The 57,671-nt window shown below is 37.0% G+C and carries 54 protein-coding genes and 1 pseudogene (1 of these 55 cut by a window edge); 24 read left to right on the top strand and 31 right to left on the bottom strand.

The window, feature by feature from the left end; all coding sequences use genetic code 11:
* From MKX53_RS02265 to MKX53_RS02255, 3 genes are all read right to left on the bottom strand, one after another.
* A protein-coding gene (locus MKX53_RS02265; RefSeq protein ID WP_340908742.1) for an MBL fold metallo-hydrolase crosses the window boundary here: on the bottom strand, window positions 1-554 show its 5' portion. 295 nt of this gene lie to the left of the window's left edge; only the first 554 of its 849 coding nucleotides appear in the window; its start codon is at window positions 552-554; the stop codon falls past the left edge of the window.
* A gap of 72 nt (window positions 555-626) precedes the next feature.
* Window positions 627-1,544, bottom strand: coding sequence for an exonuclease domain-containing protein (locus MKX53_RS02260; RefSeq protein ID WP_340908740.1), 918 nt, complete (start codon window positions 1,542-1,544; stop codon window positions 627-629).
* A gap of 99 nt (window positions 1,545-1,643) precedes the next feature.
* Complete coding sequence (locus tag MKX53_RS02255) at window positions 1,644-2,489, bottom strand: general stress protein (protein WP_340829307.1); 846 nt, start codon at window positions 2,487-2,489, stop codon at window positions 1,644-1,646.
* A gap of 598 nt (window positions 2,490-3,087) precedes the next feature.
* Here MKX53_RS02255 and MKX53_RS02250 point away from each other — a divergent pair.
* On the top strand, window positions 3,088-3,267 hold the full coding sequence (locus tag MKX53_RS02250; RefSeq protein ID WP_340908738.1) for a hypothetical protein: 180 nt from the start codon (window positions 3,088-3,090) through the stop codon (window positions 3,265-3,267).
* A 106-nt stretch (window positions 3,268-3,373) separates the two neighbouring features.
* Here the strand turns inward: MKX53_RS02250 and MKX53_RS02245 are convergent, their stop codons facing one another.
* Both MKX53_RS02245 and MKX53_RS02240 read right to left on the bottom strand, forming a co-directional pair.
* Window positions 3,374-3,811 carry a YusW family protein gene (locus tag MKX53_RS02245; protein WP_340761357.1) on the bottom strand — a complete coding sequence of 146 codons (438 nt, stop codon included), beginning with the start codon at window positions 3,809-3,811 and terminating at the stop codon, window positions 3,374-3,376.
* Between the two features lie 86 nt (window positions 3,812-3,897).
* Window positions 3,898-4,125 carry a hypothetical protein gene (locus tag MKX53_RS02240; RefSeq protein ID WP_340768120.1) on the bottom strand — a complete coding sequence of 76 codons (228 nt, stop codon included), beginning with the start codon at window positions 4,123-4,125 and terminating at the stop codon, window positions 3,898-3,900.
* 137 nt (window positions 4,126-4,262) lie between these two features.
* Between MKX53_RS02240 and MKX53_RS02235 the strand changes: the two genes are divergently transcribed.
* Complete coding sequence (locus MKX53_RS02235) at window positions 4,263-4,457, top strand: hypothetical protein (RefSeq protein WP_340908735.1); 195 nt, start codon at window positions 4,263-4,265, stop codon at window positions 4,455-4,457.
* Window positions 4,458-4,742: 285 nt separating this feature from the next.
* On the opposite strand, the gene MKX53_RS02230 is transcribed toward MKX53_RS02235, so the two are convergent.
* Complete coding sequence (locus MKX53_RS02230; RefSeq protein ID WP_340908732.1) at window positions 4,743-5,729, bottom strand: SEC-C domain-containing protein; 987 nt, start codon at window positions 5,727-5,729, stop codon at window positions 4,743-4,745.
* A gap of 210 nt (window positions 5,730-5,939) precedes the next feature.
* Between MKX53_RS02230 and MKX53_RS02225 the strand changes: the two genes are divergently transcribed.
* Both MKX53_RS02225 and MKX53_RS02220 read left to right on the top strand, forming a co-directional pair.
* The gene (locus MKX53_RS02225) at window positions 5,940-6,371 is read left to right on the top strand and encodes a hypothetical protein (protein WP_093536064.1); all 432 of its coding nucleotides are present in this window, start codon (window positions 5,940-5,942) and stop codon (window positions 6,369-6,371) included.
* A gap of 207 nt (window positions 6,372-6,578) precedes the next feature.
* On the top strand, window positions 6,579-6,734 hold the full coding sequence (locus tag MKX53_RS02220; RefSeq protein ID WP_139219902.1) for a YfhD family protein: 156 nt from the start codon (window positions 6,579-6,581) through the stop codon (window positions 6,732-6,734).
* Window positions 6,735-6,789: 55 nt separating this feature from the next.
* On the opposite strand, the gene ptsP is transcribed toward MKX53_RS02220, so the two are convergent.
* From ptsP to MKX53_RS02190, 6 genes are all read right to left on the bottom strand, one after another.
* Entirely contained in the window at window positions 6,790-8,508 is a 1,719-nt protein-coding gene (gene ptsP / locus MKX53_RS02215) for a phosphoenolpyruvate--protein phosphotransferase (RefSeq protein WP_093536066.1), read from the bottom strand.
* Window positions 8,509-8,510: 2 nt separating this feature from the next.
* Complete coding sequence (locus MKX53_RS02210; protein WP_093536068.1) at window positions 8,511-8,774, bottom strand: phosphocarrier protein HPr; 264 nt, start codon at window positions 8,772-8,774, stop codon at window positions 8,511-8,513.
* 24 nt (window positions 8,775-8,798) lie between these two features.
* Window positions 8,799-9,965 carry a mannitol-1-phosphate 5-dehydrogenase gene (locus tag MKX53_RS02205; RefSeq protein WP_340908730.1) on the bottom strand — a complete coding sequence of 389 codons (1,167 nt, stop codon included), beginning with the start codon at window positions 9,963-9,965 and terminating at the stop codon, window positions 8,799-8,801.
* Window position 9,966: 1 nt separating this feature from the next.
* Window positions 9,967-10,404 (bottom strand): PTS sugar transporter subunit IIA, encoded by a 438-nt coding sequence (locus MKX53_RS02200; RefSeq protein WP_093536072.1) that lies wholly within the window; start codon window positions 10,402-10,404, stop codon window positions 9,967-9,969.
* A gap of 15 nt (window positions 10,405-10,419) precedes the next feature.
* Window positions 10,420-12,522, bottom strand: a complete 2,103-nt coding sequence (locus MKX53_RS02195; protein WP_340908728.1) for a BglG family transcription antiterminator — start codon at window positions 12,520-12,522, stop codon at window positions 10,420-10,422.
* A gap of 137 nt (window positions 12,523-12,659) precedes the next feature.
* On the bottom strand, window positions 12,660-14,084 hold the full coding sequence (locus tag MKX53_RS02190; RefSeq protein WP_093536074.1) for a PTS mannitol transporter subunit IICB: 1,425 nt from the start codon (window positions 14,082-14,084) through the stop codon (window positions 12,660-12,662).
* Window positions 14,085-14,341: 257 nt separating this feature from the next.
* On the opposite strand from MKX53_RS02190, the gene MKX53_RS02185 reads away from it, so the two are divergent.
* Window positions 14,342-15,157: an EcsC family protein gene (locus MKX53_RS02185; RefSeq protein WP_340761347.1), complete on the top strand. Its 816-nt coding sequence runs from the start codon at window positions 14,342-14,344 to the stop codon at window positions 15,155-15,157.
* A gap of 95 nt (window positions 15,158-15,252) precedes the next feature.
* Here MKX53_RS02185 and MKX53_RS02180 read toward each other — a convergent pair whose 3' ends face one another.
* The 5 genes from MKX53_RS02180 to MKX53_RS02160 form a co-directional block, all read right to left on the bottom strand.
* Window positions 15,253-15,672: a pyridoxamine 5'-phosphate oxidase family protein gene (locus MKX53_RS02180; protein ID WP_340908725.1), complete on the bottom strand. Its 420-nt coding sequence runs from the start codon at window positions 15,670-15,672 to the stop codon at window positions 15,253-15,255.
* 78 nt (window positions 15,673-15,750) lie between these two features.
* A complete protein-coding gene (locus tag MKX53_RS02175) occupies window positions 15,751-16,623 on the bottom strand; it encodes a patatin-like phospholipase family protein (protein ID WP_340908724.1) in 873 nt (290 codons plus the stop codon).
* A 162-nt stretch (window positions 16,624-16,785) separates the two neighbouring features.
* Window positions 16,786-16,962 carry a hypothetical protein gene (locus MKX53_RS02170; protein WP_175496212.1) on the bottom strand — a complete coding sequence of 59 codons (177 nt, stop codon included), beginning with the start codon at window positions 16,960-16,962 and terminating at the stop codon, window positions 16,786-16,788.
* Between the two features lie 52 nt (window positions 16,963-17,014).
* Entirely contained in the window at window positions 17,015-18,103 is a 1,089-nt protein-coding gene (locus tag MKX53_RS02165; protein ID WP_340908721.1) for a threonine aldolase family protein, read from the bottom strand.
* Window positions 18,104-18,132: 29 nt separating this feature from the next.
* Complete coding sequence (locus MKX53_RS02160; protein WP_340908718.1) at window positions 18,133-18,882, bottom strand: gamma-glutamyl-gamma-aminobutyrate hydrolase family protein; 750 nt, start codon at window positions 18,880-18,882, stop codon at window positions 18,133-18,135.
* A gap of 159 nt (window positions 18,883-19,041) precedes the next feature.
* On the opposite strand from MKX53_RS02160, the gene MKX53_RS02155 reads away from it, so the two are divergent.
* Both MKX53_RS02155 and MKX53_RS02150 read left to right on the top strand, forming a co-directional pair.
* The gene (locus tag MKX53_RS02155) at window positions 19,042-19,920 is read left to right on the top strand and encodes an SDR family oxidoreductase (RefSeq protein WP_340908715.1); all 879 of its coding nucleotides are present in this window, start codon (window positions 19,042-19,044) and stop codon (window positions 19,918-19,920) included.
* 471 nt (window positions 19,921-20,391) lie between these two features.
* Window positions 20,392-20,508 (top strand): YjcZ family sporulation protein, encoded by a 117-nt coding sequence (locus MKX53_RS02150; protein WP_093536088.1) that lies wholly within the window; start codon window positions 20,392-20,394, stop codon window positions 20,506-20,508.
* A 149-nt stretch (window positions 20,509-20,657) separates the two neighbouring features.
* Here MKX53_RS02150 and MKX53_RS02145 read toward each other — a convergent pair whose 3' ends face one another.
* Together MKX53_RS02145 and MKX53_RS02140 are read right to left on the bottom strand one after the other, a co-directional pair.
* Window positions 20,658-21,497: an aldo/keto reductase gene (locus tag MKX53_RS02145; protein ID WP_340908714.1), complete on the bottom strand. Its 840-nt coding sequence runs from the start codon at window positions 21,495-21,497 to the stop codon at window positions 20,658-20,660.
* A 25-nt stretch (window positions 21,498-21,522) separates the two neighbouring features.
* A complete protein-coding gene (locus MKX53_RS02140) occupies window positions 21,523-22,707 on the bottom strand; it encodes an MFS transporter (RefSeq protein ID WP_340908713.1) in 1,185 nt (394 codons plus the stop codon).
* 183 nt (window positions 22,708-22,890) lie between these two features.
* Here MKX53_RS02140 and MKX53_RS02135 point away from each other — a divergent pair, with 183 nt between their 5' ends.
* On the top strand, window positions 22,891-23,262 hold the full coding sequence (locus tag MKX53_RS02135) for a winged helix-turn-helix transcriptional regulator (protein WP_340908712.1): 372 nt from the start codon (window positions 22,891-22,893) through the stop codon (window positions 23,260-23,262).
* A 308-nt stretch (window positions 23,263-23,570) separates the two neighbouring features.
* Here the strand turns inward: MKX53_RS02135 and MKX53_RS02130 are convergent, their stop codons facing one another.
* The 4 genes from MKX53_RS02130 to MKX53_RS02115 form a co-directional block, all read right to left on the bottom strand.
* The gene (locus tag MKX53_RS02130; RefSeq protein WP_340908711.1) at window positions 23,571-24,965 is read right to left on the bottom strand and encodes a SpoVR family protein; all 1,395 of its coding nucleotides are present in this window, start codon (window positions 24,963-24,965) and stop codon (window positions 23,571-23,573) included.
* A complete protein-coding gene (yhbH, locus tag MKX53_RS02125; protein ID WP_340908710.1) occupies window positions 24,965-26,122 on the bottom strand; it encodes a sporulation protein YhbH in 1,158 nt (385 codons plus the stop codon). The genes MKX53_RS02130 and yhbH overlap by 1 nt, the downstream gene beginning before the upstream one ends.
* 876 nt (window positions 26,123-26,998) lie before the next feature.
* Entirely contained in the window at window positions 26,999-28,894 is a 1,896-nt protein-coding gene (locus MKX53_RS02120; RefSeq protein ID WP_093536100.1) for a PrkA family serine protein kinase, read from the bottom strand.
* Between the two features lie 158 nt (window positions 28,895-29,052).
* Complete coding sequence (locus MKX53_RS02115) at window positions 29,053-29,937, bottom strand: DUF4349 domain-containing protein (RefSeq protein WP_340908708.1); 885 nt, start codon at window positions 29,935-29,937, stop codon at window positions 29,053-29,055.
* Window positions 29,938-30,131: 194 nt separating this feature from the next.
* Here MKX53_RS02115 and hutU point away from each other — a divergent pair, with 194 nt between their 5' ends.
* The 5 genes from hutU to MKX53_RS02090 all read left to right on the top strand — a co-directional run bounded on the left by hutU (window position 30,132) and on the right by MKX53_RS02090 (window position 35,779).
* On the top strand, window positions 30,132-31,799 hold the full coding sequence (hutU, locus tag MKX53_RS02110) for a urocanate hydratase (RefSeq protein ID WP_340908705.1): 1,668 nt from the start codon (window positions 30,132-30,134) through the stop codon (window positions 31,797-31,799).
* 5 nt (window positions 31,800-31,804) lie between these two features.
* Window positions 31,805-33,064 (top strand): imidazolonepropionase, encoded by a 1,260-nt coding sequence (gene hutI / locus MKX53_RS02105; RefSeq protein ID WP_340908702.1) that lies wholly within the window; start codon window positions 31,805-31,807, stop codon window positions 33,062-33,064.
* A 39-nt stretch (window positions 33,065-33,103) separates the two neighbouring features.
* Window positions 33,104-34,612, top strand: a complete 1,509-nt coding sequence (gene hutH, locus MKX53_RS02100) for a histidine ammonia-lyase (RefSeq protein WP_340908700.1) — start codon at window positions 33,104-33,106, stop codon at window positions 34,610-34,612.
* Window positions 34,613-34,733: 121 nt separating this feature from the next.
* Complete coding sequence (locus MKX53_RS02095; RefSeq protein WP_175496213.1) at window positions 34,734-34,907, top strand: hypothetical protein; 174 nt, start codon at window positions 34,734-34,736, stop codon at window positions 34,905-34,907.
* Window positions 34,908-35,644: 737 nt separating this feature from the next.
* The gene (locus MKX53_RS02090) at window positions 35,645-35,779 is read left to right on the top strand and encodes a sporulation histidine kinase inhibitor Sda (protein WP_093536110.1); all 135 of its coding nucleotides are present in this window, start codon (window positions 35,645-35,647) and stop codon (window positions 35,777-35,779) included.
* A 99-nt stretch (window positions 35,780-35,878) separates the two neighbouring features.
* Here the strand turns inward: MKX53_RS02090 and MKX53_RS02085 are convergent, their stop codons facing one another.
* The 5 genes from MKX53_RS02085 to MKX53_RS02065 form a co-directional block, all read right to left on the bottom strand.
* The gene (locus tag MKX53_RS02085) at window positions 35,879-36,085 is read right to left on the bottom strand and encodes an alpha/beta-type small acid-soluble spore protein (protein ID WP_093536112.1); all 207 of its coding nucleotides are present in this window, start codon (window positions 36,083-36,085) and stop codon (window positions 35,879-35,881) included.
* Between the two features lie 99 nt (window positions 36,086-36,184).
* Window positions 36,185-36,979, bottom strand: a complete 795-nt coding sequence (locus MKX53_RS02080; RefSeq protein ID WP_340908698.1) for a VLRF1 family aeRF1-type release factor — start codon at window positions 36,977-36,979, stop codon at window positions 36,185-36,187.
* Window positions 36,980-37,123: 144 nt separating this feature from the next.
* On the bottom strand, window positions 37,124-39,163 hold the full coding sequence (locus MKX53_RS02075; RefSeq protein ID WP_340908696.1) for a Na+/H+ antiporter: 2,040 nt from the start codon (window positions 39,161-39,163) through the stop codon (window positions 37,124-37,126).
* A gap of 61 nt (window positions 39,164-39,224) precedes the next feature.
* Window positions 39,225-40,187 (bottom strand): MBL fold metallo-hydrolase, encoded by a 963-nt coding sequence (locus MKX53_RS02070; protein ID WP_340908694.1) that lies wholly within the window; start codon window positions 40,185-40,187, stop codon window positions 39,225-39,227.
* A 176-nt stretch (window positions 40,188-40,363) separates the two neighbouring features.
* The gene (locus tag MKX53_RS02065) at window positions 40,364-40,621 is read right to left on the bottom strand and encodes a hypothetical protein (RefSeq protein ID WP_340908691.1); all 258 of its coding nucleotides are present in this window, start codon (window positions 40,619-40,621) and stop codon (window positions 40,364-40,366) included.
* A gap of 146 nt (window positions 40,622-40,767) precedes the next feature.
* Between MKX53_RS02065 and MKX53_RS02060 the strand changes: the two genes are divergently transcribed.
* From MKX53_RS02060 to qoxD, 6 genes are all read left to right on the top strand, one after another.
* Window positions 40,768-40,989 (top strand): small, acid-soluble spore protein tlp, encoded by a 222-nt coding sequence (locus MKX53_RS02060; protein WP_340761329.1) that lies wholly within the window; start codon window positions 40,768-40,770, stop codon window positions 40,987-40,989.
* A gap of 395 nt (window positions 40,990-41,384) precedes the next feature.
* Window positions 41,385-41,690, top strand: coding sequence for a YunC family protein (locus MKX53_RS02055; RefSeq protein WP_093536124.1), 306 nt, complete (start codon window positions 41,385-41,387; stop codon window positions 41,688-41,690).
* Between the two features lie 257 nt (window positions 41,691-41,947).
* Window positions 41,948-42,865 (top strand): cytochrome aa3 quinol oxidase subunit II, encoded by a 918-nt coding sequence (qoxA, locus tag MKX53_RS02050; RefSeq protein WP_340908688.1) that lies wholly within the window; start codon window positions 41,948-41,950, stop codon window positions 42,863-42,865.
* A 46-nt stretch (window positions 42,866-42,911) separates the two neighbouring features.
* Window positions 42,912-44,861 carry a cytochrome aa3 quinol oxidase subunit I gene (gene qoxB, locus MKX53_RS02045; protein WP_093536128.1) on the top strand — a complete coding sequence of 650 codons (1,950 nt, stop codon included), beginning with the start codon at window positions 42,912-42,914 and terminating at the stop codon, window positions 44,859-44,861.
* A complete protein-coding gene (gene qoxC / locus MKX53_RS02040; protein WP_340908686.1) occupies window positions 44,858-45,454 on the top strand; it encodes a cytochrome aa3 quinol oxidase subunit III in 597 nt (198 codons plus the stop codon). The genes qoxB and qoxC overlap by 4 nt, the downstream gene beginning before the upstream one ends.
* A gap of 1 nt (window position 45,455) precedes the next feature.
* Window positions 45,456-45,737 carry a cytochrome aa3 quinol oxidase subunit IV gene (gene qoxD, locus MKX53_RS02035; RefSeq protein ID WP_093536132.1) on the top strand — a complete coding sequence of 94 codons (282 nt, stop codon included), beginning with the start codon at window positions 45,456-45,458 and terminating at the stop codon, window positions 45,735-45,737.
* 92 nt (window positions 45,738-45,829) lie between these two features.
* On the opposite strand, the gene MKX53_RS02030 is transcribed toward qoxD, so the two are convergent.
* On the bottom strand, window positions 45,830-46,063 hold the full coding sequence (locus MKX53_RS02030; protein ID WP_093536134.1) for a hypothetical protein: 234 nt from the start codon (window positions 46,061-46,063) through the stop codon (window positions 45,830-45,832).
* Window positions 46,064-46,576: 513 nt separating this feature from the next.
* Here MKX53_RS02030 and exaC point away from each other — a divergent pair.
* The 5 genes and pseudogenes from exaC to MKX53_RS02000 all read left to right on the top strand — a co-directional run bounded on the left by exaC (window position 46,577) and on the right by MKX53_RS02000 (window position 50,936).
* Entirely contained in the window at window positions 46,577-48,097 is a 1,521-nt protein-coding gene (exaC, locus tag MKX53_RS02025; protein ID WP_340908685.1) for an acetaldehyde dehydrogenase ExaC, read from the top strand.
* A gap of 1 nt (window position 48,098) precedes the next feature.
* A complete protein-coding gene (locus MKX53_RS02020; protein WP_340908683.1) occupies window positions 48,099-48,431 on the top strand; it encodes a DUF779 domain-containing protein in 333 nt (110 codons plus the stop codon).
* Between the two features lie 284 nt (window positions 48,432-48,715).
* Window positions 48,716-49,161 (top strand): annotated as a pseudogene (locus MKX53_RS02015) (staygreen family protein).
* A gap of 299 nt (window positions 49,162-49,460) precedes the next feature.
* A complete protein-coding gene (locus MKX53_RS02005) occupies window positions 49,461-50,090 on the top strand; it encodes a TetR/AcrR family transcriptional regulator (RefSeq protein ID WP_340768093.1) in 630 nt (209 codons plus the stop codon).
* 111 nt (window positions 50,091-50,201) lie between these two features.
* The gene (locus MKX53_RS02000; protein ID WP_340908679.1) at window positions 50,202-50,936 is read left to right on the top strand and encodes a glucose 1-dehydrogenase; all 735 of its coding nucleotides are present in this window, start codon (window positions 50,202-50,204) and stop codon (window positions 50,934-50,936) included.
* Window positions 50,937-51,023: 87 nt separating this feature from the next.
* Here MKX53_RS02000 and MKX53_RS01995 read toward each other — a convergent pair whose 3' ends face one another.
* Entirely contained in the window at window positions 51,024-52,487 is a 1,464-nt protein-coding gene (locus MKX53_RS01995) for a hypothetical protein (protein WP_340908677.1), read from the bottom strand.
* Window positions 52,488-52,615: 128 nt separating this feature from the next.
* On the bottom strand, window positions 52,616-57,061 hold the full coding sequence (locus MKX53_RS01990; protein WP_340908675.1) for a S8 family serine peptidase: 4,446 nt from the start codon (window positions 57,059-57,061) through the stop codon (window positions 52,616-52,618).
* Window positions 57,062-57,671 lie beyond the last annotated feature (610 nt).

Raw genomic sequence — 57,671 nt, 5'->3', positions numbered from 1 at the left:
CTAAATAAGGAGATGTGACCCGGGGTATGACCTGGCGTATGAATCCATTGAAAATCATCCATAAAAGGAACTGTTCCATCTGCTGGAAGCGCTTCAACATGGTCGCCTAGATTTATAGCATCCACAGGGAATAGGAAAGACATTTTGGCTACAGATCCTCCTTCAACTGTTGGATCAGGTTTTGGATAGCTTTCTTTACCTGTTAAAAAAGGTAATTCTAGTTCATGAGCATAGACAGGGACATTCCACTTATTTACTAATTCAACTATTGCCCCAACATGATCAAAATGTCCATGGGTTAAGATAATTGCTTTTGGCTTTTTGTTAACACCATATCGTTCTTCTACTGCAGAAATAATTTCATCCGATGAGTAAGGCATACCTGCATCTACTAATACAAAGTCCTCAGAATTAGGTTCGCCAACTAAACAAATATTAACGATTTGGATGGTATGGCAATAAATGTCCGGTAATATCTCGATTCCTATACCACTTCCTACCGAAGTTGCTGGTATATATTTGTAATCGTCGCCGTATGATATTGAATTGTCCAAGTAATTCACCCTTTCCTTAACTGCCATTAGCATTTCACCGGGATAGCTTATTTATACTTTTAGCCAGCTCTTTTAAACTGAATACCTAACTAATCTTAAAAAATCTTGTTCTCCAACTATTTCAATTGGAAGTCCTTGTTGAATCATCCCTTCTACCTTTTGCATTTTGGTGCTTTTTATACCCTGTAAGTATTTGGCTAAGTCATTATCTCCCACTACTAAGTAATTTGTTTGATGATCCACCGCCCCTTTACAAACTGCTCCACAATTCACTGCAAGTTGTGCTGCTTTCGTTCTGGTCATAGAGTGCATTCTTCCGGTGAAAACAATTTGCGCTTCGTAAAATGGATGCTTAGAATTTAGTTCTGCATCTCCCGGTTCTAAAAACTCGATTGTCATATCTGCTTTATTTTTGCGTTGGGCTGGTTGCTTTTTAGCTTGAATGGATGACTTTATCGTCACATTATGTAGTTTGGCCAGTTGTTTCACTGTACTTGTCTGAGTTCTCTGCAGGGCTTCTAATGTAATAATAGCAGCAGCGCGAGCATCCTCTAAAGCATCGTGATGTCTCAAACTAATACCCAAATAATTCGATACAGTCGATAGCTTATGATTGTATAATTGCGGCCACACTTTTTTGGCAATTCGAAAAGAACATCCATATTCAAAATGTGGAGATGGTTCATGGAATTGACGCAAACATTCTTGTAAAACACCCATATCAAAACTTGCATTGTGTGCAATAATAACTTCACCTTCAATAAGCTCTTTCATGTTCGGCCAAAATTCCTCAAAGGTTGGTGCTCCATGCACCATATGTTCAGTAATTCCATGAATTTTTGTATTATAATAATGGAATTCACTTAACGGATTTATTAAGGATTGTATTTCTCTATATATTTTCCCGTTCTTTACTTGTACGATTCCTACTGAACATACACTAGAACGAAGATTATTGGCTGTTTCAAAATCGATAGCTATAAAGTCCATTTACTTCACCTCATTTAGTTAGATCGTCTCTCATTATCTCATAATAGAATACAAAGAAGAACCTCTCCAATTAGAGAGGCTCTATCCGTTATCTTAAAATTAATATAGTCTATTAGTTGGAGGGATATCATCTAGTTTCTTTTGAAATTCCAACTTTTCTTCGTGTTGATCATGAGAAAGTCTTTCCTCTTCTTCCTCTTCCACTAATTCACTCCCATAAGCTGCTGGACCTAGATTCGGATCTGCTCCTGGTGAGTGAGCACCGTATGATTTTTCTTCTATTGTAATGCTCTCATCAATAGTCGGACGAGACTCTCTTACTTCTTTATCTTCCTGCATAGAGTGACCAATATGATTTTCTTCTCTTGCTAAGTATGGGTCAGTGGCAAAAGTTTCTCCACGTGCAAAGCGGTCCTGTGGTTCATCAAAGCGCCCATCAGTTTCGTTTACAAACTCATTGTTAGAAGGTGTAAAACCTTGCTCTTTAGCATATTCACTAATGGGCTCTTCGTTTTCCATGAAACGATTTTGTACAACATCTGTACCTACTGTATCTGTATACTCTTGCTCAAATTCATTCTCATGAGTACCGTATACCATTGGTTCATCATTATGTGTTAAAACATCTGTGTAGAGAACAATACTTCCTCTTGCCACTTCTTCAGCATATTTTGTTCTTTCTTCTTCACTTAGATCTAATTTACGTAAACCTTCCGCTACTGCATCTTCTCCAGTAAACCAAGATTTGAACTTATCCATAAATGTTCCAGCCTCATGTGTAGAAACTTCTGAGTGACGACTAAGTGTATTTAAATGAGCATTTTCAGTTGAAATTACATGTATATCGCTTTCTGCATAACCTTGATTTTGTAGGGCTTCCAATTTATCATACATTTCTTCTTCGGTACGAGCAATTTCAATTCGTCTATTCGATTCAATGTTCATGGTGTTGCCTCCTCAAAATTTATTGTGTTATTCATTCCTTACCCTTCTTAAGTTATAACTTAAACACAATGCAGCTAATGTTAATCGATTTGTAATGTAACAGTAATTATTCAAGTACATAAAGTTATTGATAGAAGTGATAAATATTATAGGAAAAACCGAGCAAAATCCTTGTATGTCTAAACCTGTTTATATCGTTTTCAAAGAGCGTTGGACAGCCGTATTGCTATAAGATTACCCGCTTGATTTTTAAAGAGGCTAGTCATGACTGACGTCACGACTAGCCTCTTTTTCTCGATATTTTTATGGCTTTTAACTGTCCATCCTCCTTCTGCAACTTAAAAACAGGTTAGTTCGTTTTGGGATAACTAGAAAAAAGACAATCTCCTATTTCTGTAGAAGCTCACGAAGATGCAATTTCGTTCGCTCGTTCGCTTCTTTATTTAGGGATCACTTACTATTTCTCTTTAACTCCACTGGATTATAGGGAATCCTTTTTCTTCCTCCCTCTTTGCAGAATAGTATCGCTATTTAAAAAGACAATCTTATCGTGCCGTAGTACTCACTTAATTGATTGTAGTGAAATAGGGCGACACCAATGGGAACAACGCGAGCTGAAAGCACCGCAGGAGCATATGTTTTTGTAGTGACGAGGAGATTGAAGCCGTGCCACGGAGACCAACAGATTGTTGGTAACAAAGGCATTGCCACAAGACGTGGCTCTCTTAGCCTTTGTTCTCCACAGGTAGCGGAAATCAGTAGTATTATTCATTCTTAAATGTTCTGCAAATCCAGTGTTCATGCTGTATTTTTATATACTTTCTTATCTTGTCAAAAAAAAGCCTTAAGGAACGATATTCATCGTCTCTCAAGGCTTTTAAATTCTATTTTATATCGCTAAACTCTTGTGTATCTCCATCAGAGAATTCTATTTCTAGCTCAAACTCTTTATAATCCTCTACTCCAAATGCTTTAGTAACCTTTTCAATCACTTCTTCTTTGCTCATATCTTTTGTTAGTGCAAGTTCTTTAAAGATTGGCTCTAACTCTGCATAAGCCTCGTCACCAGAAAGTTTTTTTGACTCTGTTTGGTTTGTATACTCCGCTTCTGTTTCGGAGACATCAATATCAAAAGAAGCATCAACGGCATCCTTCTGATCTACCGTGTCTATATCTAAATCAAATGACTGAAAACCAAATTCACTTTGAGCGGTCTCTTTGTCAGGTGCTTCACTAACTTCTTCCTTGTCTCCACAAGCCCCTAATATTAAAACAGATGACATAATTACACTACCAAGTAATGAATATTTTTTTACTTTCATTTTAAGCACTCCTTCATTTTCGTATGAAATTGGTTTCTATTTAGAGTTATCTCCATTTTCCTAAGAAATAAACTACTCGCGAGTAATTATCCAGGAAAACGGTCCTCACTGGCCGATGTTGATTTAGTATTTCGTTTATTTTTTTCATCTTTTACCTTTTCATTCAACTCTTCTACCGGTATAGGATCCACTGTTTTCATATCTTCATCTGTATCGAATATACTTTCCTTTTCGGTATTTAATAGATCCGGATTATCCATAATACGTCCGGAAATATCTTGTTTCTCTTTATCTGTTGGATGCTTTTTCGTCATTTCTTCCACTCCTCTTTAATGTGTTTTAAATTGTTTATCCTTATTTTCAATTACTAAACATCTTACCTTGTTTGTTTAACTTCAAAAAATATGGGAAAACAATTTATAACAAAATAATTTTAGGAGGAAACGAACTTATGAATAAAAACAAAATGGCAATCACCGCTTTAGGTCTTGGGGCTGCATTTTTGATGAGAAATAAAGGATCACGGGACAAAATAGCAAAACAATTCGAAAGTTTTAAGAATACTCCTATTCGAGGAACCAAAACAAATCAAACAACTAGTAACTCTTCCAAAGACAAGGGTATTTTAGGTGGACTATTTAGTTAGACCTTTAATAGAAATCTTACGTTCGCTACAATTAAATTTGATGCTGAAAGCCGACCTTCCAATAGAAAGTCGGCTTTCAATTTGGCCTTCTTTTGCAAATTGTACACATAGCTGTTGTACACTAAGATTGTATAACTCCGTAAAAAATAAAAAGAGTAGACAATTTCTCTCTATTCCCTATATATAGCACAAGAGACCTTTTAAAATTAATAATCAGAATTTCCTGAGAATGTTAAAAGATCACCGCTTATTAAAATTCAATAGACGGTGACCTTTATTTTTAAACTATTTTGCTTGATAATACGCTGTTAAATCATTATAGTACTTGTTTAAAGAAGAGGTGGAAACATCAAAAGCCTCTGCAATTTCTTTAATCGTCATATCAAACGGTTCAAATAACCCATTTTCCTGACCAAATCGAATGGCTCCAGCAGCAATCGCTACTTCTTTACGTGCATTTGGCTGTTGCTCCACTAAATAGTCCTCAACTATTTCAATAAAGTTACCATACTCTCGATTATTTTTCTCTAAGAAATCGATTGCAACCTGTAAAACTCCCACTTCAAAGTTTGTATACTCTCCGCCTTCATAGCCATTTTGTCCAAGTAGTTTCCACAGAGTTGCTCCCAGTTCCTTAAAAAAGGCCGATGCAGAAAGTTTTTCTTGTTTTTCAAATTGTTTTTCTACACTATCAAAAACGTTCTGGTGATCGACAGGGAAGAAAACTAAGCTAGAAATAGCTAAATAATGATTTTCTTCGGCAGAGCTATCCGGCAAGATGAAGCAGTACACATGAACTCCAACAGGCACCGGCTTATCACTTTCTCGTCTAAGTTGAATGCTTTCTTTTGTGAGTATGTGTGAAACCGTCATATAGTGCTCATTTACTTCAATCACTTTCCCTACAAAAACCTGCGGCTCGTTCCACTGGTTTAATACACTTAGTGTAGAAGGTCGTACCATTATTTTCTTCTGCTTTTTAAGATAATCTAACCATATTTCCTGCTTGTAATGGAAAAAGAACTCGTCCATTACAATAGCTTCAATCATTTCTAAGTCTAAATAATCACCTATTACTTTGCTCCAAGCACTCACAAGATCCGCATAATCTTCCATATCCTTACGTTCTGGATAGTGATCATAAAAGGATTGTAATATTCTTTCCAATTCCTCTGTTTGTACCTCTTCTATAGAATCATTCTGCTTCGACTCGCAGCATTTTTTATATTTTTTTCCACTACCACATGGACAAGGATCATTTCGACCTACCATATATAACACTTCCTTCTCTTTTGGTAAGTGCTTATTTTAACATGAAATCAAGCAAAATTTAAGGTTTAGTCTAAAATAGATAGGAAAACAAATAACATTTTTATAAATATTTCAAAAAATATCTAGCAAATCTGTGTGTAACTAAGATTTCCTCCGCAAAATAGGGTATACTTAACATAGGAGTCTGTAAATGTCGAGGAGGTATGGAATATGTCAGTTGCTAGTGAAGCGTCTCAAGTGAACTTAGATTTTCTTATTAACGATTTAGGTCTCAAGCAAGTGTCGAATACAGCATTGTTCCGTAAAGGGAATATTTTAGTTCTATCACCATCTGTTCAAAACAAATCGAATACGTTTGAGTTAGGTGAATCCCTAATGAAAAAGTTCAATCCTGAAACAGACGAGGGATACTTATTAATCCGTATAAAAGAAAAGTTTTTGATGGCCAAGTTGCACCCGTTTCAACGTAAAATGATGACAAAGGATACGGAAAAGAGTACAAAAAGTAAACCGTCTTTTTGGAAATTTAATGTAATAGAGTCCATCATTCCGCGTATAGAAAATAGCGGTGATCGTGAGTTAACTTATAAAATTCAAGCCCCAACGAAGCAACAACTAACTACCTTTTTCAATAAAAAGTAAAAAAACTCAAGTACTTGGAGAATTCAGTCCATGTACTTGAGTTTTTTGTTTTGCTATCGAGCTTACGATACTTTTTCGTGTATAACTAACAACGTTTTTTAATGAAGTTCTTTCTGTATACTAAACTAATATTTTTCCAACTCCCGTGTAAATCGTTTGAAATTAGCCATATTAAGTTAGATCGAACAAATGGAGAGGAGTTTTTACATGGGAAGAGACGATAAAAAAGGTAGAAGTAACAACAAAGATTCATTACCTCAAACGCCTAAAAACCTTAAAATCAAACCAAACGAAATTCAAGAAGAATTTGCCAAGGAATTTGAAGAACTAAATAAAACTGCTCCGAAGGTCAAAAGAAAATAAGCACCAGGAAACCCACTTCTATAGGTGGGTTTCCTAGTGCTTTTATTTGAAAATACTAAAACTTCAAGGTTTCTTTTACATATTGCTTCACTTGCTCGGAAGTTTGCATAGATAGTGCCTTTTCCGTAATCTGTTTCATCTCTAGCTGTGTAAGCTGATTGATCTGATTTCTTGCTTTTAGCATGGAAGGAGCGCTCATGGAGAACTCATCTAACCCTAAACCAATCAATAATGGAATGGCAATTGTATCTCCTGCCATTTCACCACACATACCTGTCCACTTTCCTTGAGCATGCGAAGCATCGATTACCATTTTAACTAAACGTAAAATAGCTGGATGATAAGGTTGGTATAAATAAGCAACAGACTCGTTCATTCGGTCTGCAGCCATTGTATATTGGATTAAATCATTGGTTCCGATACTGAAAAAGTCCACTTCTTTAGCAAATTGATCTGCTAATATGGCAGTCGAAGGTATTTCTACCATAATACCAATTTCTATTTGCTCTGATACAAGTGTACCTTCCTGTTGAAGCTGTTCTTTCTCTTCTAGTAATAATTTTTTCGCTTCTCTAAACTCTTCTAGAGTCGCAATCATTGGAAACATTATTTTAAGATTACCAAAGGTACTTGCCCGTAATAATGCACGTAGTTGAGTTCTAAAAATTGTTTGTTCCTCTAAGCACAGTCGAATTGCTCGGAAGCCAAGGAATGGATTCATCTCTTCTGGAAGATTTAAATATGGAAGTTGCTTGTCTCCTCCAATATCTAATGTTCGAACAACAACGGGCTTATCACCCATTTTTTCAAGCACTTGCTTATATGCTTGGAATTGTTCTTCCTCTGTTGGTAAAGTATCTCGTTCCATATACAAAAACTCGGTACGATATAGCCCTACTCCTTCACCACCGTTTTCAAGGACGCTTTCGACGTCTTTGGGAGTTCCGATGTTTGCAGCAACTTCCACTTGTATACCATCTAATGTGATAGTTTTCTTATTCTTTAGCAAGGAGAGTTGCTTCTTCTCTGCTTCTTGTTCATTTCTTTTTTCTACATAGCTCTCTACAACATCGGTAGGAGGATTTATAAGGACTTCCCCATTATCTCCGTCCACAACGATTAAATCACCTTGTTTAATTGCAGATGTAGCGTTTTTTGTACCAACAACGGCAGGAATCTCTAATGAGCGAGCCATAATGGCTGAGTGAGAAGTGCGACCTCCCATGTCAGTTGTAAATCCTTTAGCAAATGCTCTATTCAGTTGAGCAGTATCTGAAGGTGCCAAATCTTTGGAAATGATAATAACTTCTTCATCTATTAATCCAATATTCGGGACCTCAACCTCTAATAACCTTGCAATTACTCGTTTCGTTACATCCCGTATATCCGCTGCTCGCTCACGCATATATTCGTTATCCAGCTGTTCAAACATGACAATTAATGTATCTGCCGTTTCTTGTAAAGCAGTTTCTGCATTTACTGCTTCGTCATTTACTTTACTTTCTACTGCACCTAGTAACTCTGGGTCACTTAGTACAAGTAAATGCGCATCAAAAATTGCGGCGTTTTCTGTCCCTAAGTCAACCTCAGCACGGTCACGTATCTTTTGAAGCTCTAATTTGGCAGCATTTACAGCCTCATGAAATCGAGTAATTTCTTCTTCTTTATTCGTTACTGTACTTTTTGTCACCGTTAAATCTGGTTCTGTCATCAGGAATGCTTTTCCAATGGCTATACCACTGGATGCAGCAATTCCTTTTAATATTTCTGTCATGATTAAATAATCCCTTCAGTTTTTAGAAAGCTTTCAATTGCTTCTAGTGCTTCTTGTTGATCAGTACCTTCTGCAAATATAGAAATACTTCCGCCTTGACCAACACCAAGTGACATAACGCCAAGAATCGATTTAAGGTTAACCTTTTTCCCTTTATACTCCATAAATACATCTGAAACAAATTTTGAAGCTGTTTGAACAAGTCCTGTTGCTGGTCTTGCATGAATTCCTGATTCTGCCACTACTGTATACGTATGATTTGTCATAATAATCTTCTCCCTTTAATTGTTTTATTTTTTGCTTTTCTTTATTGCAATTTCTTCATATTGCTTTTGAATCATTTCAAATAAACCTGTACCTGGTTCAATACCTGTCGTTCTTTCAATCGTAAACTGTAATCCTTTTTGTTCAATCATCAATTGTATTTCGTTTGCTTCTGGATCTTCTTTAAAGTCATAGTGTAAAGCTGCTGCTATTCCTCTAGTTAAGTATAAAGGATTCTCACTAAACATTTCTACATATTTGGTCGCAGGACGGACAAGTCGATCATTTTTTTTAAGTTTACGCATCGGTGAGCGTCCTACTCTTGTAGTATCATCTGAAATATATGGATTAGCAAAACGATTTATGATTTTTTGTACGTAGTCAGCATGTATTTTTTCATCAAACGAGTAAGTTGCAGTCAGATATCGACCAGTCTCCTTTAGTACTTGCTCAACCATTTCTCTAATTTCACTATTTTCAAGAGCTTCATGCATGTTACGAATCCCTGCCAAATAACCAAAATAGGCAACAACTGCGTGACCTGTATTAACAGTAAACAATTTACGTTCTATAAAAGGTTCTAAATCTTGAACAAATGTTACTCCATGTATTGGGGGAGTAGCACCTTTAATCTCAGACTCATCTACAACCCACTCGTAAAACGGTTCAACTGTTACTGCTAATTTATCAATATTAGTCTGGTTGGGGACAATTCGATCTACCGCTGCATTTGGAAAGCTATAATACATGTCAAATTGAGTTTTCTCCTCATTCGTCAGCTCTTCGTATATCTTTTCTTTTAAAAAGGCACTTCCACCAATCATATTTTCGCACGCAATAATCGTTAGTGGCTTTTTCGATTGTTCTAGACGCTTTTTCAATCCAGTAGCTAATAATCCCGCTATTAGGGGAAGTATATTTGGTCCTACTGCAGCTGTAACAACATCTGCATTTGCTACCTCGTCTGCGACAAGTTCTGGATCCTTTAAACTGTTAATCGCATATACATTTTCAACGGTTAACTCTTTCCCAGATGCCTCCGCAAGCTTTACAGTATACTGTTTCTTCTCATTCAATAAATTAACGATTTCTTCATTTACATCTACAAAACATGTTTTATATCCCGATTGGTGCAATAATAAACCGATAAATCCTCTACCAATATTACCTGCTCCAAAATGAACAGCATTCATATTAGTTCACTCCTTCAAAAAAGGACAAAATATCGTTAGGTGAAGTTGCTTTAACTATCTTCTCTACATTCTCTTCTTCTGATACAGTAATTGCAATATTAGATAGTATATCCAAGTGATCATTGCCTTTACCAGCAATACCAAAAATCAATTTCACAATATTACCATCTCCAAAGTCTACTCCATTTGGAACTTGAATAATAGTAATGCCGGTTTCCTTCACTTCTTTTTTTGCATCATCAGTACCATGTGGGATTGCTACGAAATTGCCCATAAAAGTGGAGGTCATTTCTTCTCTTTCTAACATTTTTTCTATATAACCAGACTCCACATAACCTTTGTCTACTAACATTTGACCCGCTAGTCGGATTGCTTCTTCCTTAGTAGCTATTTGTTGATTAAGTAAAATATTTTCTGCTGATAAAATTGGTAATGTCATTGTATTACGCCTCCATTAGTTTATATTTCCTTTAATAAATACTTCAAATTCTTCTGCTAAAAATGAATGAATTTGAGCTTCTTCCCCTGTTTCAAACAAGTGGATATTTTGTTCATTCTGAATGATTAAAGTACTGATCAAACTTAGAACCTCTAACCCTGCTGTGAGAAATGATTTAGGTGATAATAATACAAGTAGTGTGTCCACTTCTACATCACTACCATCCATGCCTTTTATACAAATAACGTGGTCAAGTTTGTGAATAGTGAACGATGGCTTTTGTACGTTCTCATGGCGCGTATGATAGAGTGCAAGTTTAGTTCCTGGAATCCCAATACCACCATTTTTTTCTCTCTCGAGTAAGGCGTCTACTACTATTTCTGTTTCTGTAATGACTTGTCTAGACTCCAAGTTCTCACATATCTGCTGCATATATTGCTTTACGGTAAGTTGGCCTTTTAGCAACGTAAGTTGAAAATTAGTTAATACGTTTAACATTACACCTGAGTATTCGTGTACCTTTGCTATTTTTTCTGTTAGTACATCAGCATTTGGATTACTTTCTTTTGCGAGTGGAGAAGGTTTTTGTATGAGCATTTTCCTTCTTGCATATAGCTGAACTTGGTTAATTTCTTCTGTTGTTAAAAAAGGGTTAACCATAATATACTCCCTTTGAAAATCCTGCAAGTAGATGGTGGAAACGATAAGATCCCTATCCGTTATAGTAGTGGAAAGCTTGTTTAGGTCAAATACAGAAATATTAGCTACCTCTGAAATTTCTTGAATTTCTCGAAGTAATCGTGATGCTAGTAATTTAGAGGTTCCAATTCCACTAGAACAAATAATATATGCCTTTAGGTCTCCCTTACCTAATACCCCAATTAAAGCAGATCCAAAATGCATTACTAAGTATCCAATTTCTTCGTTTGGAACTTGGAGCTTTGGAAAAACTTTACGAGTAGCCGTTTTTACTTGCTCAAACAAATCCTTATAATTCGTTTGTATTTCATTTAGTAAGGGATTAGCTATGCCCATATTTTGCTCTATACGATAGATTGCAGGCTTTAAATGAGTAACGAGACCTTCCAGAAGGGAAGCATTGTCAGATAAAGAAAAGCTAGTTTGCTTTTCCATCTCCCTGACCAAACTTTTAGCCTGTCTATATAACTCTAAATTGGAAGACTCCACTAAAACCCCTTCTTGTTGACGAAGTTTGGAGCCTTGAAGATGCATTGTTATATAGCCTACTTCTGCTTCTGGGATATCCACCTGGAAACGGTCCATTAACATACTGATAATTTTTTGGGCTATAGGATATTCTGGCTCAAGCGAAATCTGCTTTAAATACGCTTCATCGATCGTAATGTTTTCTCCTTGCAAAATACGTTCAATAGCGAGTGCAAGGTGAACGATTAACGCAACATAAGCACTATCTGTCATCGACAAAGAGAAGTCTGGGTAAAGGTCCTTCATCGCCTCTTCAATCATCCCTAACTTTTCTCGGTCGACAAGGTGCATTAGTCTTTCAGAAATTGGATCTTCATACTTGCTTGATTTTTGATGAATCTTTTCTTTTATTAATGAAAATAATCCCTCTTCCTTCAAGGTTTTCGAAAGTGCATAACTAATTGCTCTACGTTTTGCCTTTTCCGTTCCTGATAGTTCAACTCCATATCCTCTTTTCTTCAAGATTGAAAGTTGGATAGGCTGTAATTGTTCCTCTAGTTTCATCAAATCGGCACTGACTGTTGAAATGGAAACGCCCAAATCTTTTGAGAGTGAATAGAGCTTTACAGGTTCAGTTGATTCATACAAAATACATAGGATTAATGTCAGTCTTTCCTCCAGTGTATATTCTCTTTGTGTGAACTTTTTAAGCTGTTGAACCAATTCTTGCTTTCTTTGTTCATCCCCTATAATCTGTACACCGACTCCTGATTTTCTAACTAGTTCAAGTTGATAGGAGTCTAAAATAGTTTGGATATTATTTAAATCTCGTTGAATAGTTCGAGAACTCACATCTATTCTTTTGGATAATTCTTTAATCGTTATTTCTTCCTTTTCTATTATCAAAGCTTCCATAATCATCTTTTCTCTGCTCGAAATAAATATTGTCAACACCTCATTCCTAACGATCCAAATCATTGGCAAAACTCAGCCTATGAAATAGGCCGAGTCTCGGATGTGTCTCTATTTTAACAAGAAAGTATATGCATTACTTAGAATCTGTTCAGACTCTAGTGCTTTCGCTTTTCTTATTTTAGTTGTTCAATTAGTTCATCATATTTTGGACTATTTAAGAAATTTTCTACAGAAATATGGTATGCATTTGGCACTTGGTCTTTTGCACGACTCGTCAAGTCCTTATGCGTAATAACTACTTTTGCATCTGCTGGAAGGTTGCTAATAGCAGTATTTGTTACCGATACATCAAGTCCCTCTTTTTTCATTTTATTTCTTAAGATAGATGCTCCCATTGCACTGGAGCCCATTCCCGCATCACATGCAAATATAATATGTTTTACATTTGCAAGGGAAGTTTCTTGCATAGAGTCAACTGTTGTCGTTGGTTTTATAAATTCTGCTGCTCTACTTTCTGACCCTTTTAGTGAAGAAGTTTTTTCTGTTGCTTTAACTAAATCTTCCTCCGCTATATCTTTAGACGTTTTAAGAATAAGAGATGCGATTAGGAAGGATACGGCAGTTGCAACTACTACGGCTAATATAACTCCTATATGACTTCCTTTTGGAGTTAACGCTAATATAGAGAATATACTTCCTGGTGAAGGTGCTGCCACTAGACCTGCATTGAATAATTGCAGTGTAAAGATACCAGAAGCTCCACCGGCAATAGCTGCTACAAGTAGGAATGGCTTCATCAAAATATAAGGGAAGTAAATTTCATGAATTCCACCTAGGAAGTGAATAATTACTGCTCCAGGTGCAGTTTGTTTCGCTGCTCCTTTTCCAAAGAACATGAAAGCAAGTAAAATTCCAAGACCAGGTCCTGGATTTGACTCCAATAAGAATAGAATTGACTTACCTGCATCTGCAGCCTGCTCAATACCTAAAGGACCTAATATCCCATGATTAATCGCATTATTTAAGAATAATACTTTGGCTGGTTCTATGAAAATACTTGCAAGTGGTAAGAGACCTGCATCAAATATGAATTGAACTCCAGCTGCAAGAAAATCTGTTAATGCATTAACTGCTGGCCCTATCAATTTGTATGCGACTAATGTTAGGAATCCACCAATAATACCTGCTGAAAAGTTATTTACGAGCATTTCAAAACCAGCTTTTATTTTACCCTCTACTAGTTTATCAAACTGCTTGATAACCCAACCACCTAGTGGACCAACTATCATCGCACCAAGGAACATTGGGATTTCTGCTCCAACGATTACTCCCATCGTTACAGTTGCACCAACTACACCACCTCGAATACCGTGAACGAGACGACCACCCGTAAACCCAATTAAGATTGGCAATAAGTAATTGATCATAGGACCGACTAGCTCTGCAAAATCTTCACGAGGCCACCATCCTGTTGGTATAAATAATGCTGTTATAAGACCCCATGCGATGAATGCGCCGATATTCGGCATAATCATACCGCTTAAAAAACTACCAAAACGCTGTACTTTAACCTTGAATCCTGTCTGTTCTGTGTTCATTTTAGCCATCCTCCCCTTGATTTTATTAAAGTTTCTTGTTGTCTATCATATTAAAGCGTTTACATTTAATATTCAATAAAATGTAAACGCTATCATGTCGTCTTTAATGATGCCAAAATCGAAGTTGATTGGTTGTCATATTTTCTAAAACCACTGATTTCTCTAAAGACTGTTTTGTTTTTCCTATATTAAAACCTAAACTACCTTGAATTGAAACTATTTTGTTGACCGGACGTATTATAAACGAGGTGATAGTAATGATAGATTCAAAGGATTGGTTACAATCTGAGCTTTTAAGAATAGAGGCCTGGGAAAAGGATCAAGGCGATTTATGGTTTTGGGAAAAAATTGGACGATTACCTTTTAAAATAATGGACAAGTGGACTCCAAAATTTATACAAACAAAAATGGGTACTTTACTTGATGAGCTTGGCCAATATATCCAAACGGGCGGCAGTTATTTGAGTTCAACTTCCAAGATCAAGTCCTATTATCCAAATATGGGTATTGATAGCGTTGAGGACGTAAACAGATTGCCTGTTTCAACAATGGACAAGGCTGTAAAAGGTATAACAAAAAACAGAAAAAACATTGCTACCATTCAAGGTGCTGGAACAGGTATTGGAGGTATTTTTACATTGTCACTTGATATTCCTTTCCTGTTAGGTTTACAACTAAAAACATTGCAGGATATTGCCATTTGTTATGGCTATGACCCGAATGATAAGAAGGAACGGTTGTTCATTATTAAATCACTTCAATTTATTTCTTCCGACATTGTTGGCAAACAAGTTATCTTGGCTCAGCTTTCCAAGTTTGATAGTCAAGACGAAGAAACAAAACGGGAGGTTTTATCGGAGCTGCAAGGCTGGCGTGAGGTTGTATTATCCTATAGAGATCAATTCGGATGGAAAAAAATGTTTCAGATGATTCCAATTGCCGGCTTAGTTTTTGGAGCATTTATTAATCGTTCCGCGATAAATGATATAGGTGAAGCTGGAATGATGCTTTATCGAAAACGAAGAATTGTGGAAAGATTAAACAAAGATAATACTAGCAACTTATTAAGCTAAACTTTTGTTACTACTATTTTACCCATCAGTTTAAATCGCATAAAAAGAGACCTTTTTTAACATCAAAAAGGTCTCCGGGAAAATAAAGAGGAACATCAAAGTTCGATAACTTGAGGTTCTTCTCCTTTTGTATTCATTAATCGCATTTGGGTAGGTGTAACTTTTAAGATTAAAAGGTCCGGATCCTCTGGGCCTTCGAACCAGCCTTTAAGAGCTTTGTTCCACACTTTTTCTTTCATCGCTTCATCATCTGATTCGATAACTGTTCCTTCAATTTCTAAAAAGCTATCTCCTAATCCATGCCCATCATAACCTAACAAGATATGCGTATTCGGGTTTTGCTGTAGTTCCTCTGCTTTATGTGTTTTTTTACTTGTTGCTGTATAGAGAGTGAATTCCTCGTTAAAAAATGTCATGTAACGAGAATGTGGTTTGTTGTGTTGAACTGTTGCCATTGTACCGATCATATTTTTATCTAAGATTTTTAGTGCTTCCTCTTTTGCGTTCTTTGTCATGAATATCCTCTCCTTCAGTGTATTCTCTGTTCTATTATTCCTTTGACTGATGGAATTAAACATTCACCCATGAATTACCTACCACATTTTCAAAAATTGAATGGCACGGCTTCTGCCCTTTTCCAGTAACTCGTTTTTCATATCTTCGCTCAGATCAAACTGTGTTGCTTTATAATCCTCTACCGGAATAAATATTATGTTTTTCTCAATTTTTCTGGAGATATATCTTTCATCATGGGCATTTTTCATAGTAGAAAATAATGCTTCAAATAAGTTTAGGCCGTTTGTTATTTTATGAGGTTCCATCTCTTCTGAATTACTACTAAGTTTTAAGCCCAAAATCGGTCTCTCTTTGTTTCCATTGTCAAAAATCCACATAGGAAAATTACTTAATACACCACCGTCCACAATTATCGTATCAGTCGACGTCACTTTTAATTTGACGGGTTCAAAGAAAAATGGAATTCCACAGCTCATGCGTAGAGCCCGTGCTATTGGAAAACTAGCTGCTGATATCCCGTAACTCTCTAAATCATCAGGAAGTACCATTATTTTGCCGTTCGTAAGATCAGAGGCAACTAACTTCAGCGAACCTGCCTCAATATCAGAAAAAGTATATACTCCCTTTAAAGCCAGCTTTTCTAAAAACCAGTTTTCAAGCGCTTTCCCTTGATATAATCCCAGTCTCCAGTAGAGATTTATCCACTTCATGAAGGGAATTGGTAGAATAGTTTTTCGAGGATCTAAAAGGGTTAATGTGTCTAGTTCACTTAATAACTCTTCTATTTCTTTGCTTGTAAAACCAGCAGCAATAAAACAAGCAAGGATAGCACCTGCACTCGTACCAGCTACTCGCTTAAATTGATATCCTTTTTCTTCTATTACTTGATAAGCACCAACTAGTGCATATCCCTTTAATCCACCTCCTGAAAAAACACCATCTATTAACAATGAACGTCCTCCTTTTTCTACCCATTGTTACAATGTAAGAAAAAAAGGAGAGAATTAGAACCTCCGAGCATTTTATGGCGAAAGTAGGTGTTGAAACTTCAAAAAAAAGCCCATTCCAAAACAATAACTGTCTTGTAAATGGGTATGTTGATTAGTATTATGTTATTTATTCTCTTGCTTGTTATTAGCTTGATCTTTGATTTCATTGTTTTTCTTTTTCTGTCTATTATTATTTTGTACGTATACCTCTAAATCATCTGGACTGACGTCATAACCGAAACCATATTCTTCTCGGTCTAATGAATTACTCTTGTTGTTTTTATTATTTTTCTTCGTCATGAAATTTCACCTCCATGAAAATAACTTGTGTAAGTTAGGAGGTTTTATTCATTTATTCGGTCAGCTTAACTTGTAGGGATTGAAATGCTTTCTGTACTTTATCTTTTGGGATGGAGTTGTATTGATCTCCGACACTAACCTCGAAACTAACGCTTGATTGGTTTTCTTCTCTGAGATAGCTAGTCAACCCTATACCTGTTTCATAGTAAACCTCTTTAAATATTGCCTCTACTTGTTCTTTTGATCGAGTAATGTGAACATGAAACATATTAGATTGGGGAACAGCTGGTTTAGTTTGTATGAAAGGGCATGAGTTAAATAGTCTTGCTAACTCTTTTGCATTTTCATAATACTGCTCCATTTTTGATATTCTCTGATCAAAATAGTGATTTGCACTTATGATGTACGGATACAAACTTATTAAGTCTCCACCATGTCGTCGTTTCCAGACTTTCGATTGTTGGGTAAACTCCTGATTTCCAGCAAGGATAGCTCCAGCTATTCCTCCAATTCCTTTATAAAATGAAATATATACACTATCAAAAAGTCCACAAACCTCTGCCGCAGATTTCTGATAGTACGGGAGGATTTCAAAAAGTCTTGCTCCATCTAAATGCAATCGAATTCCCTTTGCTTGGCAATACTCGGAGATTTCAACAATGGTTTGGTAGTCAGGAAGCTGACCACCAATCTCTCGTTGGGGAAGTTCTAATAATAGACAAGCTATTTCTTGATCTAAATTTAGAACATCTTCTAATTCCATTAAGCCAGATTCATCACCTAATAATAATGTATCAATATGATGCATTTCCTTTAGTCCATCTGCTTCATGAATTTCTAAATGACTTAGTGGATGGTATGCTACTCTCTTAATACCCTTTTCATCGCACCAAATTCGTAGAGCTATTTGTTGAGCCATTGTGCCACTTGGAAAGAATACGGCTGACTCTTTCCCTAAATATGTAGCCATTTTCTTTTGAAACATCTCAATAATTTCACCATTTCCGTACATATCACTGTCTTGTTGGTCATCTATGTGTTCAAAGGCTTCTTTTAGAATTTGTATATTTCTTCTTCCATTTCCGGCTATTTGATACTGCGTTTGCTTAAATGCTTCCACTAACGACATGCTTTCAGTCATATTTCCCCTCCTGAAACTCAATTGTCTATTTATTTTAGCACTACAGCAGGAATATTATTAGCATTACTTATTCTGTGTTCAATCGCTGCATTTATATACGCTTTAAAAATGCGTTTTGATGGCTCGTCCCCGTCAACCGCAAACTCTTCTGGATGCCATTGGAAGCCAAATACGAAACTATGATTCTTACTTTCTACACATTCAACAATCCCGTCCGTTGCTCTTGCAATAACTTCCAATCCTTGACCCACTTTGTTGACTGCTTGATGATGGAACGAATTCACTCTAAATTCTTCTTCCTGTAATAAGTCATATATTCGACTATCTTTTTTCAGTGTTACAGGATGTGATCTATGCGTCCGAACTGCCTTTTGTAAATGCTGCATGACCGGCTCTTTTCGCTGTGAATGAATGGACTGATACAGTGAACCACCTTGGACAATATTCAACATATGCAAACCGCGACATACCCCAATATAAGGTTTGTCTAAATCCAACATTTTTTTAATAAGTTTATACTCCATTTCATCCAATTCAGGTGTAATTTGTTTTAAATGTACATGAGGATTTTCATTATAATAACTTGGATCAATATCCTCGCCTCCTGTAACAAAAAGGCCATCTAATCTTTTACTAAGTTCTTCTATATCATCCTCCGGTACTAAAGGAATAAGTATAGGTATCCCACCAGCTTGTATAATTGCATTTGCATAGACTGGAGGCATATAATAACAGCCATCTTCTAGTACTTCTGTTGTAATTCCTATTATTGGTTTCATATATATTCTCTCTTCTCTTTTTAAGTGTTTTCTTTTTACATACCCGTTTATTAATCTGGAAAAACGTAACCGACTATTCCGATAAATATTTAGTTTATACGTTTGTTTTTATTTATCTAGGGAATAAATAAATCAACCAAGTTTAAGGAGGAAATTTTCATGGCAGATAAATACGAAAAAATAGACAAAGAAGTTAAAGGACAAACACAACAACAGCAACCAGGTATTGAAGAAGAAATGACTCCTGAACCTATTTATGATGACCAAAATTATAAAGGATCCGGGAAATTGACCGGGAAGGTTGCCTTAGTTACAGGTGGGGATAGTGGAATAGGACGTGCAACTTCTATTGCATTTGCCAAAGAAGGCGCGAATGTCGCTATCGTCTATTTAGATGCAGATGAGCAACCAGATGCAGAAAAAACAATAAAACTTATAGAAAAGTACGGCGGAAAAGCATTAGCGATCAAAACGGACTTAAGTGATGATGAAAACTGTCAACAGGCAGTGGAGCAAGTGATTCAGGAATTCGGACAACTGAATGTACTGGTTAATAATGCAGGTAAGCAATTCCCAACAAAGGATTTTCTAGCTATTACACCAGACCAATTACAAGAAACTTTTTCTACTAATATATACTCGATGTTTTATTTATCTCAGGCTGCGCTACCGCATATGAAGAAAGGCGATACGATTATTAATACCTCCTCTATCACAGCCTACAACGGTTCCCCTGAGTTAATCGATTATTCTTCTACTAAGGGGGCTATTACATCCTTTACTCGTTCGTTGGCATTGAACTTAATCGAAAAAGGAATTAGGGTAAACGCCGTGGCACCTGGTCCAATTTGGACACCACTTATTCCCGCAACATTTGATAAAGAAAAAGTGAAACAGCATGGAGCTAGTACGCCAATCGGTCGTCGTGGACAACCTTCTGAAAACGCACCAGCGTATGTATTTTTAGCTTCCACTGATTCCAGTTATATGACTGGTCAAACGATTCACGTAGATGGTGGGGACTTTGTAGGTTCTTAATTGCAAAATCATTAAAATCGGCAATGCCCACCACTTCGCTTTCCGTGGGCTTGGCTTCAGCCTCCTCGTCACTACTAAAAACATATGCTCCTGCGGTTACTCGTCGCAAAGACATTGGTCAAACAAAGTTCGACCAATGTCTTTCCTGCGAGGTCTTCAGCTCAAGCTATTCCCACAGGAGTCTTCGTGATGGAACTTGCCTTATAAACAGTTCCAATAGAGTATGCAATATCTTACTTTTAATAGGATGAATAAAACCCTTATGAATATTTATTACTATTCATAAGGGTTTATAAAAATACCTTTGTCGTCAAACTGAAATGCTCAGAGTTTTCTCTGAGCATTTTTCATATCCTAAACAATTATTTGTGATTTATTTTATTTGTACCAATTATTTTTACCTTGATGCCCTGTTCATCTTAAAACTTATTAATACTCTAATAGTATTACTAGGAAAAGAGGAATGAATATATGTCTGGAAATGATAGTGCTGGAGGATATGGATACGGTTCTGGTTTTACACTGATTGTTGTTTTATTTATTTTACTTATTATTGTTGGCGCTGCTTTTGTTGATGGCGGTTACTAATTTAAAATACCGGTAATCATACCCGGCAATCTTAGTAAATTGTGAATCAGATTCTTAAACAATCTGTGCAGTCTAAATATGGCATTTATAAATAACCGAGATTCTTCAAGAATCTTGGTTATTTTTTGTGAGTTTAGTTTTTATAGTAATTAAAAATCAAAGTTATCTGGATCTGGTCCAACACGGTGATTTTTATTTAATAGATCAATCTGCTTCATGTCCTCTTTTGTTAATTTAAAGTCAAATACATTCGCATTTTCTATTATGCGTTGTTCTTTCGTAGACTTTGGAATTGTAATTACATTATTTTGAAGGTCCCAGCGCACGATAATTTGTGCTACTGATTTCCCATATTTAGATGCTATTTCTTGAAGTTCTTCATTGTCGAGTAACTGCCCTGCCATTAGTGGTGACCATGCCTCTAATTGAATCTGATGCTCCCTACAGAAATTGTGCAATTCTTTTTGTGTTAACCGCGGATGATATTCTACTTGGTTAATCATTGGATTAATTTCCGCATCCTTCATTAAATCTTCTAGGTGATGGATTTGAAAATTACTTACACCAATCGCTTTCACATGTCCCTCTTTGTAGAGTGTTTCTAGAGCTTTCCAAGCCGCTTTATACTTCCCTTCCACTGGCCAATGAATTAAGTATAAATCTAAATATTCTAGTCCAAGTTTAGTTAAACTTTCTTCATAGGCTGCAATTGTTTCCTCATAGCCCAGCTCAGAATTCCATACTTTTGAAGTAATAAAAAGATCCTCTCTAGCAATATTTCCCTCTTCAATCCCTTTTCGGATTCCTTGTCCTACTCCTACTTCATTTCCATAGATGGCTGCTGTATCGATGCTACGGTACCCATTTTTTATAGCGATTTTCACTGCATCTATTAACTCTTGTCCATCCTCTACTCTAAATACGCCAAGCCCTAATAGTGGCATTTCTACCCCATTGTGTAATGTTTTTTTAGATTGTAAATTTTCCATTTTGAATTCCTCCGTCTGTTAATCATTATATTTGGTCTTTTCTCTCCAACATTCTACTAAAACCTGTTAATATTGCTGCAATCATAACCATTATCGATCCAATCCAAGCAGTATGGATAAGGCCAATAGAATCTGCGACAATTCCCCCTAAATAAGACCCAATTGCAATGCCGGCATTAAAAGCAGCAATATTCATAGCTGAAGCAACATCAACTGCACTAGGAACATAGCGCTCAGCTAACATGACAACATACACCTGCAGGCCTGGAACATTCATAAATGCAAAAACTCCCATTAAAATAATCGTTATTAACCCTAAAACCTTAAAAGGGGCTGTAAATGTTAATAGAAGTAGTATAATCGCTTGAATAATAAACATATAAAAAAGTGAGCCGATTGGGTTTTTATTGGCTAGTTTTCCGCCAATCATATTCCCTACTGCGATTGCAACCCCATAAACAAGTAATATTAAAGCGATTGTCCCTTGTTTAAATCCTGTTACAGACTGAAGCAATGGGGATAAATACGTGAATACGACAAATGTCCCCCCGTAACCAAGTGCTGTAATTAGAAAGATTAATAATAATCTACTATTTGTTATTAGCTTTACATGATCTTGTATTGATGTTCTTGTACCTTTTCGTAAATCAGAAGGAATAAGTATACTATTTGCTATAAACCCAATGATTCCTATTACGACAATTGCTATAAAGGCAAAGCGCCAACCTAACTGCTGTCCAAGAAATGTACCAAAAGGCACTCCTGTAATGGTTGCGACTGTTAATCCTGTAAACATAATAGAAATTGCACTAGCTCTCTTATCCTCTGGTACTAGATCGGCAGCTATCGTTGATCCGATGGACATAAAAACACCATGTGAAAATGCAGATATGACACGTGCAATTAATAGCACTGTTACACTTGTAGCACTAGCGGCTATTCCATTACCTATAATGAACACAATCATTATCCAAAGAAGTAAGGATTTGCGAGGCATCCTTGAAGTAAGTGCTGTTAAAACTGGTGCACCCACTGTTACTCCGAGGGCATATAAGGAAACTGTCAGCCCCGCTGTTGTCAAAGATATATCCAAGTCTTTAGATATTAATGGCAATAACCCGACACTGATAAATTCAGTCGTTCCTATTGCAAATGCACTTACTGCTAATGCCAATAATGCAAACATACTTCTATTTTTATCTAAAGTCATTATTTCTCAACCTTTCTTCATGCGGAATAAATAAATTCCGCGAGACCAAACTATATTGTAAATCTACCGGCAAATGTTATTATGATTCATAGAGTTTTAAAATGAAAGTACGCACTTTAAAGTAATATAGGCACTATAAAGTACTATAGGAACTTTTTTGTGCCTATCTAAAGGAGAAATAGTATGAAACAAAAAAAATATAATATATCAGTGGAAGCTACATTGGAGGTCATTGGCGGCAAGTGGAAATGCGTCATATTGTGTCACTTAACCCAAGGAAAAAAGCGGACAAGTGAATTAAAGCGGCTTATGCCTGATATAACTCAAAAAATGTTAACGCAGCAACTTAGAGAGTTAGAGAGTGATGGCGTTATTAATAGAATCGTCTATAACCAAGTCCCTCCAAAAGTAGAATATGAATTGAGCGAGTATGGTACAAGTCTTGAAAGTATACTCAGTGCCCTTTGTTCATGGGGAGAAGAACATATTACAAAAGTATACGGAGATAAATTTTCCGTTTTAGAAGATAGCATCTTGAACGAAAGCTTAAAATAAAACACTATGTAAAAGTAGAGAGACCAATTTAAAATTCAAAGAAAAAAATGGGCCGGAGTGTTTCTCCAGGCTCATTTTTTGAAGTCTATTTTTTACTAGGCGAGCAGAACGGAATCTCTCTAGACTAAGCTGAATTGAGTTTCTCTCCAACGACAGGAATCCCCCAGACCTAGGATCAACTGCACACGCACCTTGTTATTGGAAGAGATACTGCCTTGGTACTTTTGCGCAGTCTATTTGAGTACTTACATTTTATATTTTCTCGTGCCATAAAAAACGAGATCCTATGTCAATAGGACCTCGTTTTATCACATGTTCATTTTCGAAACTTTTTTCCCATCAAAAGTATACAATACCTGTTTTTCATCTACTACTGTTTCCATATGAATTGTTCGCCCCCATAATTGGTGAATATATGGCAGAACGTTTTCTAAATAATGTGGATCGAGTTCCGTCCCTTCAAATCCATGACGCAAATACAACTCTCCTAGCCTCATATAGTCCCCATTTTCTACTACGATATATGGAAAGCTTCCATTCACACGCATGGAAACAAGCTGATCACGTACATTTTCATAATCCTTATCCGTTATTTCATAGTTCCCATTCTTTTTTTCAAATAAATATAAATCTTCCTGCTTCACTAAATCCTTCGTTAAGTAATTTCGGATAAAAGATATGTCCGATTCTATTTCTCTTACTTCAAACATTTTCTCCCTACCCGAATTAACTTTAATTCCTAAATCTTTCATTTCTGCTGTTGGATTATTATATCTATTTTCTATATCTTCAAAAATTTTCACACCTAAATAATATGGGTTAATGCCGGTTTTGGAAGGTTGCACTACATTTGCATTTAACTTTGCGAACTCTATTGTTTCATCGCTCGTTAAATCCATTTCTCTTAATATCCGTTGATGCCAATAGGAAGCCCAGCCTTCGTTCATAATCTTTGTTTCTAGTTGCGGCCAGAAGTAGAGCATTTCCTCCCGCATCATCGTTAATATATCTCGTTGCCAATCTTCTAACTCACTGCTATATTCCTCAATAAACAACAGCAAGTCTTTTTCAGGTTTCGGAGGGAACTTTTTACGATACGGAAGTACCAATTTTGATTTATCTTCTCTATGATCCAACTTCCACAAATCATCATAATCTGTTTTTCGTATGACATCGACTTCTTCTTCATCCTCATAAACTGGCAATTTAGGTCTCATAATAGAAGGGTCAATATGCTCCTGAATTGCTAATACCGCATCTAAAAAACTTTCTACTTCATCTTTTCCATACAGTCTCTCATACTCAGCAATACGTTCCGCAGTTGCCGTCATGCTCTCTACCATGTCTCTTCGTGTATTAGAAAAACGTACATTATGTTTAAAAAAGTCACAGTGAGCAAGTACATGTGCAATGATGAGCTTATTTTGTATGAGGCTATTTGTGTCCAATAAGAACGCATAGCAAGGATCCGAATTAATGACTAACTCATAAATTTGGCTAAGCCCAAAATCATATTGCATTTTCATCTTATGAAATTGTTTACCAAAACTCCAATGGGCAAAACGTGTGGGCATGCCGTACGCGCCGAAAGTATAAATAATATCTGCTGGGCAAATCTCATATCTCATTGGATACGTATCAAGGCCAAATGCAGTGGCAATTTCAGTAATTTCGGCAATAGCATGTTGTAGTTTTTTCTCCATTACTTGGCTCCCTTTTGAAAAATATGCTTCAGCGCTTCGTAAACATCTTGATTTTCCTTCAACACATAGTATCTAAACTTAGGACTTTCAATCTTTTTATAGGTGTTCATTAACGTAGAATATCTGCTATGCGCATTTACTTCGCCATAGCCAAAGATACTAGAAACCTCCATCAGTTCATTCACTAGTTCAATGCATCTCATATTATCACTTGTCATATTCTCTCCATCAGAAAAATGGACAGGGTAAATATTATATTTAGATGGACTATACTTCTCTTTAATAAGCTCTAGTGCCTTCATATAAGCAGAAGAGCATATTGTCCCTCCGCTTTCTCCTTTAGAAAAAAATGCTTCCTCTGTTACAACCTTTGCTTCTGTATGATGGGCAATAAATTCAATTTCCACTGTCTCATATTGGGAGCGTAAAAACCTTGTCATCCAGAAAAAAAAGCTTCTTGCACAATACTTTTCAAAGTTACCCATCGATCCACTTGTATCCATCATTGCTAATACAACTGCTTTCGACTCAGGTTTTACTACCTCATCCCAAGTTTTAAAACGCAAGTCATCTTGATGAATAGGCATTATTTCTGCCTTCCCTTTCATTGCATTTCGCTTAATAGCAGATATAATCGTTCGCTTTTTGTCTATATTGCCCATTAGGCCTTTTTTTCGTATATCGTTAAATGTAATATGTTCTGTTGTTATTTCTGTCTGTTCCTTTTGTTCTAAATTAGGTAGCTCCATTTGGCTGAAAAGTTCCTGCTCTATTTCTGCAATGGATATCTCTGCTTCATAATAGTCTTGACCTGCCTGGTCACCAGCCTGTTTCCCTTGACCTGCTTTTCCCTCTTCATCACCTGAACCTTTAGCAACTACGTCTCCTACTTGGCTTTTCCCATCTCCTTGCCCCACATGCTTCGATGAATCATAGTTATAGCGGATTTTATATTCATCTAGTGAGCGAATCGGAATTTTGATGACTTCTCGTCCATTAGACATGATGATATTTTCTTCACTAATCAGATCAGGCAAATTGTTTTGAATTGCTTCCTTCACTTTCTCCATATGGCGTTGTTGGTCTTGGTGTCCTTTTCGATGTAAAGACCAGTTTTCCTGAGAGACGACAAATTGTTTAGTTTCTTTGTTCTCCATTTTTCTCAACACCTACCTATTTTTTATCATATGCCCGTTTGTCATTCTTATTGCAGATGAATTTGAAAAATGTAGAGGTTGATAGTATAAAAGATAAGAAAAAAGACATTCACATACCGAAAGACCGGTGATGGAATAGACTTTTTCAAAAGAAAATTTTGAAGAATAGAAGCTATCCATTAAAACTGCTGATTTCCGTTTCAGGTTGAGAACAAAGGCTAAGTGCGCCACCTCGTGTGGCAACGCCTTCGTGACCAACATCCTGTTGGCCTCCGCGGGGTGAGCGATGAGCTAGCACCGTCTCTAACGCGTCGTTGTGATCTCTCATCTGTCTCACTCATCCCACCGGAGTCGCTACCTTTCACTTCAATCAATATAACGTGTAGTTTTAAATTATATGATTTAGCAGAGCGTATCGCTTAGATGATAAGAGTAGTCAAGGTTAATAATGTGATAAAACCATCTGTTAAATTTGGAAGCCTATTATGTAATGAAGAATGAAGAAAATAAATTCTATTTTATCTAGTGGAAAAAAAGAGAAATATTAAGTGTTAACTAAATAAAGAAGTGAGCTAGCTCACGAAATTGCATATTCGTGCGCTTCTTCTTTAAATAGAAAGGGGACTTTTTCTCTAGTTATCCAAAAATGCACTGTCCTGTTTCTAAGAGTTGTAGCAGGGCGACGGATAGACAAACGCCACAAGGTTACCGAAAAATTGGGATGCTGGCTGGTTGTGACGGACATCACAACCAGCCAGCATCCCTAAAAATTCACTCGGTAATCGTATAGCAAATCGTCTATCCAAAGTCCTTCGAAAACGATAGAAACAGGTTTTGACCAATCATTTAGCTATACTATTGGTCCTTCACCTATGCCTATCGATTAAGCAAACTACCAACATATTTCAATAGCTCATTAGCTGAATTGGAATTGTATCCATGTTCATCTATTAATCTTGCCACTACTTCATTTACTTTCTTTAGATGGGCTTCATCTGGTGTTTTTGATGAAGTAGTAATTTTTACGACATCCTTTAAATCCGCAAATAATTTCTTTTGGATAGCTTCACGTAGTCGCTCGTGCGAATTATATTCAAAACGCTTCCCTTTTCTTGCGTATGCCGATAATCGGATAAGGATTTCTTCACGGAATGCTTTTTTCGCATTTTCGGAAATGCCGATTTGTTCCTCAATGGAGCGCATCAGCTTCTCATCCGGGTTCATCTCTTCTCCTGTCAATGGATCTCTCATTTTGTTTTTATTGCAAAATGCTTCTACGTTATCTAAATAATTATTCATCAGTGTAATGGCAGACTCTTCATACGAGTACACAAATGCTTTCTGTACTTCTTTCTTAGCAATTTCATCGTATTCTTTTCGAGCAATCGCTATATAATTCATATATTTTTCTTTGTCTTCATCAGAGATCGATGCATGTTGATCAAGCCCCTCTTTTAAAGAACGCAACACATCTAGCGCATTAATCGATGGAATTTCTTTTCGTATTATGGCAGATGAAATACGGTTGATCACGTACCGTGGATCAATACCGTTCATCCCTTCATTTTGCGATTCTTTCTTCAATTCCTCCACATCAATGTCGTTAAATCCTTCCACATTTTCCCCATCATATAGACGCATTTTTTTGACTATATCTATTCCTGTCTTTTTCGGAATCTCCAGTCTCGTCAGTATAGAAAAAATTGCTGCTGCTCTTAATGCATGTGGAGCAATATGAACATGTGTCATATCGCTTTCTCTAATCATCTTTTCATATATGCGCTCTTCCTGGCTGACCTTTAGGTTATAAGGAATCGGCATGACAATAATTCTTGAATGCAATGCTTCATTCTTTTTATTGGCTATAAATGAACGGTACTCCGTTTCATTCGTATGGGCTACGATCAATTCATCTGCACTGATTAACGCAAAACGTCCTGCCTTAAAATTTCCTTCTTGTGTTAATGATAATAAGTGCCATAGAAATTTTTCGTCCAATTTGAGCATTTCTTGAAATTCCATCATTCCACGGTTCGCCTTATTCAACTCTCCGTCAAAGCGGTATGCACGAGGATCTGATTCTGAGCCATATTCTGCTATTGTTGAAAAATCAATCGATCCCGTTAAATCCGCTATATCTTGAGATTTAGGATCGGAAGGAGTGAACGTACCAATTCCTACTCGTTTATCCTCAGAGAAGAAAATGCGCTCCACCAGGACATCTTCTACACGCCCGCCGTACTCACTTTCGAGCCTCATGGAGTTTAATGGTGACAAACTACCTTCAATACGTATTCCATATTCATCAAAAAAGTCTTTTCGTAAATGCTGCGGGATTAAATGCAATGGATCCTCATGCATTGGACAGCCTTTTATAGCGTAAACCGCACCTTCATCAGTACGAGAGTATTGTTCAAATCCTCTTTTTAGAAGCGTTACAATAGTAGATTTCCCACCACTTACTGGACCCATTAATAATAAAATTCGTTTTCTAACATCTAGTCTTTTGGCAGCGGGATGAAAGTATTCTTCTACTAATCGCTCTAGTGAATCTTCTACTCCAAATATTTCATTTCCAAAAAAATTGAATTCTTTTTTGTTATCTAGTTCCGTTACACCTGCATTTTTAATCATGCTATAAACTCGTGCATGCGCCGTTTGGGCAACCTCTGGACGTTCCTTCACAATCGCTAAAAATTCTTTAAACGTACCTTCCCACTTGAGCTGGTTCTCTTCTTCTCGATAATTTCTTACCTTGTTTAAAATGTCCATGTTTCCCTCCATTCATGGGAGTTATTTATACATAGTATGAAGTTTTAGAAATTATGATACCTTTTTCTTTACACGAATAAAGCATCTCTTTGAAAATCAAGAGATGCTTTGTTCATTGTTTTACGATATGCTCACCGTTAGAATAGCGATTAAAATTATTATTCTTTTATTTTCCTTTTCTTAATAATCCAAAAAACTGCAACTGCAATAATTGTTACAAGTATTAACACTGGTAAGTTACCTACTATAAATACGATTATTCCTGAGCCTATTGATAACAGTGCATTGGTACTTGTTATAAATTGTTTTTTCGTTTTTTCCCATGTATTCAGATCTTTGTTTTCTATTTCTGGAATGATGACTCGATTTTCAAACATAGTTAGTTCGATAGTGGAAAAAGATGTTTGGTTCTCCAAATATTTTATTTTCCCTGCTAATACCTCTATTTCTTCTTGGACCTTTGCAAGGTCGCTAGAAATTTTTAGTAAATCCTCTGTTTTTTCTGCATCTTTCATAAATGCTAGTAAACGTTCTTCCACTGCACGTTTCGATTTCACGCGAGAACTTAGATCTACATATTGCTCAGTTACATCCTGACCAGTGACGTTTTTTTCTAAAACTTTAGATGCCTCTAATTCCGCTTCAGACAAAAACGTTTCAAAATGCTTCTCTGGAATTCGGACTATCATTTTCCCTGAACTTGTTTCATCAGATTCCAAATACACGTTGGACTCTACAATATAGCCTCCATAATCCTTCACCCTTTGCTCCATATTATGCTGAGCCTTCTTTAAATCCTTTACATTCGTGCTAATTCTAGCCTGATGAATAATCATTCTAGTGCTAGGTGCCGCAGTTTCTTCAGCTACACTTTCCTGTTCCCTCTCGGCATCAACACTTTGCTCTTCTTTAGTTTCAAATTCTGCCGAATCCGATGCTCTATCTTCTGTACTCATTTTAGCTAACTCTTCATCGCTACTACTACAGGCTGTTAATATAACGAAAAGACTTATGGTAACCAACAATAACCAAGCTTTTTTCAATATAATTACCCCCTTATATATCTGAATAATCAGACGAATTATGTATAAAAGAGTTTCATACCAACTTCTCGATACACTAGCACACTAGTAAAGTACCCCGTTAGCAGAGGAGAAATTTTCATTTTTTTCACGAAACCCCTTAAATAGTTTAAATATTTAGATAGAATAGGAGTAAGAATTGAGGAGGGATTTAAATGGGTACAGCAAACGATAAGGTAATTCGTTATAGAGGAACCAAGTTGAATACGAAAGGTTGGCTGCAAGAAGCAGCTCTTCGCATGCTTATGAACAATTTAGATGCAGAGGTAGCAGAGCATCCTGATGACTTAGTTGTTTATGGTGGGATCGGAAAGGCAGCTCGGAATTGGGAAGCTTTTGACGCAATAGTTCACTCCTTAAAGGAATTAGAAAATGATGAAACTTTGCTTGTCCAGTCTGGGAAACCAGTAGCGGTTTTTAAATCTCACATGGATGCACCACGTGTATTAATAGCCAACTCCAACTTAGTGCCAGCATACGCTACATGGGAGCATTTCCATGAGCTCGATAAAAAAGGGTTAATGATGTATGGACAGATGACTGCCGGCAGTTGGATTTATATTGGTTCTCAAGGAATCGTACAAGGGACTTACGAAACGTTTGCTGAACTTGCTAAACAACATTTTAATGGAACGTTAAAAAATACGATTACACTTACAGCTGGGTTAGGCGGTATGGGTGCTGCACAGCCATTAGCAGTTACGATGAATGGTGGCGTATGCATTGCAATAGAAGTAGATGAAACAAGAATAGATAGACGCATTGAAACTCATTACACAGATTTGAAAGCGTATACATTAGACGAGGCTATTCAGTTAGCGGAAGAAGCAAAAATGGCTGGGAAGCCTCTTTCTATAGGGTTGGTTGGAAATGCAGCCGATATTTTACCTGAACTGATAGCTCGTGGTTTTACACCAGATATTTTGACTGATCAAACTTCAGCTCATGATCCTTTAAATGGCTACATCCCTTCTCAAACTTCTCTAGAGGAAGCAAGGGATTTACGCCAGAATAATCCTAACGAATATATAAGCCTCTCCAAAACTTCTATGACTACGCATGTACGTGCAATGGTCGAGTTAATGGATAAAGGTGCAGTTACATTCGATTATGGAAATAACATACGACAAGTAGCGAAGGATGAAGGCTTTGATCGGGCTTTTTGCTTCCCAGGATTTGTTCCTGCATACATCCGACCACAGTTTTGTGAAGGCAAAGGCCCATTTAGATGGGTCGCATTATCTGGGGATCCTGAAGACATATATAAAACAGACGAAGTAATCTTACGTGAGTTTAGCTATAATACTCACTTATGCAATTGGATTAAAATGGCGCGTGAAAAAATTCAATTCCAAGGCTTACCTTCTCGTATATGTTGGTTAGGCTACGGCGAACGCGCTCGCTTCGGTAAAATCATCAATGATATGGTCGCTTCTGGTGAATTAAGTGCACCAATTGTAATAGGAAGAGATCATCTAGATTCAGGATCTGTTGCCTCCCCAAATCGTGAAACTGAAGCGATGAAAGATGGATCAGATGCAGTTGCCGACTGGCCAATACTAAATGCGATGATCAATGCAGTCGGTGGAGCAACATGGGTTTCCGTGCATCATGGAGGTGGTGTTGGAATGGGGTATTCCATTCATGCTGGTATGGTCATAGTTGCCGATGGAACAAAGGAAGCGGAAGCAAGATTAGAACGTGTACTCACCTCAGATCCAGGTATGGGTATAGTTCGTCATTTTGACGCTGGCTATGAGCTTGCAGAAAAAACAGCTCGTGCTAAAGACATCCATATTCCAATGATGAAAAAGGAGGACTAAAACAAATGAGTAAAGCAGTTTGGATAAAACACGCCTCTCAGTTAGTTACTCTGGCTAGTGAACATAGAGGTCCAAGAACCAAAGAGGCTATGAGTGAGCTCTCCATCATTGAGGATGGAAGTATATGGTTGGAAAATGAAATAATTCAAGCTATTGGCACAACAGATGAGCTTCAAATAAAATACACAGATCGAATAGATTCAGCAGAAATTATTGACGCATCCGGAAAGCTTGTCACACCTGGGCTCGTTGATCCCCATACACATGTCGTTTATGGAGGAAGTCGTGAGCGGGAGTTTGAGTTGCGTTTAGAAGGCGCAACGTATATGGACATTATGAATGCTGGTGGAGGTATTCATGCGACTAGCCGCATGACTAGAGAAGCAACGGAAGAAGAGATTTTTGTACAAACAGAGAAAAGATTAGACTCCTTTTTAGCTCATGGCGTTACTTCTATAGAAGGAAAAAGTGGTTATGGATTGAATCTAGAGACAGAGATAAAACAACTTCGTGTTATGCGTAGATTACAACAAGAACACCCAATAGATATTGTTCCCACTTTTATGGGAGCGCATGCTGTCCCTTCTGACTTTAAAGGAAAGGAAGACCAATATGTCGACTTAGTTGTCAATGAAATGCTCCCTAGAGTAGCCCATGGCAAACTCGCTAAATTTAATGATGTCTTCTGTGAAGTAGGTGTCTTTACCCCGGAGCAATCAAAACGAATTTTAGAGGCGGGGAAAACTCTTGGGTTAACCCCTAAGATTCATGCAGATGAGATTGAATCATATGGTGGAGCCGAACTTGCAGCTGAGGTGGGTGCTATTTCAGCAGAGCACTTATTGAAAGTATCGGATATGGGAATTGCTGCAATGGCTAAAAAAGGAGTTATCGCCTGTCTATTGCCTGCAACAGCATTATATTTACAAGAGACTGCTGCAAGGGGCCGAGAAATGATTGATGCTGGCGTACCTGTAGCGATTTCAACAGACTGCAATCCTGGATCATCTCCTACCACGTCCATGCCCCTTGTAATGAACTTAGCTTGCATTTCGATGAGGCTTTCTCCTGCAGAGAGCTTGTGTGCAGCCACCTATAATGCGGCCTGCGCTATAGAAATAGAAGATAAAGTCGGCTCGTTAGAAGTAGGAAAACAAGCAGACATTGTGCTCTGGAACGTGTCAAATTATCAGCAATTACAGTATTTATTTGGAGTAAATCATGTAAATAGTGTTTGGAAAAAAGGAGTGAAAGTGGTCGGTTAAGGATGACACAAATTCAACTTGGAAAGAACGTGATGAGTCTTGATAAACTTAAAAGGAAATGGTCTTACTCTAGAACATATGAGAGCAATTTTATATCAAAATGAACAAATTATAATAGATAATAGTGCAAAAGAAAATGTTGTGAAAAGCCGAAAAGTTGTTGAACGGATTGTAGAAACTGGCCAAACTGTATATGGCATAAACACCGGTTTTGGTAAATTTAGTGATGTAAGTATAAACGATTCTGATGTTCATGCCCTGCAACTTCATCTTATTCGTTCTCATGCTTGTGGAATGGGAGAACCATTTGAAGAAATAGTTTCACGCGCAATGGTAGTACTTCGCTTAAATGCATTACTAAAAGGCTTTTCAGGTATTCGTTTAGAAGTATTAGAGCGACTGGCATACATGGTTAACTACCAAATACATCCTGTAATTCCTCAACAAGGTTCACTTGGCGCATCTGGTGATTTAGCTCCCCTTTCGCACCTAGCACTTGTTTTAATAGGAGAAGGCTTTGTCTGGGATGGTAACAATCATATCCCCTCTCATCTAGTTTGGGAAAAGCATGGTTTATCACCCATTGTACTAGAAGCTAAAGAAGGTCTTGCGTTGATCAATGGAACGCAAGCAATGACTGCCCTGGGCGTTATCAATTGGTTAGAATCGGAAACACTTGCCTATCAGAGCGAATGGATTGCTGCTATGACAATGGAAGCTTTATACGGCATTACAGATGCTTTTCACCCAGATATCCATGAAGCGCGAGGTTATCCAGAACAGGTGGAAGTTGCGAAAAGAATGCTCCAGTGGCTCAAAGGCAGCCAACTTGTAACTAAACAAGGAGAAAAACGTGTGCAAGATGCTTACTCCATAAGATGTATACCTCAAATTCATGGAGCTAGCTGGCAGGTCCTTGCTTATGTAAAAGAAAAACTTGAAATAGAAATGAACGCAGCTACTGATAACCCGTTAATCCTAGAGGATGGAGAAGTAATTATTTCCGGAGGGAACTTCCACGGCCAACCTATTGCATTTGCCATGGATTTCTTAAAAGTAGCAATGGCTGAACTTGCAAATGTATCTGAACGTAGAATCGAACGCTTAGTAAATCCTTATTTAAACGAAGGACTACCACCTTTTTTAAGTCCAGAACCTGGATTACAATCTGGGGCCATGATTTTGCAATATGCAGCAGCAAGTCTCGTTTCTGAAAACAAAACCCTGGCTCATCCTGCCTCCGTCGATTCTATTCCCTCTTCCGCAAATCAGGAAGATCATGTAAGTATGGGAACTATTGGGGCAAGACACGCTCATCAAATTATCCAGAATTGCCGTAGGGTCATATCAATTGAAGCAATTTGTGCGGCACAAGGAGTGGAATATAGAGGAAATATCCTCATGTCCCCTGCTTTACAAAACAAATGGCAATCAATACGTAGTATTGTTCCGTCCATTATAGAAGATCGTATTTTTAGTGTGGACATAGAAACAATGCATATGTATTTAAAAAAGGAAACTTCTCGCGCGTTTACTACCTCTTCTTAACACGAAGAGGTAGTTTTTTTTATAAAATGCAAAAACATCTCTTATAAAATGTTTATAACAGAATACTTTTGGGGTAAGTACTTATTAATAAACAAATAATCAGAAAATGGAGGAATTTAACATGACTGAACAATCTATAGCAGGACAAAAATGGTGGAAGATAGGTGCAGCAGCATTCCTATCTGTTGGTTTATTAGCTGGATGTGGTGATGGAGATAATGAATCCGATGTAGATGACAATATGGAAGAAGATGTAGAACAAGAACTAGAAGAGGAAGATAAAGACGGAGAGTAAATATTATTAGGAAAAATCATGACCCCCACAATTATTGTGGGGGCCATGACCTTTTTATTTACACGGACAAGTTCCTTTCCCATTTAGTTTGTTACATTTTTTACACTTTTTATTGGATATCTTGTTCACTTCCTTTTATTGATTTACCCCAAAATATGTCTCTGTTGGATTGTCCTATTACACCTATTATTCGACATCAGTTCGAAAAAGTGACTGTGGATAAAGTTATGCACAACCAATAGGTTGTTATAACAACAATTTTTACATTAATTTGTTAGTAACTCACAACTTATCCACTGTAAGATGTGGATAAAATTTCAATAATTAATATTTTTGCCTCTTTTATATACTAACGGTACCCGTTCTTGGATTTATTTAGACAAAACATAAAATAATTCGATTTTTTTCATAGAAAAATGTTTTAGAACCTCGTTTCTAATGATTTTTAAGGAAAATGTTTCGACAAAATTCGATTTTTTCGAAATTGTGCATAACTTTATACACAAAATTCACACTGGTATATATAGGTTTTTTAACATTACTAACAACTTACTAACATATTACCCACTTTTCGTTGTGGATAACAGAACAGTTGTTCTTAAGTGAAATGTTTGTTAAATTAGTCTTGTGAAAGATAAAAGCTTAATCGCTTTGACGGATTAATAAATGATGGTGTTAATCTCTAATTGTTGTTAAGCAAATTACATAATAAATATAAAACGGAGGTGCGAGGGGTTATGAGTAAAATGTCTGATGATCTTCTAATCGAGTCTTATTTAACAGCAAAAAAACTAAAACTAAATCCAGATTTTCTGGAACTGTTAGAATCCGAAATAGCTCGCCGTTGTTTGTCCATACAAAATGCTAGTTAATTACAGGTAAAGTATTCATCGTTAAAAGCTGTGGAATCCCATATAGCTTTAACGATGAACAAAAAAAGTCGGTGGATTTCTCCACCGACCTAATTATTATTATTTGCTGAATTGATTTCCACTCATTTGTGATTGGGCTTGAGCTACTAAACGCTTAGTTATTTCTCCGCCAACGGAACCGTTAGCACGCGCTGAAGCTTCTCCTCCAAGTTGAACACCGAATTCTTGTGCGATCTCATATTTCATTTGATCAAGGGCTTGTTTTACGCCGGGTACTAGAAGTTGATTTGAATTACTGTTTGGCATGTTGTTCACCTCCTTGTAAGCTTATATTGTGTTTTTTTTCATCATTTATACTAGAAAATTCAACAAGATATTTTGGTAATATCTTTCAAGTGTTGTTGGCTACTTTTCAAGGATTTGATTGATTACTTCGTTTGCTTTACTATTGTTTAAATTTTTATAAACGCAACTTGCTGGAGAATCCCTTAGTGTATCTGTAAATGCATTCGCCATTTCTGCTTCTCCCGCTACATGATATTCTCGCCAACCTCTTTTTTTCCTTAACTGTTCAACGGTTGTCCTCATCCCTTTATAAAATGTACTTGCATTAACTCTGTAATGAGTATCTAATACAGCAGTTTTGCTATCAGCAACGGCTCGTCTTCCTCTACTATCTATTTTGACCTTTTCATTCCATGTTTCGGAAACTGGGTCATATTTGAACGTTACATCATCACGAACAAATCCTAATGCCGTGTCTAAAATACGAACTTCCCCAAAGCTTGGCATGATTATACCTGCTTCTGGATATGCTTTGTACATATACTCCAATTGCTCTGTAACAGGATGGTCTTCCCAATAGAAATTTGTTTTTACAGGTACCTGCACATAATGAACAGACCATAAATCCTCATTTGCACTGGCAAAAATGACGGCGCCTTTACGTAACTCTAGTGAGTTTTTTTCCATTTCATTTTTTACTTTTTCCTTTACTTTATTAAATGCTTTTAGTTCTTTTTCATCACCTGAAGCTTCTATATACTCTCCGATACGCTTTAAGCCACTTTTCAGATGAATAGCCCAAGCACCATTTAGTTGTTCAGGATCAGCAGGATTGGTATTCAAATAAATACTTAAAACACTTCGATCTATACTTGTGTATGCTTTCAACGCTTCAATTTCTTTGTTTATCGTCATTCTACCTTCCTCCTTCGTCTTACTCTTCGTAGTATCACCTTTCAAGAAAGGATTACACGGGAAAAATAATGATTAAATTTTGTTAAATAAATTACTTCTATAACAAAAAAACGCACCGACTATGTTTAGTCAGTACGTTTTTCATTAATGCGTATGAACACTATTTTCTTCCATCCAATAGGCTTCGCGTATATTGATATGTCTTCGCATTTTCCTAGTTATTTCTAAAGTTATTTCACCACTTTGATATAAGCGTTGAATTTCATCTCGTTCTGCCTGAAAAGCTTTATCACGGAGCTCTCTTTGTACACTTATATAATGACCAGAATCAGTCAATTTATTGGCTAGCTTAAATTTAACTATCATTTCATTATACTCTCCAATAAGTTGTACATGAACTACCTCATTTTCTGGGGTCATCGTTTCTCTCAAGTACTTAATAGCTGCTTTTGCCATTTTCACTTTAAAACTTACTACTTCATGTCCTTTTTCTAAACGAATTTTAATGGAATCACGTTTTTTATTAGTGAATATCTTTAAAATGTTATAATATCCTCTTTTAATCACTGTCCAAACAAGTAACCCACGATATAATAAGCGATTAGTCACAGCCACCCGCATACGATGAATATGCTCTTCTATTAAGTTTAGTGATTCACGATCAATTTTATTATTTGTTTTTAACTTTTCGATAAAATCACTTTCGACTTCTAACACTTTCATTCGAGTGTATGTTTCTAGTTCTTTTATACGATCTGCTTCGTCTTCACTTACAAACAAAAGCTGATTTCTTATTTCATTGTATTGAGCAATAATCGAGACTGCTGCTCCATGATTTTCTTCGGTTGTCAGATCACGCAATGTATCAATCGCTCTCTCAGCTGTTTGAAGTATTGCCAGTCTTTCCATCTCTTCTTTAGCTTCCTCCGTACCAGCTTTTTCTGACTTCGCTAGTAAAGGAAGGACAATACTTGCCAGTACTAGTGTTACTAAAATGACTCCTGCTGCTATGAAAATGATCAATGCACGCTGTGGAAAAACATCACCATTGGCTAGGAAATACGGAATTGTAAAAGCTCCGGCCAAAGTAACTGCACCTCGTACTCCTGCAATAGTTGTAATAGCTACGTAACGAAGAGAAGGTTTAGTTAGATTTTTCTCCTTCATAAACCAACCAATCCACCAAGCTATATAAATCCAAAGCCAACGAAGTATTAGAAGAGCAGCAGTTATAATGAAGATATACATAATTACCTGATAATTATCAAATAACGGGCTATCAAATATTTCTTTAGAAACACTTGGAATTTGTAATCCAAGTAGCACGAATACAAGTCCATTTAATATAAATATAAGAATCGTCCAAGTACTTTTCGAGACTAATTGTAATTGTATAGCTGGTGACTGTTCACGATCTTTGAATATGGCATGTACAATACCAGCTGCTACAACTGAAAGAATTCCTGAAAGATTAACATGCTCTATTATATAAAAAATAACGAAAGGCGTTAACAGTTGAATAAGCATATGCAGCGTTACATCTTCCATACCCAAACGTCGTATAAACACTTTCAAACGAATGATTATATAGGCTAGTAGTGCACCTCCAAGAAATCCACCTAATGCTATTACCACAAAACTCACACTTGCTTCTGCTAGCGAGAAAACGCCTGTTACAGTAGCTGCGACCGCAAATTTAAATGCTACTAGTCCAGATGCATCATTCATAAGGCCTTCGCCTTCAAGGATATGCGTAATTGTTTTTGGAATTTTCACCCGACTAGAAATGGCGCCTACTGCCACAACATCTGTTGGCGATAAAATAGCTGCTAATGCAAATGCCGCAGATAATGGAATCGATGGTATAAGCCAGTGTATTAAATACCCTATGACTAACACAGTTAAGAACACAAGTCCAAGCGCCAACATGAAAATTGGTTTGCGTAACTTCCATAACTCATGTCTCGATACATTTTTTCCATCATAGAACAGTAACGGAGCAATAAATAGAACAAAAAATAGCTCCGGTTCTAACTCAATATGTATGCCTAAAGGAACAGCAGCAAGCGAAACTCCAAGTGCAATTTGAATTAGTGGTACCGGTATAAATGGAAAAAAGTGATTAATAAAATTGGATAATCCAATAATGCCTAACAACAATAAGATAATTAAAAAAAATTCCACCAAATGTCCCCTTTTTCTTTATATATATCAATTCTATAGGGATTATTCCGTAAATACAAATTCAATAATCGGCTTTAGCCTTATCTTGTTTCGTCAAATAATCAATTATTCCCATGGAACTTACTTCCAGATCTAATTGAATTAATCTAAATACTTCATGATTTTCAGAAATTCCTTCATTGCTTAGATGCTTTTTTACTAACTTTTCTAATCTACTCGCTAGTTCCTCATATCCTTTATCTTCCTCATAGACAGTTTCTGCTTCTGCCATAAATATATTTAACCACATCGATACTTGAGAAAGTGCTTCTTCAGGAGAATTAGTCATTCCATAATGCCCATAATAAATAGATTGAAGATTCATTTGTGCAAAAAGCTCTATTGCTCTTTGCATAGCGACTGGATTAAATTGGTTTGGTGAAGTCGATGGCAAGAAGAAGTCAACTCCATCAGATACCAATTGCTCATATCGAACGCCAACTGTGTCCCCCGTAAACATTCCATTGCTAACAGGATCATAGATAGAGAAATGATGATTTGCATGTCCAGGAGTATCAAAAAATTTCAATATACACGTATCTCCTATTTTCAATATATCCCCATCATTTTTTATAACCATACGCTCTTGGGGAATTGGAATAATTGGATTGAATAATTCCTCAAATTTAGTCCCATATACAGCCTTTGCTCCAGCTATTAGCCTCGCTGGTTCAGCCAGATGTCTTACTCCTTTTGGGTGAACCACTAGTTGAGCATTTGGACATTCCTCCAATAAAAGGCCCGCTCCTCCAGCATGATCCAGATGGATATGTGTAACGATTATGTATTTCACCTGGTCTAATGAAAATCCTAATAACTCTAAGCCGCTTTTCACATACTTTACCGATGGGCTTGGTCCAGTTTCTACAATAGTAAGTTCTAGTTCATCGATGACATATGTACCGGTACGTTCTGACTCTCCCATATCAAATCCATCGATTATATAGATTCTCTCATTTAACTTTTTCGGATAATTATTTGTCATTGTATTCTCCCCTTTAATTACATGAATATTTAGAATATAACTCCCTTCTATTATATTAACATTTATCTGTCAGATTAATGACTTTAATACTTCAACAATATATCATCAACATGGTCTTAAGAAAAAAACCTACTGCCTGGAAAGACGGTAGGTTAGCATTTAAAAAATCCAGCTTATTAGTGTAACGTATGAAGTTTTTCTACATTTTGATGTAGCTGTTCCTGAAGCGTACTGATTGGCTCTAAATTCCCTCTACTTTCTAATGCCATTGCAATCGACTTATTGGCACGTTCAATCATGTCCTTCGCATTTTGGATAGACCGATCTGTAGGATTAGTCAAAGCTTGACCAACAGCAAGCGTCACATTATCCACAGAATTGTGTAAACGCGCAATAACATTATCTTCTTTCCAACTCATTTGCGTGTGATCCATTTAAAGTCCTCCTTCATTTGCCTTAAGGATTACTATGGCAACTTCAACCTGTATTTATTCACTCGTGGATTAACTTGGTAGTTCATAGTCTTGTTAGGTTCGGGAACACTATCTTTTGATAGCATCAATTTAAAGGAGGAAAAGATATGCCTAAAACCAAACGTGGTCCTAATGATCGGGCGAATAGTGAAGAAAGGCTTAAGAAAACAATCAGACATATGGAAGCAGCCGAAATAGCAATGGAATATGCACCGAAGGAAGATGTCGCTGCCATTAAAAAGAAAAATGAACAACGTGCTGAAAGCATAGAAGAATTGGAAAAAGAAATAAAATCAGCAGAAAAAACAGGCTTAAAAGGTTACCTATGACACAGTGTAACCAACTAGATATGGAATATATATAGTTAGCAGTAAGGTTTACATGTATCCATCGTTTTCGATGGCTTTGGACAGAACAGAGTGAAAGGGAGACGGTGAATGTCATAGCCCTCTCCCCTTTTTCTTTAAACGTCTACTTTAGCCTGTCCCTTAAAGTATCTCATTTAGGAGTGGAGTCACGCTCTTCCCCTACTGACGTTACTGTACTTACTTCAAAATAGGAAAGTGCGGCCGAATGGCAATAGTATTACTCATTCTTTTCAGTAACATTAACCCAATATACGGTCCATTCTAATATGCTTTCTTTAAGAAGAACCGAAAATGAACACGCTTTTTCTATCGTTTACATAAATTGTAGAGATAGTAAAAGGAGGACTGCTTAGTTCATGATTAACCTAGAACCAATTAATATCGAGGGACACACGTTTCTATCGATTTCTGTGGAACTGCCGAAAACCAACTTACTCGTTGTGACGAATGACAAAGGATATATAATGTGCGGCGCCTTAGACGTTGCACTGCTAAATGAAAAGTTAAAGGATAGAAAGGTTATTGCCGGAAGAGCTGTTGGAGTAAAAACAATTACCCAGCTTCTAGATGCACCACTCGAATCCATTACCTATGAAGCAGAAGAACTCGGTATTACTCCGGGCATGATTGGAAGAGAAGCCCTTTTAAAAATGATAGAGTAAAAGTAAAGGCGACAGAACAACATATAGTTGTTCTGTCGCCTTTTAGTATGCTCACTTTTCCTCTATTTCCTTATATCTCCGCACACTTCACAATTACGTTACCAATTTACTTTAATTTGTTCACATCTTAATGAACGTTTTGTGAAGTTGGATTTTATCATTTTGTTTTTAGCAGCACTGGTAATAAGATAGAGGCATACAGAGACCACATCTGTTTTCTATTCGTTTATATAAATATTTTTGGAAGGGGTAGAAGAATGAAATTAAAAATGAAATGGCTTCTTTTAACCATGGTTATCACTATTACCACCGTGCTAACAGGTTGTGAACCATTATTAGTCTTAGATCCAAAAGGTCCTCAAGCAAAAACACAGGCTGACGATATTATGCTATCAATTTGGCTTATGTTAGGCATCGTCATTGTCGTCTTAGCTATTCTAGTTTTTGTCTTACTGAAATACCGCGCTTCTAAACAACCAAAAGATTACGAGCCACCACATATCGAAGGAAGCCCAATAGTCGAAGCAATTTGTATTGGTATTCCTATTATTATAGTTATCTTCCTTTCTATTGTTTCTGTGAAAAGTAACTATGAAGTCGAAGCAACTCCAGCGGGATACGAAGATCAAGAGCCTTTAGTTATTTATGCTTCTTCATCTAACTGGAAATGGCATTTTAGTTATCCAGAAGAAAATATTGAAACAGTTAACTATCTATATATTCCTGAAGATCGTGCTATTGAATTTAAACTATATTCATACGGTCCAATCACAAGCTTTTGGATTCCACAGCTAGGCGGTCAAAAATACGCTATGTCTGACATGGTTACAACTTTACACTTAGCTGCAGATCAACCAGGTGAATTTATGGGTAGAAATGCAAACTTTAGTGGAGCTGGATTTGCAGAAAATACATTTGAAGTTACTGCAATGTCCCCTAAAGAGTATATGGAATGGGTAGAAGAAGTACACGCAACAGCTTCACCTCTTACAGAAGAAAAATTTGAAGAGTTATTAGAACCCGGGCATCTTGGACGTTCTACTTATACGGGAACACATTTAGAATTTGCTCCGCCTCCAGAACATAATCACGGTTCTACTGATACGGATGCAAAAGAAGATGTAGATTCCGAACACCCTGAGGAACACGAAACACAAGATCATTCAAATCATTAATGCTCGATGAATACACACTATTTTTTTGAAAGGAGTTACAAAAAGTATGGATTTCTTTGATCGTTTTGCAGTACCACATCCAAGCTTTTTAATATACGCTTCCATGGTTGGTATCGGACTAACTATGCTTGCGATTGTTGTAGGAATAACCTACTTCAAGAAATGGGGATACCTATGGCGCGAATGGATAACTACTGTTGACCATAAACGAATCGGTATCATGTATTTATTAACCGCATTACTTATGCTATTCCGCGGTGGCGTAGATGGAATTATGATGCGTTATCAACTTTCTATGCCTGAAAATACATTTTTAGATTCACAACATTATAATGAGGTCTTCACAACGCATGGTATCGTAATGATCCTATTTATGGCTATGCCGTTCATTATATTTTTCTTTAACTTTCTCGTTCCACTACAAATTGGAGCACGAGATGTTGCATTTCCACGCTTAAATGCGTTAAGTTTTTGGTTATTCTTTATGGGTATGGGATTATTCAATCTGTCATTTATAATAGGTGGTTCACCTGATGCAGGATGGACATCCTACTTCCCACTAGCAGGTAATGAGTTTAGTACGTCTGTTGGGACGAACTATTACATGATTGCTATTCAAATAGCTGGTATCGGTACACTAATGACTGGTATTAACTTTATAACAACGATATTAAAAATGAGAGCACCAGGCATGACTCTTATGAAGATGCCAATGTTCACATGGTCAGCTTTCATAGCGAACGTTATTATCGTTTTTGCTTTCCCTGTCTTAACAGTATTATTAGCAATGGGGACGATGGATAGATTGTTTGGCACAAATTTCTTCACTACCGATAATGGTGGTATGGATATGCTTTGGGCTAACCTATTCTGGGTTTGGGGTCATCCGGAGGTATACATTTTAATATTGCCTGCATTTGGTCTTTACAGTGAAATCATTCCAACATTTGCACGACGTAACCTGTACGGATATAAATCGATGGTTGCATCAATGGTCGTTATTTCAGTCCTTTCTTTCGTCGTTTGGGCTCACCATTTCTTTACAATGGGTCAAGGACCATTTGCAAACAGTATATTCTCTATTACAACGATGGCGATTGCTATTCCAACCGGTGTTAAAATATTTAACTGGTTATTCACCTTATGGAAAGGGAAAATCGAATTTACAACACCAATGCTCTATTCGGTGCTCTTTATTCCACTCTTCACATTAGGGGGAGTTACCGGTGTAATGCTTGCGATGTCAGCAGCTGACTATCAATATCACAATACGATGTTCTTAGTGGCCCACTTCCATAACGTAATTATTCCTGGAGTAGTTTACGCTATGCTGGCTGGTATGACATTCTATTGGCCAAAAATCTTTGGCTTTATGTTGAATGAGAGACTTGGTAAATGGACTGCTTGGTTACTTACAATCGGCTTTGTATTAGCCTTTATACCAATGTATATTACTGGCTTAGATGGTCAGGCACGTCGTATGTATACGTACTCTGAATCGACTGGTTTTAGTCTACTGAACATGGTTTCATTTGGCGGTGCTGCAATTATGGCAATTGCCTTTGTTCTACTTGTTTATAATATTTACTATAGTATTCGTTATTCACCTAGAGATATCGGTAATGATCCTTGGGATGCACGTTCACTTGAATGGTCGACGCATACCCCAATACCAGAGTATAACTTTGCAATTACACCACAGGTTGCTTCTACACAAGCATTCTGGGATTCTAAGAAAAACGGACATGAGTTATTTAAAGGCGAGATAGAAAAGATTCATATGCCAAATAATAGTGGTTTACCATTTATCATGAGTTGTATGTTCTTTGTATTTGGTTTCGCTATGGTATTTAGTATATGGCCAGTGGTAATTGTCTCCTTAATCGGTATATTAGCTTGTTTAGTTTACCGTTCATTCGAGCAAGATCACGGAAGATATATATCTGTAGAAGAAATTAAAGAAACGGAAACAAGATTGCGAGGTGCTAAAAAATGAAGGTAGATAACTCGCTTCCACTTGAATATAGTACGGAAGAAAATAACCTGAAAATACTAGGTTTTTGGATCTTCATCGGTGCTGAAATTATGCTATTCGCAACACTCTTCACTGCATATTTCACATTAGAAAATCGTATTGGTAATGGACCATCTGGCGCTGAAATTTTTGAAATTACACCAGTATTAATCGAAACTATTTTACTTTTGACTAGTAGTTTTACTATTGGTCTTGGTATTCACGCTATGCGGTTAAATAAGAAAAAAGCAACAATGGGATTCTTTATCATTACATTGTTATTAGGAGCTGCTTTCCTAGGAGTAGAGATTTATGAGTTCACCCATTATGTACATGTTGGGGCTGGGCTTCAAACTAGTGCATTCACTGCAGCTCTACTAACAACTCTGGGAACACATGGTTTACATGTAACTTTGGGATTATTCTGGGGATTATTTATACTAATCCAGATTAAAAAACGTGGCTTAACTCCCGAAACAGCCAACAAATCATTTATTTTCTCTCTATACTGGCATTTCCTTGATATCATTTGGATCTTTATCTTCAGCTTCATCTACTTGAAAGGAATGATGTAATATGAAAGAATTATTCCCTGTTAAACAAGTAATGGGCTTTGCATTTTCAATCGTACTGACCGCAGTTGCACTTTTGGTTTACTTTACTGACATGTCCTACACTATGGGCATGACTGTGCTACTAATAACTGCTTTCGTTCAAGCAGGATTACAGGTCGTTGTCTTCATGCATGCTGGAGAAACCAAGGATAAAGGATCAATTTACATTAATATTTACTATGCTTTGATCATCGCTTTATTCACTATCTTCGGTACGCTACTTGTATTGGTTTGGGATATGTAAGTATATGAAAAGTAAAAAGGAGGATCTAGACTCTAGAGTCTGGATCCCCCTTTTTTTGTAGCTTACTAATTAAAACAAAAGAGAGCGTTATACTAAACGCTCTCTTTTTTATATTTACTCGAATTCAAAATCATTTCTTCAGAAGCCACTAATATCATTCCGATTAAAAAGATAAAAACTGCTCCCATGACAACGCCAATTCCAATGCCCATAACTGTACTAAACTCACTTATTAATGATCCATATATAAAAATAGCAATTCCGATTGTAAGTAAAGTAGCTCCGACCAATTTAGTAGCGTGCAACATTTTTACGTAAGATTCCATATTGTAACACCCCTTTATACTTATATTATCCAACACGTTCACAAAGTTGTCAATTATTTTTGTCATTTTTGTGAACGGAAAATAAGTATAAAGAATTCACTTTAAATCTTCTTATTAAAAGCTATGGGACGGATAGGACCTAGGGATGGGCGTATGTACCTTGCTTGCGAGCGGATAGACCACTTGCTCGGGCGCATATCACTAAACCTTGGGTGTTCGCCATGTGGTCGGGCGCTCGCACTTTACTTATGAGCGGATAGACCTCTCGCTATGGCTCATACCGCTAAACTTCTGGCGTTCACTAGTGTGGCGAGAACAACGCTCACCGGCATAACTAATTATTCACTTTTAATTTAAATGGCTAACTCAGATTATTTAAATGTGTCTATTTATCGAAAATTGAAAAAGAGGCTCTTTAAAAAATATAGTAGTATACTAATATAGTAGTGAATTTCTTTTAGCTAACTACGTGTTAATTATATGACAAAAACACATCTTAGGAGGCACTATATTATGATATATGCAAATCCAAATACTGAAGGTTCTTTAGTAAACTTTAAAGAACAATATCAAAATTTCATTGGTGGAGAATGGGTTGCTCCAGTTAAAGGACAATACCTTGAAGTTATATCTCCAGTAACGGGCAAAGTATTTACATCAGTACCACGCTCTACAGCGGAAGATGTTGAGCTAGCACTAGATGCTGCACACGCTGCAAAAGATGCTTGGGGTAAAACAACTGTTGCTTACCGTTCACAAATTTTAAATAAAATTGCAGATCGTATTGAAGCAAACCTTGAAAAAATTGCTGTTGCTGAAACTTGGGACAATGGTAAAGCTGTACGTGAAACATTAAATGCTGACGTTCCTTTAATAGTTGATCACTTCCGTTATTTCGCAGGAGTTATTCGTGCACAAGAAGGCGGTATTAGTGAGATCGACGGCGATACTGTAGCATATCACTACAGCGAACCACTAGGAGTAGTTGGTCAAATTATTCCTTGGAACTTCCCATTACTTATGGCTGCATGGAAAATCGCACCAGCTTTAGCTGCAGGTAACTGTATCGTAATGAAGCCTGCTGAACAAACACCAGCTTCTATGTGTGTATTAATCGAGTTAATCCAAGATCTTTTACCAAAAGGTGTATTCAACATCGTTCAAGGAACAGGTTTAGAAGTTGGGAAACCACTTGCATCAAATCCACGTATTGCTAAAATTGCATTCACTGGCTCAACGGCTGTAGGACGCTCTATTATGCAATATGCAACAGAAAATATCATCCCTGTAACGTTAGAGCTTGGTGGTAAATCACCAAATATCTTCTTCCAAGACGTAATGGATGCAGATGATGAGTACTTAGACAAAGCAATTGAAGGCTTCGTATTATTCGCTCTTAACTCAGGTGAAATTTGTACAGCTCCTTCACGTGCATTAATACATGAATCCATCTACGAAAAATTCATGGAAAAAGTATTAGAACGCGTAAAAGCAATCAAAATTGGTAACCCACTAGACACTGAAACAATGATGGGTGCACAAGCTTCTAAACAACAAATGGATAAAATCCTTTCTTATATTGAAATTGGTCAACAAGAAGGCGCAGAATTACTAATCGGCGGTTACCAAAACAAATTAGACGGCGATCAAGCAGAAGGTTACTATGTAGCACCGACTGTATTCAAAGGTAATAACAAAATGCGTATCTTCCAAGAAGAAATATTTGGTCCAGTTCTAGCTGTGACAACATTCAAAGACTTTGACGATGCAATGGAAATTGCAAATGATACAGTATACGGCTTAGGTGCTGGTGTATGGTCACGTAGTGGCGAAACTGCTTATCGTGCAGGTCGCGCTGTACAAGCTGGTCGTGTTTGGACTAACACATACCACCAATACCCTGCACATGCTGCATTCGGTGGTTACAAACAATCCGGTATCGGCCGTGAAAACCACTTAATGATGCTATCTCATTACCAACAAACAAAATGTATTTTAGTTGGCTACAATAAAGGATCAATGGGCTTCTTCTAAAATGGAAAAAGTCACTGCGACAACTGCAGCTCAAGACTTAATTACGCAACTACAGAAACAACATGGCAAACTTATATTTGTTCATTCAGAAGGTTGCTGTGATGGGACTTCACCAATCTGTATGACAGAGGGTGACTTTTATCTTGGTAGCCGAGATGAAAAAATAGGTGAAGTTATGAACGTACCATATTTTATGCATACTTCAAACTCTTCTTACTGGCAACATCTCCAAATTGTCATTGACGTGCAAAATGGTATGGGAAATTCGTTTTCACTAGAAAGCTCAAATGATATGTCCTTCATTATTCGCTCTAAAATAATGGAAAATAAATAAGAGAGAGTATTATCTCTAAGAAAAAACACACCGCCATGCGGTGTGTTTTTCTTATGAAAGGATATATTTAACCTTAATTGCATAAGTGTATTTTAAATGTTTCTAAAAGGTCCATGTCTTTACTACAAGTTCATCACTTAATGATGCTTTAGTTCGTCAGCTCCTGCTAATTTTGTTACCGCCAAGTAACTTCATTATGCCCCACGTTCAATGACACAAAAAAATATCCACGTATAAACGATGAAGAAATATCATAATATCAAGAAAAAAGTATTAGGAAGTGGTTGCTTGAGTACCCCGATAAACTTACTGTTGAGTTCAGAGATGGAGTTACCTCTACAGGACCTATAAATCTTAGGAGGCACACACTGACACATTCTGATATTACTGCGGACCTTTTTTTAACAATTGGATTAAAATTTGCCCGCGATAAAATTACCTTTATGAGAGATGAAGTACTTGGTAAATGGACTAAACATGGAGGTTCATATGTATATAATGTATATGTGGATTTGGATATAGATGGACAATTTACTCAGACTGTTGCAGCAAAACGAAATGACATATACAGACGTGAATTACCATTGGCCATTCAATCAGATATGGAGATAGGAGGCTTTTCCATTCATATCCTACGTTAAATAATTCCTCCATAATAGTTCACTTCCAATCCATATACCCTCCCTTAAACAAGGTAGAAAATTGGGGTACTTTTGCAAACCAATTTTAATGAATAATTGAAATAAAAAGAGGAGATGACCAAATTTTATAGGCACCTCCTCTCTTATTCATTTATATAAACTTCCCTTATTTGTAATACTGTTTGCCATTGAATACATAAATGATATATTTCAATCAATGTAAAAAACTTCCTTCATATATTATTATCCAAAGTTTTAGGCTATAAAAAATCCAATATTAACGACTGAATTTCAGCAATTTCTTGATGCTATACTACGATACGAATATAAGTTGATAGCTATCAAACATGTTACAATCAATGGATGAAGAACAGGTGGAGTGACGAATATGAGTAAACGAGAACAACAGAAACAACAACGCCGTCAAAACATTATTCAGATTGCAAAGGAATTATTTTTGGAACACGGTGTAAAAACAATACAAATGCAAGATGTGGCTACAGCCGCTAATATAGGGATTGCGACGTTATTTCGCTATTTTCCCAAAAAAGAGTATTTAATGATTGCGGCGACGAATGCGATTACAGATGAAATGGCCTCGGATATTGGAAAGATTATCGAGCAGACTGTGACGGCATATGAAAAGATCGATCAAATTTTGGATTATTATATGGAAATGACAAACGATCCACAATTGCGCTTAGCAAAATTTTTCGAGTCCTATGATTTATATGAGAAAATTGCGGAGGAATCGCCAGAGCAATATGCGGAGTACTTATCTGCAAGAGGCAGATTAGCCGGCATTTTATTCACATTAGGTGAACAGGGCCAGCGAGATGGCTCATTAAGATCGGACGTGGATTTGGATGTATTTATCTTGACAATGGTGCAAAATTTCAGCTTATTTTCGTTTAAATCTAGCTTAACGAAGCATGGTACCAGTCTTTCGTCATTGCTTTCTTCGGACAAGCAGCTGGCCATGATGAAGGATGTATTTTTACGCTATATTGAGGCATAACTAAAACAGACGGATTGATTGACATTGTCATAAAAAAACTGTTTACTAGAAAGTGTAAAACATGATAGTCAACTATCACATTATATCAATCTATCTTAGGAGGCATTTTATATGAGTCGTTTATCAGGTAAAGTAGCAGTTATTACAGGAGCAGCACAAGGCATGGGTGCAGCACATGCAAAATTATTCATTGAGCATGGTGCAAAGGTTGTTTTAACAGATTTAAATGAGGAAAAAGGAAATGCACTTGCTACCGAATTAGGTGAAAATGCCCTTTTCATTAAACATAATGTAACATCAGAAGAAGATTGGACAACAGTTATTGCAAAAACGGAAGAATCTTTCGGTCCAGTAAACGTATTAGTAAACAACGCTGGTATTACAATGGCGAAAAATATGCTTGATATTACAGTTGAGGAATATCGTCGTATCGTAGACATTAACCAAGTCTCAGTATTCTTGGGTATGAAAACTGCAGCAACTTCAATGATGAAAACTGGTGGAGGTTCAATCATCAACATTTCTTCAATGAATGGTTTAGTGGCTGGTGCTGTAGGTTACACTGATACAAAATTTGCAGTTCGTGGTATGACGAAAGCAGCTGCGATAAACTTAGCCCCAATGGGAATCCGCGTAAACTCTGTACATCCAGGAGTTATCGCTACACCTATGGTTGTTCAAGAAGATACAAAAGCAGCTGTAGAAGAATTTGCTAAACACATTCCTTTAAAACGCGTGGCGCAACCAGAAGAAGTTTCAAACATGGTACTATTCTTAGCTTCTGATGAGTCTAGCTACTCAACAGGGTCAGAATTCATTATTGACGGCGGATTAACTGCACAATAATATTAGCATCTGAAAAATTCATATAAATTTTGTAAAGGTCGATTTTCTATTAACTTAGAAAATCGACCTTTATTATATTAACTTTCACTATTTGATAGACAAGTTCTCTCCAAAGATGGCAACATTCTGCCTCTCCACTATAAATTTTTGTCCATCCCATTTTAATACTGTTTGAACATATCCAATTGCATCAGCATGGTATCTTCCTGCAATTTCTTGAAAAGCCATCAGTTCATACGTACCGTCCCTGGCAAAGTCGATCGGGTACAATCCACCAACAGGGTCAACCCACCCCTCAATTGGTTCCTTTAAAATTCCATTTCCATCATAGATTTCCGATAAATATTCTTCTCCTTTATATGCTAAATCTAATACGTATTGCTTGTTTGGATTAGAGCTAATTACTTTAACTTTGTAGTAATTTTCATAAAGCACTTGAAACTTGGAGGTTTCGTTAAAATCTTCTACGTCAAATACTTGTTGCATACTCCCATCCGTAAAAGAAAAGACAAATGCATAAATTGTCCCTCCACTTCCTCCAGTATCAATAACAACTAAAATGTCATCCACTTGATCACCAGTAAAATCTCCAAGAAAGATGGTGGGATTATACCCAACATTTTGATTTAAATAAATTCTTTCTAACGTATTTTCATGTTGATACAAAACGTTCAAAGTGATATTCTGCCAAAAGGGGCTTCCTTCCGTTTTTTCTCCAGTTAAGTAAACAGTGTCCAAAAATCCATTCCCAGTTAAGTCCCCTCTAGAATACACAATAATTTCATCATTATTATTCCTACTATTTTGCATATGCTCTAACACTTGCTTCCTCATATTTAACAAAGACTCGAGTGAAGGGTACGGCTCACTGAAAGATAGAGCCTTATCAATAGAAATCATAAACTGCTCGAAATCCCCTGACTTCTTTTGAGCTTCCGCTAAATAATACCAATAGTAGGAGAAATCATTAGATTTTAGTAGTCTTTCATAATAACTTTCTACCCTTTTAAAATAATATGGATATACATCCTTAGCTAAAACTAGTTGGTTTTCTTCAAAACGATATACATCTACTTTGTAGGCTTCGCCTGTATCATGTATCCATATCGCAAGTTCATTTTGACCATCAGGACCGTATAGACCAGGCATGTCTTCTACTTCTAACTTACTATAAGCTATATTCGAAGTGGGCAATTGAATAATGCCTCCATCCATCCATTGTAGTAAATCTAACTTGGACCATTCGCTACCTATTTGCCAGCCAACAATAAGTGTATTCACCCAATTAGTTGTAATCGGTGCCGCCATTAAACTTGAAATACCATATCCACTTCCTTTTATATGTATTAAAGGTAGCCACTGGTTATCCACATTTTTTAAAATCACTAAGTAATTTTGATCTTTATACTTATAGGCACCAATTAATTCATTGATTTGGTCATTATCGATATCAGCCAACAACACCGCGGGACTATTAGTCAGTCCGGACAACTCAAGGATAGATGCGGTGGGTGGTAGAAAATTTAACAACACATTAACAAAATCCTTCACTTTTACACCCCTTTAAGCCATCATATGCAAAAGAAAAGTAAAACCTTCCATCAGTGAAAAGACAAGTATCTTTTACTAAGCAAAAAGATGCCAAAGAGGAACTTTCCCCTTTGGCACCTTTGCTAAATTTATTCTTTTGAATCTTGAACCGGTTCATCTTTCTTTACTTCTGTCTCAGTTTCTTGGGACTGTCCCGCAGGTGCAGGAACATTGACAAATAGTTTACCTGTCGCTTTTTGTCTTGTTTCATTTGCGAATTCATCTACCACTTTCACTTCGACAACTGCTCCATTCGCAACAGTATCCGCAGGCACTGTCCAATATCCAACGTAATGTCCATTGCCTTGCTCCATCATAGGTAGCTCAGTTGCATTAGTCACTTGTCCTACATTAGTTAATGGCATATGGATCACAAACGAAGGTTTTAATCCTGGGCTGCTGTCAAATTCAATTTTAACGCTTCTACCTGTTGCCAAATAAAGATCATTTTCTGGCTTCAGATTTGTAATTTCTGGGGCATTATAGTCTGCTGTAACAGTGACTTTTTTCGTTTCACTATTCCCCGCTTTGTCACTAGCCTCTACTAGAATTTCATTGACACCTTCATCTAGAAGAATCCGTTTAGAGTATTTTCCATTCGAAACCGCCGCAGCTTGACCGTTAACATGAACGAAATCTAGGTTCTCATCCGCAATAGTACCTTGTACTGTTACAGTTTCACGATTCGTTTTTTCTCCGTCAATCGGGCTATCGATAGTTAATACAGGTTTTAGTGTATCAAGAACAACAGTGGCAGGCTCAGATTGACCAGTTACTCGACCATCTAGTACTGAAACTGCTACAAATTCATTTGATCCTTCCGTCAGTTCCGTTTCTATAGAGAATTTACCAGCCTCGTCAACAATTACTGAGCCTGCATCTTCTCCGTTTTGTGTTAACTCAATTGTAGTTGTTGGTGAAGCAGTTCCTTGTACAGTAAACTGCGTTTCATTTGTTACTAAACCAGTCTCTGGTGATGTAATAATTGGACCAACAACTTCATAACTAACACGGGCACGAATCATATAATTCCCTTCTTCTGCTGGAGAAGGGGACCATGCTCCAGATACTCCTTGATAACTTCTTCCTGCATTTACTCCATTTTCGTCTGTTGCAAGACCAGGTGTATTTGGATTTGCAAAAGTTTGAACGTACACCATGAAGAAGTCACCATTTACCGTAATATTATGTTCTGTAAGATCTACTACAGTCCACTCACCATTACGAAGTGCTGTTGCATCTATAGGACCTGCTAGTTTTTTCCCTGGTGTACCATCTACCCCAGTAGCATCCCAAACTTCTACTGCAAATGCCGTTCCACCTGGGTTTGGCCATGCTGTATCCCAGAATCGGAAAACACCATCTGTCACAATCCCGTTCTCTTTCCCTTCAGGCATTGACATCTTCACAGCCCAAGCATTTCCTGCTGCATTGAAAGCGCGGGCATTTTCTGCTGTTCCGTCATCATATCCAATTTCTCCACCAGGATATGTGTAGAAGGGTTCTAGAGCCACATTTTGTGTAGTTGCATCAGGACCAATTGTAATTGAAACTTCTTGGCTATGGTACCCACGAGCAATTATCTTTATTGTGTAGTCTCCTTCGTAAGCAGTTAGAGAGTAATTACCAGATGCATCTGTTACTACTGGAGTTACGTTTGCATCTTCTACAAGGATAATCGTTGCTCCTTCAATTCCCTCTCCCGTCGATTGATCAGTGATTACGCCACTTATCGTATTTTCTTCAATTTCCGATAAAGTAAAGTTAGCAGTTGAAGTGCCATCTGCTTCGATCGTTACAGATTTTTCTTCAGATTCAAATCCGTAAGACTCTGCTTTAGCTGTAAATGTCCCTGCGCCATGCATAAGCGAATACGTACCATCTGCCGGGTTCGAATAAACCGAGCGACCAGATTCTAAGACGCTTACTTGAGCACCTAATGGTAGAAGTGTCGGATTAACAATTGTCTCTACTACTGGTGGTGCTATTTTAGTAGGCACTATAGGTTTAATCGTTTTAGGGTCAATTGCTTCTTTCAAAGATTTTTTATCCGTTTCTTTATTATTATCTTTGTTTGCTTTATTTCCACTATTACCTGCTTTATTGCCGTTATTACCTTTATTTGCACCTTTTGATACTTTTCCTGTTTGAGAAGTATCCTGTAAAACAACATCATCTAAATACCAACCATTTTTTACAACACTTCCGTCTGAGAAAGCGTTAAAACCAATGTATACTCGCTGACCTGCATAGTCTGTCAAGTCAACCTCTGCGTCGATCCAACCATTAGATGTACCTTGGATCATTAAAAGTTGTGTCCATTCAACTTGATCTGTAGAGATAAACACATGACCATAATCCCAAGCTCTTCCTGCTGAAGATTGTTCAAACTCGTGCCATTGTTTGAATTGTAGGTATGAGTTTCCTTCTGGTAAATCTACTGGAGGCATAACGAGTGTAGCATTCATAGAACTCTCATATGCTCCGTCTAAGTTAGTAGCGTACACTTTTTCTCCCGATGAAGCTCCATCAGGACCTACTGTTGGAATACCCCATTCCCAGCTATTCTTCTCCCCAAAAGAAGTCCAACCAACAGGTGTAGCTTCAAAATCTTGGGAATAACCAACTGTTATACCAGGGTTAACTTGGATTCCATATTCTTCACTAACTACCTCATTGTTACCGAAATCATTTATCGTCCATTTGTACGTAAATGTTTCCCCTGTTATAACTTCTCCAGGTACTACTACAGTGTATTCACCATCCGTATAGTCTCCAGATGTGCGCCCCGCTTCAATTGATTGCCATGCGCCGCTTCCATCTTTATAGTTTAAGTTAACTGATGAAACACTGATATTATCAGTAACTGATATTGTTAGAGGTAAAGCCATTCCCTCATACGTCTCAGCCGGAGCAGTATGTTCAAATACTGGACCCTCTGTATCATCGCCTTCTTTTGAAACCTGTCCTTTTAATGTTCCAAGACCTGTAATAATAGATCCTACTGCTTCATATGCATCTACTAATCCATATCCGTATCCATGATTCGGAACTGCTGTATATACAGAATCTGTTAATGGGTTTGCTGTATTAAGCAGAATCTCTTCCATCTCATTCACAGTTATGTCAGCATCCACTTGTCTAAGCAAAGCTGCTACACCGGCTACTGCTGGTCCTGCCATCGATGTACCATTCCATCCACCTTCATAAACCCCACCTGGTACAGATGAACGAATATTCACACCAGGTGCAGAGACATCTGGTTTAATCTCTGCATACGGAGAAGGTCCACGTAACGAGAAATTTGCTACTGCATTATTAATATCAGTCGCTCCTGTTGCAAATGATTCTGGATAGTTTGCAGGTGCTGCTACAGAACCTGCTCCACCAGGATTTGTTAGAGTAGTATTACCCGCAGAAAATTCCGGGAAAATTTCTGCTGCACGCCAATTGATCACGACATCACGGTACCATTCATCAAGTCCTGCTCCGCCACCCCATGAGTTATTCACTACATCTGGAGCCATATCCACTCGTGTATTGCCTGCTGCATCTGTTGGAGCTAGAATCCACTCCGCTGCTTCGAGTAAATCAGTATCTGATCCACCACTTGCAGTAAATGCTTTAACAGCGATATATTTTGCTCCTGGAGCTACCCCAATTTGGTTCGCACCATTAGGTTCACTACCAACCATAGTTCCTGTAACATGAGTCCCATGCCCTTGGTCATCATATGGAGTAGCGCGACCTGCTGTTGCATCAAACCAGTTGAAGTCATGAGAAACTGCTCCACTTGCCTTGTTGAAGCCACGATATTTTTCTTTCAACGCAGGATGGTCCCATTGCACACCTGTATCAATACTAGCTACAACAGTTCCTGCTCCGTCGATGCCCATCTCCCAAACTTCTGGAGCTTTAACACGCTCTACATTCCACTCTCTATTAGCCGTTTCTGCCTTTGGAACGACTGCGTTCTCTGTTTTTGTAGTAAATAACTGACGAGTTTCATTTGGTAATATTTTTTCTACCTCTGGGAATGTAGCCAATTTTTCAGCAATTTCCTGAGTTGCTGTAACAGACATTCCGTTTACTATATAGTATGACTCAACATCCTTTGCATTTCCCTTAGCAACTTCTTGCTCCAGAAATTCTGTAACAGTTTGCTGAGATTCTAAGGAAGTAGACTTCAGTTCTGATACAACTGCCGATCGTTGAATAAGCTTGGTATTATGTGATGATAAATTTGCTTTTCCCGCTCTTTCCTTAGCTTCCCTAGCAACTTGTAAAGAATCTGATTTTTCCTTGAATTTTATTAGAAATGTAACTTTGTCATCGCTTTTGAAACTTTCAAGTAATCGACTGTTTAGCTTGTCCTTCGCAGAAATAGAATTGGAATTTGAATCCCTGAACGATTGATGAAGTTTGCTTGCCGTTTCAGCACTAACTACATTTGGTGCAACAAGCGAAAACGTCATTAGTACACTAGCAACAACACTAAGAACTTTAGTTTGACTCTTTTTCTTCCTCAACTTCATTCCTCCCTGAATTTTATTAAGATTTTTTTACCAACTGAACTATCAAAAGCCCACAAAAAAACACCCTCTCCTCCTTCCCAATAAATTTTGGTAAATAGAATCAATGGTGACAATCTAAATTTCTCTTGGTGTATATACAACAATAAAGTAATACAAACTTAAATAATGTCGAATTCTGACATAAATAATCTGAATATTGAAAAATGATAAAAATAAACTATTTTTAGTATTTTTTCACTAGGCTAATAGTAATTACTTTGCAAGTTTAATATTCTAAAAAACACTTTTATAATCCACTTTTAACCATATATCTATTGATTTGGTAACTTTTTGTTTTTTTACGCCACTTTTTTTTCATTTTAAATAAATAATCAATTGTACCCGGTCGCAAAAAATGGGCAAGTCCCCTCATTTCTAACAACGTTTAATAATAGGTCTTTATTATCATAATTATTTTATTTAACCGTCATTTAAACCAATATCTACAGTGTTTCCCGATTTTTATTGAATATTTTTAATTTGAAAGTACAATATACTCATAAACTATTATAAACTAGTAGTCCTTAAGTTTTAACACTAATTAAATTCGCCAAATTGTCGAATAACTATG

The organism is Psychrobacillus sp. FSL K6-4615, from assembly GCF_038008225.1.
GTDB classification, from domain to species: Bacteria; Bacillota; Bacilli; order Bacillales_A; family Planococcaceae; genus Psychrobacillus; species Psychrobacillus psychrotolerans.
The sequence above is the reverse complement of the archived record's forward strand: the minus strand, read 5'-3'. Positions and strand labels throughout refer to the sequence as shown.

What these genes read in the sequence shown, in the direction of transcription:
- MKX53_RS02260 (WP_340908740.1), bottom strand. Translation starts at nt 1,544, where the DNA reads ATGGACTTTATAGCTATCGATTTTGAAACAGCCAATAATCTTCGTTCT.
- MKX53_RS02255 (WP_340829307.1), bottom strand. Translation starts at nt 2,489, where the DNA reads ATGAACATTGAATCGAATAGACGAATTGAAATTGCTCGTACCGAAGAA.
- MKX53_RS02250 (WP_340908738.1), top strand. Translation starts at nt 3,088, where the DNA reads ATGGGAACAACGCGAGCTGAAAGCACCGCAGGAGCATATGTTTTTGTA.
- MKX53_RS02245 (WP_340761357.1), bottom strand. Translation starts at nt 3,811, where the DNA reads ATGAAAGTAAAAAAATATTCATTACTTGGTAGTGTAATTATGTCATCT.
- MKX53_RS02240 (WP_340768120.1), bottom strand. Translation starts at nt 4,125, where the DNA reads ATGACGAAAAAGCATCCAACAGATAAAGAGAAACAAGATATTTCCGGA.
- MKX53_RS02235 (WP_340908735.1), top strand. Translation starts at nt 4,263, where the DNA reads ATGAATAAAAACAAAATGGCAATCACCGCTTTAGGTCTTGGGGCTGCA.
- MKX53_RS02230 (WP_340908732.1), bottom strand. Translation starts at nt 5,729, where the DNA reads ATGGTAGGTCGAAATGATCCTTGTCCATGTGGTAGTGGAAAAAAATAT.
- MKX53_RS02225 (WP_093536064.1), top strand. Translation starts at nt 5,940, where the DNA reads ATGTCAGTTGCTAGTGAAGCGTCTCAAGTGAACTTAGATTTTCTTATT.
- MKX53_RS02220 (WP_139219902.1), top strand. Translation starts at nt 6,579, where the DNA reads ATGGGAAGAGACGATAAAAAAGGTAGAAGTAACAACAAAGATTCATTA.
- ptsP (WP_093536066.1), bottom strand. Translation starts at nt 8,508, where the DNA reads ATGACAGAAATATTAAAAGGAATTGCTGCATCCAGTGGTATAGCCATT.
- MKX53_RS02210 (WP_093536068.1), bottom strand. Translation starts at nt 8,774, where the DNA reads ATGACAAATCATACGTATACAGTAGTGGCAGAATCAGGAATTCATGCA.
- MKX53_RS02205 (WP_340908730.1), bottom strand. Translation starts at nt 9,965, where the DNA reads ATGAATGCTGTTCATTTTGGAGCAGGTAATATTGGTAGAGGATTTATC.
- MKX53_RS02200 (WP_093536072.1), bottom strand. Translation starts at nt 10,404, where the DNA reads ATGACATTACCAATTTTATCAGCAGAAAATATTTTACTTAATCAACAA.
- MKX53_RS02190 (WP_093536074.1), bottom strand. Translation starts at nt 14,084, where the DNA reads ATGAACACAGAACAGACAGGATTCAAGGTTAAAGTACAGCGTTTTGGT.
- MKX53_RS02185 (WP_340761347.1), top strand. Translation starts at nt 14,342, where the DNA reads ATGATAGATTCAAAGGATTGGTTACAATCTGAGCTTTTAAGAATAGAG.
- MKX53_RS02180 (WP_340908725.1), bottom strand. Translation starts at nt 15,672, where the DNA reads ATGACAAAGAACGCAAAAGAGGAAGCACTAAAAATCTTAGATAAAAAT.
- MKX53_RS02170 (WP_175496212.1), bottom strand. Translation starts at nt 16,962, where the DNA reads ATGACGAAGAAAAATAATAAAAACAACAAGAGTAATTCATTAGACCGA.
- MKX53_RS02165 (WP_340908721.1), bottom strand. Translation starts at nt 18,103, where the DNA reads ATGACTGAAAGCATGTCGTTAGTGGAAGCATTTAAGCAAACGCAGTAT.
- MKX53_RS02160 (WP_340908718.1), bottom strand. Translation starts at nt 18,882, where the DNA reads ATGAAACCAATAATAGGAATTACAACAGAAGTACTAGAAGATGGCTGT.
- MKX53_RS02155 (WP_340908715.1), top strand. Translation starts at nt 19,042, where the DNA reads ATGGCAGATAAATACGAAAAAATAGACAAAGAAGTTAAAGGACAAACA.
- MKX53_RS02150 (WP_093536088.1), top strand. Translation starts at nt 20,392, where the DNA reads ATGTCTGGAAATGATAGTGCTGGAGGATATGGATACGGTTCTGGTTTT.
- MKX53_RS02145 (WP_340908714.1), bottom strand. Translation starts at nt 21,497, where the DNA reads ATGGAAAATTTACAATCTAAAAAAACATTACACAATGGGGTAGAAATG.
- MKX53_RS02140 (WP_340908713.1), bottom strand. Translation starts at nt 22,707, where the DNA reads ATGACTTTAGATAAAAATAGAAGTATGTTTGCATTATTGGCATTAGCA.
- MKX53_RS02135 (WP_340908712.1), top strand. Translation starts at nt 22,891, where the DNA reads ATGAAACAAAAAAAATATAATATATCAGTGGAAGCTACATTGGAGGTC.
- MKX53_RS02130 (WP_340908711.1), bottom strand. Translation starts at nt 24,965, where the DNA reads ATGGAGAAAAAACTACAACATGCTATTGCCGAAATTACTGAAATTGCC.
- yhbH (WP_340908710.1), bottom strand. Translation starts at nt 26,122, where the DNA reads ATGGAGAACAAAGAAACTAAACAATTTGTCGTCTCTCAGGAAAACTGG.
- MKX53_RS02120 (WP_093536100.1), bottom strand. Translation starts at nt 28,894, where the DNA reads ATGGACATTTTAAACAAGGTAAGAAATTATCGAGAAGAAGAGAACCAG.
- hutU (WP_340908705.1), top strand. Translation starts at nt 30,132, where the DNA reads ATGGGTACAGCAAACGATAAGGTAATTCGTTATAGAGGAACCAAGTTG.
- hutI (WP_340908702.1), top strand. Translation starts at nt 31,805, where the DNA reads ATGAGTAAAGCAGTTTGGATAAAACACGCCTCTCAGTTAGTTACTCTG.
- MKX53_RS02095 (WP_175496213.1), top strand. Translation starts at nt 34,734, where the DNA reads ATGACTGAACAATCTATAGCAGGACAAAAATGGTGGAAGATAGGTGCA.
- MKX53_RS02090 (WP_093536110.1), top strand. Translation starts at nt 35,645, where the DNA reads ATGAGTAAAATGTCTGATGATCTTCTAATCGAGTCTTATTTAACAGCA.
- MKX53_RS02085 (WP_093536112.1), bottom strand. Translation starts at nt 36,085, where the DNA reads ATGCCAAACAGTAATTCAAATCAACTTCTAGTACCCGGCGTAAAACAA.
- MKX53_RS02080 (WP_340908698.1), bottom strand. Translation starts at nt 36,979, where the DNA reads ATGACGATAAACAAAGAAATTGAAGCGTTGAAAGCATACACAAGTATA.
- MKX53_RS02070 (WP_340908694.1), bottom strand. Translation starts at nt 40,187, where the DNA reads ATGACAAATAATTATCCGAAAAAGTTAAATGAGAGAATCTATATAATC.
- MKX53_RS02065 (WP_340908691.1), bottom strand. Translation starts at nt 40,621, where the DNA reads ATGGATCACACGCAAATGAGTTGGAAAGAAGATAATGTTATTGCGCGT.
- MKX53_RS02060 (WP_340761329.1), top strand. Translation starts at nt 40,768, where the DNA reads ATGCCTAAAACCAAACGTGGTCCTAATGATCGGGCGAATAGTGAAGAA.
- MKX53_RS02055 (WP_093536124.1), top strand. Translation starts at nt 41,385, where the DNA reads ATGATTAACCTAGAACCAATTAATATCGAGGGACACACGTTTCTATCG.
- qoxA (WP_340908688.1), top strand. Translation starts at nt 41,948, where the DNA reads ATGAAATTAAAAATGAAATGGCTTCTTTTAACCATGGTTATCACTATT.
- qoxB (WP_093536128.1), top strand. Translation starts at nt 42,912, where the DNA reads ATGGATTTCTTTGATCGTTTTGCAGTACCACATCCAAGCTTTTTAATA.
- qoxC (WP_340908686.1), top strand. Translation starts at nt 44,858, where the DNA reads ATGAAGGTAGATAACTCGCTTCCACTTGAATATAGTACGGAAGAAAAT.
- qoxD (WP_093536132.1), top strand. Translation starts at nt 45,456, where the DNA reads ATGAAAGAATTATTCCCTGTTAAACAAGTAATGGGCTTTGCATTTTCA.
- MKX53_RS02030 (WP_093536134.1), bottom strand. Translation starts at nt 46,063, where the DNA reads ATGGAATCTTACGTAAAAATGTTGCACGCTACTAAATTGGTCGGAGCT.
- exaC (WP_340908685.1), top strand. Translation starts at nt 46,577, where the DNA reads ATGATATATGCAAATCCAAATACTGAAGGTTCTTTAGTAAACTTTAAA.
- MKX53_RS02020 (WP_340908683.1), top strand. Translation starts at nt 48,099, where the DNA reads ATGGAAAAAGTCACTGCGACAACTGCAGCTCAAGACTTAATTACGCAA.
- MKX53_RS02005 (WP_340768093.1), top strand. Translation starts at nt 49,461, where the DNA reads ATGAGTAAACGAGAACAACAGAAACAACAACGCCGTCAAAACATTATT.
- MKX53_RS02000 (WP_340908679.1), top strand. Translation starts at nt 50,202, where the DNA reads ATGAGTCGTTTATCAGGTAAAGTAGCAGTTATTACAGGAGCAGCACAA.
- MKX53_RS01990 (WP_340908675.1), bottom strand. Translation starts at nt 57,061, where the DNA reads ATGAAGTTGAGGAAGAAAAAGAGTCAAACTAAAGTTCTTAGTGTTGTT.